Here is a 57,671-nt window from a genome sequence, read left to right as displayed (position 1 = left end):
CTATGGCTAACCGCTCGTAATTCATCATGGTAAACATACACACTAAACCGCGATTCGGCTTACCAATGAGATAACCTTCAGCATCATCAAAATTCATGACGCAGGTCGCAGAGCCTTTAAGCCCCATTTTGTGCTCAATTGACCCTACAGACACACCATTAGGTAAACCTAGACTGTTGTCATCATTAACCTTAATTTTAGGCACAAGGAATAGCGATATACCGTTGGTGTTAGGCAGCTTTGCCAATACCAAGTGAATGACATTCTCAGTTAAATCATGATCACCACCAGTAATAAATATCTTGCTACCAGTAATCTTGTAACTACCATCTTCGTTCGGTACCGCTTTAGTGCGAATATTGCGCAGGTCAGAACCCGCTTGAGGCTCTGTCATATCCATCGCACCAGCCCACTCACCGCTGTACATCATCGGCAAATATTGCTGCTTGATCGCCTCAGTGCCATGGGCATGAATCGCCAACGCAGCTCCCGCGGTTAACGAGCCATAAAGCGTGAAGGCATTACACGCACTGTAAGCCATCTCATCGACCAAGACCCCAAGCATTTTTGGCATCCCCATCCCCCCTAGGTCAGGGTCGCCACATAAGCCGACCCAGCCCCCTTCAGCATATTGGTCATATACCGCTTTATAGCCATCAGGTGTGATCACCTTATCAGCTTCATGACGTACTCCTTGCTCATCGCCGTTGCGATTAATAGGATGAATAAGTTCACGACTGATTTTGTCTGCTTCATCTAAAATGGCTGCCGCTGTATCCATATCAACGGACTCAGCCATTGCAGGTAATTCGGACCAAGTTTTAGGTGCATCAAATACGTTTTCAAGAAGAAATCGCATCTCTGCTAATGGGGCGTTGTAGGGATTCATATTATGCTCTTAAACGATAGATTTAAACAGATGTTTCAATTTATCAGATATATCAAAAAAGGAAGCCTTTTCTCGTGAAAACCTCCCCGCCAATCGTCGTTTCCCCTCATGTAATTCACAATAAGCTGTAACCCCATTAAGCCTTGTATTAAGGTTTCTTTCCCCCCTTTTGTTGCATTAAATGTCAAACAATGCGGAAGCTGAGATAACTCATTATTTTGGAAAGGCAGTACTAAACTGTAAGATTCACTAGTTGTTTAGGCACTCGTGGTCTTATACCCTTCCGCCAACTGGAAATATCCTCACAAAGCCGTTTAAACTTCCCAAGACAGAGAGCGCGATGAAACTCAAATATCAAATTCGGTTTGTTATAACCACGGCATTACTGACAGTCTCCCCACAGCTCGTTGCAGAGCAAGCGAAACAAAAGCATTTAGATGATCCAACTCGCATAATGACTAAACTTGGCGCGGGTTACGATGGTGAACTTACCTTTAACGGTTCAATCGGTCTTGACGAAACAAGAATGCTACGTGGTCAAATTAATGCTGATGCGAGTGAATGGCAGCTAGGCGGCTCTTGGTTATTTGAAAAAGGCATTTTGAATGCCTATCTAAATGGCCATGAGGAACGAAACACTTATAATCTTGGCACTTACGTCTCTTTGTCATTGATGGGGGTCGATACCGGAAAATGGATGGTATTCCCGATGGCGGGGGTCAGCTTTGTCGATGGTAAGAGAGGCAACGATAACAGTACCGGCGCCTATTTAGGTGCTTTCGCCATTCGGCCTATTGATGCTCAATGGTCCCTTGTTACTTATGTGGGTGGCTCTATTGGTTCAAATGATTACTCGAGCTATTGGCTAGGTGCTGGCGCCAGTTATAAAATCACATCAAAACATAGTGTTAGACTTATGGGATCTTACTCAGAAGATAACTATCGTACTGATAACAAGCTCAGTATTTCCTATAGCTACGAGCTTTAATAAAACTCGGCATTCATGCTGGTTAGGCGTGCTAGCAAACTTAAAGGCCTAACCAACCTGCACAGTGCGGTTAATTTCCGCGCAACTTGCTTTCTATTTGAGTTTATATATCGCTAATATTGTTTGATGGATGGTAATCGTCTCTGGAATGGTCGTTACAATCTGCATTTTGTTTGTACTACCAGCGCTGTATAAGTACCCTCTATTGCTTAAAGAAAACCATCAAAACTACTGCTAAAGGGATCTTGATAACAAGCAGCCTGAATAATATTCAGGCTATTAATAGCTTAGCCGTTTGGGCCTTGTCAGGTTTCAAACATCATTAATTCCCGACAAGACCCGGCTTTAATTAAGGTTGATAAGCGTTAAGGGTTATATCGCCCTGGAGCGATAATATTGTTTGGATCTAAGGCCTTTTTAATTTTATCTACAACAGACCAATGCGGCTCCTCGGCTGACAGTAAACGCCGCTGTTGCTCTACATTCACCCGGTATGGCACGAAACCTAACTTGCATCCGCTATCGAATAGTTCATCTAAGCATAATTTCGCCGCTTTTATAGCCGCGGGATCCGCTCAATTAAACAGCAGTGGAACCGTACTGTCGATACAATCATGCTTAATAGTTGTCAGGGTGATTAACGGCTCTATATCGAATTTTAGACAAATCGTTCGCACCATATCAACAAATTCGCGGATTTTATCTTCTGTTGCAGGGATCAACGGCGCATACCAAAGCAGTCCACAATTATCTTTGGCAGGGTTTAGCATTTGTAACTGCTTTGGTTTATCGGGATTACGCCAATATGCTAAAGGCAAAGCAACTTCATTTGGAATGCCGCGCATTATCTGGGTGGTTTTTTCCAGCGCTGCCAGTTGTCGTCTTGGCCCCGTAAGCACCCTATCAGGCAGTAGATCAATAAATTGATTTGCTATGGCGATCTCTCGGGCTGAGATAAATAGTGAGCGCTTAACCGCTGTATTGCCTTTAAGTTTGCGCTTAATCTCTTTTTTAACGGCTTTAACAACCCTTGCGCTACCATACAGACTGCCAATACAGGTCCATTGACTCACTTTATATTCTTGCTTTAAGCGATCGACATCGGTTTGGCTACACAGGGATAGTCCATTAGCGTTAGTAACCATCATTGATAACATTCTACGGCTATCTAGTATGTTGATAGAACCAACAACACCGGCAAAATCTCGAAGTAGCTGTTGCACGAGTGGAAACACCCGCTCTAGATCTGACTCTTCAGCGCAAAATAGATAAAATGACTCAACGAGCTCAGGTTCATGTGCCAACCTAATGCTCATCGACGTAGCAATACCGAGATTACTTTGGGTAAATATGCCATCCAAGTATGGACCCAGGCCCCATTTATAGGACATATCAACAATATTTTGTTTTGTTAAATCTAACGAGGCGATAGCCGAACTATAGTGAGAGCCATCAGCTAATACGGCTTGAATACTCGTCACCGCTGCAAAATGGTCAGCGTGTGGAGTGATCCCATAGCCACGCTCAAGCGCATTGCCGACAATACTACAACTTGGACCGGCGCCGGTGACTGGCACCATCAATGCTGCATTGCAGCTATCTAAATAGTCTCTAAGGTTTTGTTGGGTAACCCCTGGTTGTAACCAAACTATTCCCAGTTGTTCATTGAGCTCTATTCGCTTTAGCTCAGATAAATCTAAGATAAAATGCGCCCTGCTATCATCAGTGGGCATTGCGGTGCCGTAGCCCCAGTTTTGGCCACTGCTAATAACTTGCAGCGGAGTACCGTAAGCATTTGCGGCTGTTACTATGTGGCCAATATTAGCCATTTCAACTGCTTGACCATGGTCTGCACTAATTTGCCGTACAATAAAGGCACCGCCAATACTGCGTGATATTGCCATGGTATTTGCGCCATATCTATTCAACGCTTTTTTCGCATCCAAGCAAGTAACTTGTCCTTTCGTCAGTTGCTGTATCTGCTTTGTGATCAAAGAAAAAATATCCGTGGTCTGTTTGTTGCCTTTATTATCACTATGCATAGTCGCAACCCTCTTCAACTTCCAGCTTAGAGATCTGAGTGACCTTTTCAACGGCTGAACTTTGTAACAATTGAATTAGGTTGATGTCCTTAAGGTTTGTTTGGTCAATAGCACTCTTGTTATAGAGATGATCAATAAGCCATTGTTCAAAATTAATCTCTCCGGTAATTGCCACCCCGTCTGTATCTCCAAGCGCTCGACAAAGGTTGTGTATTTTTGAGCGCAAGGATTTTCCTTTTGTCAGCTTTAAACTGTAATCACTATGTTTCATAAAGGAATTAATAAGGATACCGTCGTCTTGAATGGATTCATTGATCACTGCTTCGAAAGCACGATAACGTGACCGTACAGTGTCATTAATTGAGCAACCATCTAATCCTGGATACATATTTGATCCAATTTGATAGAGAGTTTGCGCAACCACTGGATTAAGCGTACGGGTGATAAACGGCAGTGGCTTACCTAAGTTCTGGCTATTATTCCAATAACATAAAACACCTCGGATAATTTGACGTGCATAAAGCCAAGAATAAAGTTCAGCTCTGTTGTCGATTTCTGCTGAGATCATACAAGCCTTAAACACGTATACTTGCTCAGCTGAAGCTGTGTAGATAAAGCGACCTGAAGCGTAAGCACATAATTCTCCCTCAATAGAAATTAACCAAAGATGATCAGAATCCATCGAAGACTTGTGTACATTTGCGTTACAAAATGTGCTCTGTAGCAATTGCTCTCTATGGGCTTGGTCTTTCGAGTAAATATGCAGGAGTAGCTGTTGTATATCCCTGACTACTCGCTGGTTTATCTGTTTATCTCTTGTTAACGGGTTAGAGATCTCTTCTACATCAAACTGCCCAATTTTTGATACACCTTCTTGGTAGTAACCTAGATGATATGTATTCCTTTTCATGTGAGAACGTCCTTTCATTTAACCAATATGAAGTCTCCGCAAGCATCAAAGCGCTATAAATAGCAACTCAGCTGCTCAAACGTTGACGTTTAATGAGCAGGGAAACTACGATATGACTCCCTGTCATTATTCATAATAATTAATCAGTTACGTTTAATGATGAATGGCGACCAAGTTTAAAAGTGAAATAGCTTTATTTAATAAAGGAAATAGCGTGGCTATTTGTGAGGCGTAAGATAGAGCGACCTTGTCCGCCAACCATTGACTGCAGATGGTCATCCGGGTTTCCACAAAAAAAGCCGCAAACTAATGTTTGCGGCTTTAATCATTAAAACACTTAATTAAGCAATCGAACTGTTACCACATAAGATCATCTGGAATGACATAATCAGCATAGGGATCATCCTCTTCAACTGCTTCGACATTATCTTCCTGAGACCATAAATAGCCAACCCATGCTGGTACCAATAAATTGACTCGTTCTACAAGTTTGTGAGGAACCAAGTAACTAATATCTTCGTGCCTTACAATACCTAAATGCCCTTTCAACAACTCACTTTGCATTTTTTTATCGACATAAAGAGAATAAATTTTCTTCTCGAAGGTAAAGTTAAATTTAATGTCTGCATCTTTTGACGGAGTAATCGCCAGCTTCTTAAATTCAGTGACGAGTCCTCGAACCAAACCTTTTTCAGTCGCTTCATTAAATCGCTGTTCATTTAACAGCTTATCTTTTTCGATTTGTGCTAGCTTCTTGGCTGCTATTTCCTTCTTTAGCGCCTCGCTGCCGTCATCAACTTTTGCTTTTTTGTCACGACGCTTTTGAGTTTTAGTATCTCTTACTTTTTGCTTACTAACCAAACCAGCCTTAAGTAATTGTTCCTGAAAAGGATTTGCCATATCTAATATTCTCTAATTCAACTTTGTTTTTGTTTTGCTAATTGACCAATTTCGGCGATTGCAGCGCCGGCTCCACCGAGAGACCAGCCACCGTCAACCGGTAAAACGGCGCCGGTTATGTAGGAAGCCATATCGGAAGCTAAAAACAACGCTGCATTCGCGATATCTTCGCAGTTACCATTGCGCCTCAGTGGTACACCTTTTGCGACATGCTCTTGTAGCTCTGGTGTTGGTGCTAATCGATCGAACCCCTCTGTCCCAGCAATAGGACCTGGTACTATCGAATTAATTCTAATGCCTTTATAACCCCACTCAATTGCAAGGGTTTTAGTTAACATATCGACGCCAGCTTTAGCTGCACAAACATGTACCTGCATCGGCATTGGCACAAAAGCTTGAGGCGCTGATATCTGGATAATCGCACCGCCTTTATCTTTCAATAAAGGTAAAGCTTGCTTCAACACTTGAAAACTGCCGAGTAGATCTATGTCCATGACAGACTTAAAGCCATTTTCAGATAATTTCTCTGCACTCGCTGGAAAATTTCCTGCGGCGCCACTGACTAATACTTCAATTGTGCCAAACGCTGCGCCTATATATTCAAAACCGAGTGATAATGCCTCAATATCTCGTACGTCAAAGCAAGCTCCGATATGATGACCGCTTGGATTTTCAGCGTTTAATTTTGCCACCGCGGCATCCACTTTATCTTTACTTCTACTCGCTACAGCAACATTAGCGCCAGCTTTTGCGAAGCTCAATGCGATACCAAGATTGATCCCGCTGGTACCGCCTACAACAACGACGTTTTTTCCCTGATAATCGAACATAGAGTGCACTCCAATTGCTTTATAATTTACAAATTATGCCAGTAATCTATTCGTAACTTATATGACTACACTCAATAATTAAAGCTTTTAATCTAAACCTTTACGCAATTGACTGATGTATCTCTTGTAATGCTTTTAAAGGGTCAAACGCTTTAGTGATCGGTCGGCCGATGACCAAGTAATCAGACCCCGCAGCCAAAGCTTGTGGGGGCGTCATCACTCGGTGCTGATCCCCCTTGTCACTGCCAATAGGTCTTATCCCTGGTGTGATCAATTTAAATTCATGGCCGAACTTTTCTTTTAATAAACTCGCTTCTTGAGCAGAGCAAACGACACCATCTAATCCTGCACGCTGAGTTAATGCAGCTAAACGCTGTACATGCTCTGCCGCTGGAACATTCACACCCAGTAACTGCAGCTCATCATCACTCATTGACGTTAAGACGGTTACAGCAATAAGTAACGGTGCTTTATCACCATATTGCTCAAGCGCTCGTTTAGCCGCCTCCATCATTGCTAATCCGCCTGAAGCATGGACGTTTGTCATCCAAACACCTAACTCAGCAGCAGCCGAAACCGCTTTAGCAACTGTATTAGGGATATCGTGAAATTTCAGATCCAAAAATAGATCAAAGCCACGACTATGAATATCTGTAACGATTTGAGGCCCGAACAAGGTAAACATCTCCTTGCCTACTTTAAGGCGGCACATATTTGGGTCAAGCTTATCAATCAGCTGCAAAGCATCGTTTCTATTGTCGTAATCTAATGCTACCAAAATAGGTTTGTTCGTCATTTCTTCTCCAATCGCTTTGCGTTTTTAATACTATTCAAATGTTTTTAGGGTGGACAGGAGCAACTATTCTCCGTCTAGCCCCCTTACTCTTTTTATACTTCCCCAATTCTTACAAGAGGGACAATGCCAATACAGTCTATGAGATGGAAAGCCACATTCGCTGCAGCGATATCCTGGGCGAAACTTAATTTGCTGCTCCACCAATTGCTCAAGCATCGACAAGCTTTTTTTAGCTTGGCCATCTTCAGCTTGTTTAACATGCATCTTCATCAAATGTTGAAAGCTTTTCATCGTTGGATGACGAATCAAACCTTCTAGGATCAGCTTTTCCGCATCTTTCTCATTTCCCTGAGAAATCATATGCTGCGCTAGAGTCACAGCAATACTAGCACCAGCGCCCTTCTCTATGGCTTCTCGGAGAAGTTCTTGATAACCAAAGTTGTCATCTGTCAGTAAGTAAACTTGTTTAGCAATGGGTAGACTGTCAGGAAAAAGGTCGATATCGGTATTGAGTAGTTTCTCTATATATTGCTTACATGATTTAAAGTCTTCAAGCTTCAAGTAAAGCTCCGCTAGAGTCAGCAGCGCCCGTCCACAACTTGGATCGATTTTATTGGCTGATAGTAACCGTTTCAATTTTATTGCGTCATCAGCCGATTCTGCAGCCAGTTCACAATAGAAATGAGCACTATCGTGTTTGAGTACTTGCTGGCGTTTACGTTTAAGCTTCTTAATAATATCAATCGCTTTTTGCCAATCTTTGGTGACTTGATAAATCGCAATAAGCTGTGTTTCAGCCTCTTCGCTATGATCTTCTTGATTAACAAGATTAATAAAAATTTCTTCTGCGCGATCATAAAATCCAGCTGCGAGGTAGTCTTTACCCAGTTCCATCATCGCAATATCTCTTTGCTCTGTGGTAAGACTAGGTCTGGCAATGAGGTTCTGGTGAATTCGAATCGAGCGGTCAACTTCACCGCGCTTTCTAAAAAGAGAACCTAAAGAAAGGTGAGTATCTATGGTTTCGTCATCAACATCCAACATCGATATAAATAGGTCAACTGCTTTGTCTGATTCATTAGACAGTAAAAAATTTAAGCCAGTGAAGTAGTCTCTACTGAGCTGTTTCCTTTGGTTTGTCTGTTTCTGTCTGACACTTCTGCGCCCCATATACCAGCCATATCCGGCCGCAATTGGTAGCAACAGAAATAAAATTTCTAACATATTACGCGTCTACTTCCTTTGTTGCAGTTTCAGTCACAGCGTTAGCCTTGTCGGCAATAGTGTCATTTGCAGCAACTTGTTTCTTTAAACGCCTTATAGACAGTTTAAGCCCGGCTATATGATACATTGCGAACACCCAGCTCACTAAAAAGCCAGCTAAAAATACACAAGCAAGCACTACAGGCAGCCGAAACTCGCCCTGAGCGACGAAATAGCTAATATTAACAACTTGTTCGTTACGGGCACCGAAGATAAGCGCTAAGAAAAAAAATGCAGCGACTAAAACGGCAATAATGAATGACTTCACGTTAAGCTCCATACACGTGTTGGTAAGCTTTGATTATCTAAGAAAAAGAGTGAACTAGCTAGTGTTACCTAGGCTTTAGATATAAAAAAGCCTCCCTAGGGAGGCTTTTAATACAGTGTAAATTACGCGTTGACCGCGTCAACACGTTCGCGCAGTTCTTTGCCTGGCTTAAAGTGCGGTACGTACTTGCCTTCCAAGTCGACTGAGGTTCCAGTCTTTGGATTACGGCCAGTGCGCGGTGCACGATAATGAAGTGAGAAACTACCAAAGCCGCGGATTTCGATACGATCTCCACCCTCTAATGTATCAGCCATTTGCTCCAACATTTCTTTAATAGCGCTTTCCACTTCCTTCGCAGACAGCTGCGACTGCCTAGTGGCAAGTTTTTCGATCAGTTCGGATTTTGTCATCCTATACCCTCTATTATCAAGCCAAACACAGTCACCTTTTAGGGGTGCATGCACCCCTGAACTTCAAGGCGATTATTTACGAGCTGCTTTGAACGCTTCAGCCATCGCACTGCTCATGACAGCGTCTTCCTGCTTGTTCAAGCTAGCCATTGCTTCTTTCTCTTCAGCTTCATCCTTAGCACGGATAGAAAGGCTGATGGTGCGGTTCTTACGATCTACACCCATGAACTTAGACTCGACTTTGTCACCTACAGAGTAAACTGTTGATGCATCTTCGATGCGCTCACGAGAGATATCTGAAACGCGAAGGTAACCTTCAACAGTCTCAGCTAGTTCAATTGTAACACCTTTTGCGTCAACTGCAGTAACAACACCATTTACAACAACACCTTTCTTCTTATCAGCAAGGTATGCATTGAATGGATCGTCTTCAGTTTGCTTAACGCCTAAGCTGATACGCTCACGCTCTGGGTCAACAGAAAGAACAACTGCATTGATTTCGTCGCCTTTCTTGTATTCAGCAACTGCGTCTTCGCCAGTACCATTCCAAGAAATATCAGAAAGGTGAACTAGACCGTCGATGCCGCCGTCAAGACCGATGAAGATACCGAAGTCAGTGATTGACTTGATCTTACCAGAAACCTTGTCGCCCTTGTTGAAACGCTCTGCGAAGTCATCCCATGGGTTAGTCTTACATTGCTTAAGACCTAGAGAAATACGACGACGCTCTTCATCGATGTCTAGAACTAGAACTTCTACTTCATCACCTAGGTTAACAACCTTTGATGGGTGGATGTTCTTGTTAGTCCAATCCATTTCAGAAACGTGAACAAGACCTTCAACGCCTTCTTCAATTTCAACGAAACAACCGTAGTCAGTTAGGTTAGTAACGCGACCAGTCAAACGTGTGTTTTCTGGGTAGCGCTTGCTGATTTCTAACCATGGATCTTCGCCAAGTTGCTTAAGACCTAGTGATACACGTGTGCGCTCACGGTCGTACTTAAGAACTTTAACGTTGATTTCGTCACCAACATTAACGATTTCTGATGGGTGCTTAACGCGCTTCCAAGCCATATCTGTGATATGTAGAAGACCGTCAACACCACCAAGATCAACGAATGCACCGTAGTCAGTAAGGTTCTTAACGATACCTTTAACTGATTGACCTTCTTGAAGGTTCTCAAGAAGAGCATCACGTTCTGCGCTGCTTTCAGATTCGATAACTGCACGACGAGAAACAACAACGTTGTTACGCTTCTGGTCAAGCTTGATAACTTTGAATTCTAATTCTTTGTTTTCTAGGTGAGCGGTGTCGCGAACTGGGCGAACGTCAACTAGAGAACCTGGTAGGAATGCACGGATACCGTTTAATTCAACAGTGAAACCGCCTTTAACCTTACCATTGATGATACCGATTACAGTTTCAGCATCTTCGTACGCTTTTTCTAGAACGATCCAAGCTTCGTGACGCTTAGCTTTTTCGCGAGACAGTTGAGTCTCACCGAAGCCATCTTCAACAGAGTCAAGAGCAACGTGCACGGTATCGCCAACAGAGATTTCAAGTTCGCCAGAAGCGTTCTTGAACTGTTCAGCTGGGATTGGGCTTTCAGACTTAAGACCTGCGTCAACAAGTACAGTACCGTTTTCGATGCGTACAACTACACCAGTTACGATAGAACCTGGACGGAACTCCAAAGTTTCAAGGGATTGTTCAAATAGATCAGCAAAAGATTCAGTCATGTTTAAGTTACTTTCTTTAATAAACCACAGCCCATCCTGGACGCGGAGTCAGTATAATAATTTGCCTCATCCTTGGGGCAAATAGTTAAATACCTGCTTACGCAGGTACTTGAAAACTTTTATGAATATGAGTCAGCGCCATGGCTAACACATCTTCTATAGAAATGTTCGTCGTATCGATTACAAGTGCGTCTTCGGCTGGCACCAAAGGAGCAACACTACGATTCATATCGCGGTCGTCACGCTCTTTTATCTCAGACAAAAGCTGATCGATTTTAACATCGAAGCCATTGTCCTGCAACTGATTATAGCGCCTTTGCGCCCTTTCCTCTGCACTAGCAGTCAAAAAAAGTTTTGCTGGTGTTGCTGGGAAAACAACCGTTCCCATATCGCGACCATCGGCAATCAATCCAGGTGCTTCAGCAAAAGCACGCTGACGACGCAACAATGCTTCTCTAACACGCGGAAAAGCCGCTACTTTTGATGCAGCATTTGAGCACTCTTGACTGCGTATCGTTGTTGACACGTCTTCGCCTTCCAGCACGACTTTAATGCCTTTGCTTTCATTACCCGTAATAAACTGCACGTCCAAGTGTGCTGCCAGTAATGTTAGCGATTCTTCATTATCAAGTTCTACGTTGTGATGAATAGCAGCTAATGCTAATACGCGATAAATTGCACCACTATCTAACAACTTGTAACCTAACTTCTCAGCAAGTAATTGACTAATAGTACCTTTTCCCGCACCGCTAGGGCCGTCAACAGTGACAACAGGAGCCCGTTCTAACATAAAATCCTCCACAAGAAATTCAATCTTCCTTGATATAACCGAAAATGAGCGCGCGCATTATAAACCATGTAACGCGAGAAAGCGGCATCTAATTCAAATAATCAGAGATCCCATTAAGATATGGTTCAGATTTATGACAAAAATCTGAACCATTTAACCTAATGTATTAGGGGAAGTATTTTAGTTTGCTAGGGCATTAAACTGAGTAAAGTAATCAGGGAAAGTTTTAGAAGTACACTCAGGTTCATTAATGGTAATACCACAATCAGCAAAGGCTAACATTGAAAAGCACATTGCCATTCGATGATCGTTATAAGTATCAATATTTGCGGTATGCGGTTTGACTGGCGGCGTTACACTAATGTAGTCATGTCCCTCATCGACTATAGCCCCTACTTTGCGTAACTCAGTAGCCATTGCTGCTAAGCGGTCGGTTTCTTTGATGCGCCAGTTATAGATATTTCGAATATGAGTAGTACCGGTTGCAAACAGCGCTGCAGTTGCAATCGTCATCGCGGCATCCGGAATATGATTCATATCAAGATCAACAGCGTTTAATTTCGAGCCTCGAGCAATAATGTAATCATCACCCCACTCTATGTCTGCCCCCATCTGCGCCAATACGTCAGCAAATTTTACATCACCTTGAATACTCAGTTTGCCTACACCGGTCACTTTGACTTCGCCGCCTTTAATTGCACCTGCAGCTAGAAAATAAGAGGCTGAAGATGCATCTCCTTCAACCAAAAGTTTTCCTGGGCTGATATAGCGTTGTCCGGTTTTGATTTCAAAAGATACGTAATTATTATTGGTAACGTTAACGCCAAACTGCGCCATTAACGCCAAAGTAATATCGATGTATGGCTTTGAAACCAACTCGCCCTTAATTTTAATATTGACATCACCTTTCGCTAGCGGTGCAACCATGAGTAGTGCAGTCAAAAACTGGCTAGAGAGATCACCTGCTATTTCAACGTCGCCGCCACTTAAGCCCGTAGCATTAATGGTTAATGGCGGAAAGCCATCATTTTTGAGATAGCTTACGTCTGCGCCAAGTTGGCGTAATGAGTCTACCAGATCACCAATAGGCCGCTCTTCCATTCGAGGCTCGCCAGTTAAAGTGAACTCGCCTTGCCCAAGCGTTAACGCAGCGCAAAGCGGGCGCATGGCTGTACCTGCATTGCCTAGGAATAACGTTTGTGCTGTATCAGCATTAAGCACGCCAGCGATACCGTCAACTTCACAGACTGTGTTGTTATTTGTTAAGCGATAATTCACGCCTAACTGTTTGAGCGATGCTAACATATAGCGGATATCGTCAGAATCGAGTAAATTTGTTAATGTCGTGGTCCCTTCAGCTAACGTCGCAAGTAACAGCGCGCGGTTAGAAATGCTTTTAGATCCTGGGATATTAATGGTCCCGTTTACTTTTTCGATAGGCTCTAAACGTAATTGATTCATTGATAACTTCTTTAAATTACTGCAGGAGTCAAACTCACCTGCGGGTTAACAGTAGACGTTCATGCTAAAGGCTTGTTAGGTCACCACGACAAAATGACAGCGGTTTAGCGATTGTTTGAACTTCGTAGTTACAAATTTACTGATTGCTGCGAAGTATTCAACACTTTTTTGCTAAAAACTCACCTTTAAGCCTCAAAAGTTATTCAACTGGTAGAAATAAGCATTTAACCAGCAATGAATCAGCGTTATTTTTAGAAAAATAACGTTATTGGAATCAATAATTGCCAGAATGATGAACGGTGAAAATATTTACTATTACTATCTAATTGGGATATTTCTACGTTACTCTAGTCAATATAAGAACAACTGAATAAAAAGGTCTATTTGGACCAATCACAAAGAGGTAGATGGAACTATGTTCAACAAACTGACCGCTATGCCTGCAGACCCCATTTTAGGACTACTGACGAAGTATCGAGAAGATACTCATTCACAAAAAGTCGATTTAGGTGTTGGGGTATATAAAGATGAATCTGGTCATACCCCAATTCTGACCTGTGTTAAAAAAGCAGAGCAGTATCGATTAGACACCGAGTCAACAAAAGTTTACATCGGTCCAACAGGTTCCGCTGACTTTAACCGACTAATGTCAGAGCTAGCTTTCAGCGCCGATAACCCAGCAATTCTAGCAAACAGAGTGCGTACTGTTTCCACACCAGGTGGTACAGGTGCACTTAGAGTCGCTGCCGATTTTATTAAGCGCTGCAACCCTAACTCTGTTCTTTGGGTAAGCGATCCTACATGGGCTAACCACACAGGTTTATTTGAAGCTGCTGGGATAACCGTTAAAACTTACCCCTACTACGACTACGATACAAAATCTCTCAAGTTTGAAGAGATGAAATCGGCGCTGTCTAATATCGGAAATGATGATGTCGTGCTTCTACATGCCTGCTGTCATAACCCAAGTGGCATGGATCTCAACCCGCAGCAATGGGATGAGATTATTGAATTAACTGCAGTGCAAGGTTTTACCCCACTCATAGATATGGCCTATCAAGGCTTTGGAGATGGTGTAGATGAAGATGCATATGGCGTCCGTAAGATGGCTGCAACGGTTAACAACATGATCTTGTGCAGTTCATGCTCAAAGAATTTCGGCCTTTACCGAGAACGAATAGGTGCCTGTAGCATCATAGGTAAAGATGCCGCAGCCAGTGATGTCGCTTTCTCGGTATTGCTTTATGTTGTGCGTTGTATCTATTCAATGCCGCCAGCACATGGTGCTGCAATAGTTGAAACGATTCTAGGCTCAAATGAGCTAAAACAAGAGTGGTTAGATGAGTTAACAGTAATGCGCGATCGCATTAACGGCAACCGCGCCATGTTAGTTAACAAGCTAAAAGAGATTGGCGTTACTCGTAATTTCAACTTCATCACTGAGCAAAAAGGCATGTTCTCGTTCTTAGGGATCACGCCAGTGCAAGTCACGCAGCTTCAAAGTGATTATAGTGTTTATATGGTCGACTCAAGCCGCATAAGCATTGCGGGTATAGGAACAGGGAATGTTGATTACTTAGCAAAATCAATTGCTAAAGTACTCTAAGCTTTAAAGTTCTACTAAAAAGCCGCTTTTAATAGCGGCTTTTTTTATTTCGATTTACTCGTTAGCTATGTTTTTTGGCAAAGGTCTGCATGAATTTCACTAATTCAATAACTCCTTCTATCGGCATTGCATTGTAAATACTCGCCCGCATTCCACCAACGCTGCGGTGTCCTTTTAGTGCCACCAAGCCAGCCTGTTTAGCTTCTTCCAAAAATTGGTTATCGAGCTCAGCATTAACAAGCTGGAAAGTTACATTCATTCGAGAACGATTCTCTACAGCGACACCACTTTTATAGAAGTCCAATTCATCAATACATTGGTACAGTCGCATTGCTTTTTCGATATTAATCAGCTCAACAGAGTCAACTCCACCGCTAACTTTAAGCCAAGCAAAAACCTCTGCCGCTAAATACCATGCAAATGTAGGCGGAGTGTTGTACATAGAGCCATGCTTAACCGCCAGTTTATAATCCATAATCGACGATTGCGGAAGACTCGGAAGGGACAACATATCATTGCGTACTATGACAATACTCAAGCCGGATGGACCAATATTTTTCTGTGCACCAGCATAGATGAGAGCAAATTGGTTCACGTCTATTTTTCGTGACAAAATATTTGATGACATATCAGCGATAACCGGCCATGGGCTATTGATTGTGTCAAAGATCTCAATACCGTCCACAGTCTCGTTCGGGCAGTAATGCAGGTACCGGTAATCTTTATCAATATTTGAAAGCGAAGGTAAAACCACGCTATTTATGCCATTATTGTTTTCGACGATATTTATCGTATCGATATTTTCTTCGCCAACCAGCTTTTTGGCTTCTTCAACTGCAGCTGAAGACCAACTGCCGTCAACAAGATAAAGTGCCCGGCCTTTATCGCCAAGAAAGTTATTGGCAATAGCCGAAAACTGACCTCGCCCGCCACCATGCATAAACAATACATGGTAGTTTGCTGGTATATCCATTAACTGGCGTAGATCTGCTTCGGCTTGGTTGGTTAGCGCTATAAACTCTTTACTTCGGTGGCTAATCTCCATCACCGAAGTCCCCATGCTATTCCAGTCTAACAGCTCACTCTGGGCTTTATCCATAACTGGTTTAGGTAACATGGCGGGTCCAGCACAGAAATTAAAAGTAGCGCTCACAAGTATTGTCCTTTTATGATCGATCAGTTTATACATGGGGTTTTACAATCTTTTATCAGTATATCGTAACCATCTGGTGGCTAAAACGAAAAAGTCAGTTAACTTTGCTAATTCAGTGTTTTGAAAATAGGCGGCTAATGAGCTCTTTAAACCTTTAGTACGCTATAAAAAAGTGTGCTTTTTATACCAACGGCGCATAACAGGTTTAAACGAATATATTTCAGCCAATGAAGCCTCTTGAACCATAAGCATGAAAGGCATTTTTAAGATTTTTTGTAACTAAAGAAACTTTAACTATTTCATTTGAACAAAAACTAAGCTCAATCGATAAACCGCCTCTAGTATTGTTGAACCTTATGCTCAACAATAGCCGTATAAGAATGATTATAATCTTTCGTTGGATCCATACATGCTTTTAAAACCCATTTTATTCTTCAGTTCTCTATCCGCCGCCATTTGGCTGCCTACATTTGAAACTTACGCAAAAACGTCTGACTTCAAAGCTCTTGCGGATAGTTTTAAGCACGACTTCCATCGCAATTTGAAAGCAAATAAGGTTCCAGGAGGCGCGTTTGTTATCGTAGAAGGCGATAGCATCCTCAAGTTAAGTACCTATGGAAAACGCACTAAAGGCGGTAGTAAAAATATTAATTCAGATACAGTGTTTAGGCTCGCTTCTGTGTCTAAAACGTTTGCAGGTACACTTGCTTCAATGTTAGTAGAAGAGCACAAACTAGACTGGAATCAATCTATTGTGAGCTATGTTCCTGAGTTTGACCTAGCAGATAAGCAAGCAGCAAAGCAGATAAATCTCGGCCATATTATTGGTCATAGTACTGGACTATGGCCAAACAGCTACGACAATTTAGTTAACGCCAATGTAAAAATGCCAAAAATTATTCCCAAGTTTGAAGAGCTAACACCTATGTGTAGTCCAGGGGTCTGTTACGGATATCAAAACGTTGCCTTTTCATTCATTCAAACTGCAATAGAAACCCAGGCAAAGCAAGATTATTCTGAGCTTTTACAACAAAGGATTTTCTCGCCACTAAAAATGGGATCGGCATCTGTAGGCTACGAAGCATTCCAAATGACTAAGAATAGAGCCGAACCACATGTGAAGACTAAATCTGGCTTTAAAAAGGTGAAAGTCAAACCAAACTATTATCAATTAGCACCAGCAGCAGGTGTAAACGCCAGCATTTCCGATATGTCCAAATGGCTTATGGCAAATCTAGGACAAAATCCTAGTGTAATACCTAATAGCGTTCTTAAAGATATTACTACGCCAGGCATTAAAACGTCGCGAGAACTGAGGCGAAGAGATTGGCGCGCCTACCTCGACAGTGCTCATTACGGCAAAGGCTGGCGTGTTTATGAGTTCGAAGGCCGACCTTTAATTTATCATGCAGGATGGGTTGCAGGTTACGTCGCAGAAATATCCTACTCTCCAGAACTCAATATTGGAATGGCCATGCTTTTAAATGGTGAGTCGAGAGTCATTGCAAAGCTAAGTTCACAGTATTGGCGTGACGTGTTCAAGCATGCCGATAAGCTCGAACAGCAGTCATTCTGAATTAATTTACATATGAGTAAAACAAAAAAGGATGCCAATGGCATCCTTTTTTAATTAAAAGCAAAGCTTGCGATTATTTAGCTTTCAGACTCGCTTGGCTCAGAACCTTCTGCTTGAGAAGTTTCTTCAGTCGTTTCCTCGCTGACGATTGGGTTACCCTCTTCATCGAGTTCAACTTCCTCATCTTGTATTTCGTCAATACGCTGCAGACCTACTACCTTTTCATCTTCCGCTGTACGGATAATAGTAACGCCTTGAGTATTACGGCCAATACTCGATACACCAGTCGCAGGTGTTCGAACTAAAGTTCCTTTGTCGCTGATAAGCATGATTTCATCGTTATCGCCAACTTGTACAGCACCGACTACAGCGCCATTACGTTCGCTCACTTTGATAGAAACAACACCTTTTGTACCACGACTCTTGGCTGGGTACTCAGAAAGTGCAGTTCGCTTACCGTAACCATTTTCGGTTACCGTCAAGATTGCGCCATCTTCTTTAGGCACAATTAGCGATACTACCGTTTGGCCATCTTCAAGCTTGATACCACGAACACCAGTAGCAGTACGGCCCATCGCACGTAGTGCAATCACCTCTTCACCAGTTTCAGGGTCAATTTTCACTTCACCCGTTTCTGCATTACGTGCTTTTTCGTTAAATCGAACGACTTTACCTTCGTTAGAGAACAACATTATGTCGTCATTACCATCGGTAATATCAACGCCAATCAGTTGGTCACCATCTTTCAAGTTAACCGCAATAATACCGTTCGCACGTGGGTTGCTGTAAGCTGTTAACGCTGTTTTCTTAACGGTACCGTGAGAAGTTGCCATAATGATGTATTTATCATCTGCATATTCACGTACTGGTAAGATAGCGGTAATACGCTCACCTTCAGATAGAGGCAATAAGTTTACAATTGGACGTCCACGAGCGGTACGGCTCGCGAGTGGTAATTGATACACCTTCAACCAATACATTTTACCGAAATCAGAAAAACATAAAATAGTATCGTGAGTATTCGCGACTAAAAGTTTTTCGACGAAATCTTCATCTTTAACTTTAGTTGCTGCCTTACCTTTACCACCACGGCGCTGCGCTTGGTAATCGCTGAGCGCTTGGTATTTTGCATAACCAAGATGAGAAAGTGTAACGACCACATCCTCTTCGTTGATTAGATCTTCTAGGCTCATATCAACTTCATTAGCATTGATAACCGTGCGGCGTTTATCGCCAAAGTTTTCAAGTACTTCATGAAGCTCTTCAGTAATCACTTCCATCAAGCGCTGCGGGCTGCTTAATATCAGTAGCAATGCAGCGATAACTTCAAGTAACTCTTCATATTCAGCGATAATCTTGTCGTGTTCAAGGCCCGTTAAACGGTGCAAACGAAGCTCAAGAATCGCTTGTGCTTGTTGCTCTGTCAGGAAGTACTTGTTATCGCGAATACCAAACTCTGGCTCTAGCCACTCAGGACGAGCCGCATCATCACCAGCTTTTTCAAGCATACCTTTTACATGACCAAGCTCCCAGCCTTGTGCAACCAATTTAACTTTGGCTTCAGCGGGTGTTGGAGAGGCTTTAATAAGTGCGATGATTGGGTCAATGTTAGCGAGTGCAACCGCTAGAGCTTCCAAAATATGGGCTCTTTCGCGGGCTTTACGCAGTTCAAATACAGTACGACGAGTCACAACTTCACGGCGGTGAAGAATAAAACACTCGAGCATCTCTTTCAGATTAAATAGTTTTGGCTGACCGTTAGTCAACGCCACCATGTTTATACCAAAAGAGCATTGCATTTGTGTTTGCGCGTACAAGTTGTTTAATACAACTTCACCCACTTCACCACGTTTGATCTCAATGACAATCCGCATACCGTCTTTATCAGACTCATCTCGGAGGCCACTAATACCTTCAATTTTCTTATCTTTTACGAGCTCGGCAATCTTTTCGATTAAGCGAGCTTTGTTAACTTGATATGGGATTTCATGAACAATAATACGCTCACGGCCATTATCTTCAGTTTCAACATCCGCACGGGCGCGCATAACAGCACGTCCACGCCCAGTCTTATAAGCATCAATAATGCCTTTACGACCATTGACGATAGCAGCGGTTGGGAAATCTGGTCCAGGTATATGTTCCATCAATTGTTCGATGGACAATGCTGGATCTTCGATAAGCGCTAAACACCCTGCAATCACTTCCGTTAAGTTGTGAGGTGGAATATTTGTTGCCATGCCGACAGCAATACCAGAAGAACCATTAACCAACAGCGTTGGAATTCGAGTTGGCAATACAGCCGGTATAAACTCAGTACCATCATAGTTAGGTACAAAATCGACCGTCTCTTTCTCGAGATCTGCTAATAACTGATGCGCGACTTTGTCCATACGGATTTCGGTATAACGCATTGCAGCTGCTGCATCACCATCGACTGAACCGAAGTTACCTTGGCCGTCGATAAGTGGGTATCTCATTGAGAATGGCTGCGCTAAACGAACAATTGTGTCGTATACAGCAGTGTCACCATGCGGGTGATATTTACCAATTACGTCACCGACCACACGAGCCGATTTCTTATATGGCTTGTTCCAGTCGTTCTTCAATTCGTTCATGGCGAATAAGACGCGACGATGAACAGGCTTTAAGCCATCACGAACATCGGGCAGTGCCCGGCCTACAATTACACTCATAGCGTAATCGAGGTAAGAATTCTTTAATTCGTCTTCAATATTAATTGGTGTTATAGATGAAGCCAGATCAGTCATAAACTGCTCGATCCCCTGAAATTTAGCATGCAATTCTCACTCATAAGAACGGCCATGCTTGAAAACGTGATTTGGCATTCTAACACAGTTATTTGGTGGCGCTAGACCCAATACTGCATTCATTTTAAATAAGCACAAAAACGCAATACTATTGATTAAAATCAAGGCATAAGTGCATTTTATAGCCACTTCGAGCGGATCGTAGAAAACCGAGCGATCTCCGCTTTGTTTATTGCTGCTAATCATTATAATGAAGCACAAAAGACGAACTAATCGATCTGAGGTAATTACAGTGCAAAATAACAATAATGTCGATCCTGAAGAGATTGCAAAATTTGAGAAAATGGCAGCTACTTGGTGGGATCCAAACGGTGAGTTCAAACCCCTGCACAACCTTAATCCACTGCGCCTCAATTATATCGATCAAACTGCTGGCGGTATTTTTGGAAAAAAGGTACTTGATGTTGGCTGTGGCGGCGGGATTTTATCTGAAAGTATGGCGCGTATTGGTGCTGATGTCACTGGCCTTGATATGGGCGAAGAACCGCTTGATGTTGCTCGTCTTCATGCTTTAGAAACCGGAGTTTCTATAAACTATATCAAGAATACCGCAGAAAACCATCGAGACGAACACAAACAACAATATGATGTCATCACCTGCATGGAAATGCTTGAGCATGTGCCAGACCCCAGCTCTGTGATTCAAGCTTGTGCTGACATGGTAAAACCTGGCGGCTACGTTTTTTTCTCCACTATTAATAGAAACATTCGTGCCTATGTAGAGACCATCTTAGGGGCAGAATATTTATTAAAGATGCTGCCAGTGGGTACCCATGATCATAATAAGTTCATCAGACCCTCGGAGCTAATTGGTCTTGCTGATAATGCCGAGCTAATCTGCAACGATGCAGTTGGGATCACCTATAATCCAATAACGGATGTGTTTAAGTACACTAAAAGCCTAGAAGTCAATTATATGATAGCGACGATTAAAAATGACTAATAGCGAGCAATGCAAGCCGTTAACCATCAAAGGAGTGCTTTTTGATCTCGATGGTACTTTAGCTGACACAGCACCAGATATGGTCGAGGCACTCAATATCAGCCTTACTCAATTCGGCTTTCCTACGGTGAGTATTAGTGAACTTCGTTTTCAAGCGTCCCATGGCAGTTTAGCCATGGTACGAACAGCACTACCGACTAAAGACGAAGATACACATGTTCAGGTGCAATCAGCTTTGTTAAAAAACTATCCCCAAGTAAACGGCAAGCATTGTCAGCTTTTCGCTGGCTTAGATATATTTTTAGAATTGTTGTCAGCCCATGAGATTCCATTTGGGGTCGTCACCAATAAACCTGCAAAGTTTACCCGCCCTCTGATGATTAAAATGGGCCTTGAAAAAATGATGCCCTCTATTGTTAGTGGTGATACTACATTACATTCAAAGCCTCATACTGCGCCGATGAAACTTGCTGCGCAGCAATTATCTGTACGGCCAGACCAGATACTCTATCTCGGTGATGCTGAGCGTGATATGCAAGCAGCAAAGGCCAGTGGTATGCATGCAGGGCTAGCTAAATGGGGCTATATTGCCCCCACTGATGCTATAGAGGATTGGCCAAGCGATATCAGTTTTGAAGACCCTGAAGCACTCACTGACTGGTTAAAAAACCAACTTGGTATTTAGGCAAACGCGCGAGTTTACAAATGGTGAAGATCGCTAAAGGATCCTGCGATCTTCAACAAGTTTTTTCGCTGGCTAAATATTCTCCTTCTACACAGAACTCAAATCAAAACAAGCTTCAAGGGTTAGCTATTACTAACTCTAACAATTATCCTCAAGATATCCACAACTTGTACCCATAATTCGCACTTGCAAAAATCCAATAACCTCACTATCTTGTACCTTAGAAATTTTAAAACACCATATATTGTGTGTAAGTGACAATCGTAGACACTAGTTAGCAGTTTGTGTCAACAGGTTGGATGCCACTGTTTTACAGTTTCATTTGGATGTTTACAGGGAAACGTACAGTGCGCCTTAAAAGGTCACTATCATAAATATAAGAACCAAGGTTTATCTTTAATGAATAGCAATATGACAGTCACAAAACGTAGTGGCGAACGTGAGACCATCGATCTAGACAAGATCCATCGTGTTATAGAATGGGCAGCAAAAGGACTCACCAATGTGTCAGTCTCTGAAGTTGAATTACGTTCTCACCTACAGTTTTTCGAAGGGATCCCAACAGAGGCGATCCACGAGACTATCATTAAAGCCGCTGCTGACTTAATCTCACCAGAAGCGCCAGACTACCAATTCTTAGCAGCAAGACTCGCCATCTTCCACCTCCGTAAGAAAGCATTCGGTCAATTTGAACCACCAAAACTTTATGACCATGTTGTTAAACTCATTGAGCTAGGCAAATACGACGCACATATATTGGAAGATTATAGTCGCGAAGAGATCGACATATTAGGCGGTTATATCGATCATTGGCGCGACATGAACTTTTCTTACGCTGCCGTAAAGCAGTTAGAAGGTAAGTATTTAGTTCAGAATCGTGTCTCTCATGAAATTTATGAAAGCGCCCAGTTCCTTTATATCTTGGTTGCCGCGTGTTTATTCGCAAAATATCCAAAAGAGACTCGTCTTAAATACATAAAAGATTTTTACGATGCGACTTCTACGTTTAAGATTTCGCTTCCTACACCGATAATGGCGGGTGTTCGTACCCCTACACGCCAATTTAGCTCATGTGTATTAATTGAGTGCGGTGACAGCTTAGATTCCATTAACGCGACATCATCGTCAATCGTTAAATATGTATCGCAGCGAGCTGGGATCGGTGTTAATGCAGGTCGTATTCGTGCATTAGGTAGCCCTATTCGTGGTGGTGAAGCCTTCCATACAGGTTGCTTACCTTTTTATAAGTACTTCCAAACCGCAGTAAAATCTTGTTCGCAAGGTGGTGTTCGTGGTGGTGCTGCTACCCTATTCTACCCTATTTGGCATTTAGAAGTTGAATCCCTACTTGTGCTAAAGAACAACCGTGGTGTCGACGATAACCGTATCCGCCATTTAGATTACGGCGTACAGATCAATAAGTTGATGTACCAACGTATGATCCAAGGTGGCATGATTAGTTTATTTAGCCCATCAGATGTACCAGGTATGTATGATGCCTTCTTTGAAGACCAAGAAGAGTTCGAACGCCTTTACTTAAAGTATGAAGCAGACGAGAGTATTCGTAAGCAACAAGTTAAAGCAGTAGAACTGTTCTCATTGATGATGCAAGAACGTGCATCAACCGGACGTATTTACATTCAAAACGTCGATCACTGCAACACTCATAGTCCATTTGACTCTAAAGTTGCACCAGTTCGTCAGTCTAACTTGTGTTTAGAGATCGCACTACCAACCAAGCCTCTAAATAACATCAATGATCCCGACGGTGAAATTGCCCTCTGTACGCTTTCTGCGTTAAACCTAGGTGCAATTAAAAATCTTGAAGAACTAGAACCTCTCGCTGATCTAGCAGTGAGAGCATTGGATAATCTACTGGATTATCAAGATTACCCAATCATCTCTGCAGAGAAAGCATCGATGAACCGCCGTACTCTTGGGATCGGTGTGATTAACTTTGCTAATTACCTTGCCAAAGAAGGTGTGCGTTACTCTGATGGCTCAGCTAACAGCATAACCCATAAAACGTTCGAAGCGATTCAGTACTACTTGTTGAAAGCTTCAAACAATTTGGCAAAAGAGCAAGGCGCGTGCCCTTCGTTTCATGAAACAACTTACTCTAAAGGTATTTTGCCAATTGATACCTACAAGCGTGATCTTGATAAGATCTGTGATGAACCCCTACATATGGACTGGGAGTCACTTCGCGAAGAGATCAAAACTCACGGCCTGCGTAACTCAACGGTTTCCGCATTGATGCCTTCAGAGACATCATCGCAGATCTCAAACGCAACCAATGGTATCGAGCCCCCACGTGGCTTGATCAGCGTTAAGGCCAGTAAAGATGGCCAGCTAAAGCAAGTTGTTCCTGATTTTGATAAGTATCAATACAGCTATGAGCTGCTTTGGCAAATGCCGAACAATGACGGTTACATTCAGTTAGTAGGTTTGATGCAAAAATTTGTTGATCAATCTATTTCGGCTAACACTAACTACGATCCAGGCCGTTTCCCTGACGGCAAGGTTCCGATGAAGGTACTGCTGAAAGATCTTTTAACTGCATACAAATATGGTGTGAAAACACTTTACTATCACAATACCCGTGATGGAGCTTCAGATAGTCACGATGATATCACTGCCATTGAGGTAGAAGATGACAGTTGCGCTGGTGGCGCATGTAAGATCTAATCCAACGGATTTCATCACTCGTATTTAAACGTTAATTAAAGGGGGCTATGCCCCCGTTATCGGAAGATAGAAAAATGGCCTACTCTACATTTTGTCAAACACCTAACAATGCAATGCTTGAGCCTATGTTTCTTGGGCAATCAGTCAATGTTGCTCGTTACGACCAACAGAAATATGAAGTTTTTGAAAAACTAATTGAAAAGCAGCTTTCATTTTTCTGGCGTCCAGAAGAAGTAGATGTAAGCAAAGATAAGATTGATTATGCCTCCTTGCCAGCGCATGAGAAGCATATCTTTATCTCAAACCTGAAATACCAAACACTACTAGATTCGATTCAAGGTCGCTCACCAAACGTCGCTTTTCTGCCACTGGTATCGCTACCTGAACTTGAAACTTGGATCGAGACCTGGTCATTTTCTGAAACCATTCATTCTCGTTCTTACACACATATTATTCGTAACATTGTTAATGATCCATCAGTTGTTTTTGACGATATTGTTGAAAATGAAGAGATCTTAAAACGAGCAACTGATATTGCAGCGTATTACGACAAGTTGATAAGACTCAGCCAAGCATGCCAGTTGCTTGGAGAAGGCAGTCATCAAATAGATGGTGAAGTCGTAGAAGTCACTAAGCGCGAAATCAAAAAAGCGCTCTATTTGTGTATGGTGTCGGTAAACGTACTAGAAGCGATTCGTTTCTATGTCAGCTTTGCTTGCTCATTTGCTTTTGCTGAACGTAATGTGATGGAAGGTAATGCTAAAATCATCCGTCTTATTGCACGTGATGAAGCTTTACACCTAAATAGTACCCAGCATATTTTAAAAATTATGCATGCCGGCAAAGACGATCCTGAAATGGCAGAAATTGCGAAAGAGTGTGAACAAACCGCAATCGACATTTTCGTTAAAGCTGCTGAGCAAGAGAAAGAATGGGCTAAATATCTGTTCAAAGACGGCTCAATGATTGGCCTAAATGAGCAAATCCTTTGCCAGTATGTTGAGTACATCACCAATGAACGCATGAAAGCGGTTAATTTAGAATCGCCATATGCAGAGCAAAGCAACCCACTACCTTGGATGAAAAATTGGCTAGAGAGTGATGCGGTGCAAGTTGCACCTCAGGAAGTAGAAGTATCTTCTTATCTGGTTGGCCAAATTGATGCCTCTATTGATGAAGACGAGTTTTCTGACTTTGACCTTTAAACCTGTTAACTTTTGTCAAGCTAGCTTTAAGAAAGCACCTATTGTAAGCCTGCAAGGACAACCTGTGCTGCTGTTTAATCAGCAGCAAACCTTGCTTGAGGCATTAGAACAAAAGAAAGTAACGACCTTCTCCGAGTGTCGCAACGGCTTCTGTGGACAATGTAAAACTAAAGTCATTAGTGGTTCTGTGAGTTACCTCAGTGAACCACTAGTTACACTAGAAGCAGACGAATGCCTGCCCTGTTGCTGCGTTCCTGACACTGACATCGATTTAGATCTATCTGTTGAGGGCGTAGAGATAGTTGTAAGAACAGCTAAGCATGAACAGCTTCAAGCTAGTGAGTCGATTGAGTAAACAAAGTCTTTATAAACTATAATCGCTAATTTCCATTATTACACTAACCTTACATTCGCTTTTTAGACATGACCTTATGTAAGTCATTCATCTCCGTAAGCGCCGCACTACCATACCAGGGCTTAAGCTCCATGATTAAACTTCCAGCCTTTATCGCAGGATCGGAAGCGGTAAGCGCTTGGGCCTCTTCAATACTCACAACATCAAAAATATAGATCCCTCTTAAATCACCCTGCTCTAAAAACGGCCCCGCTAACACCAGCTTCCCTGCTTCGGCAAGTCTGCCTATATTTGCCATATGTGCAGACTGAAGTGCCTTAGCCTCCTCTTTACTCCTATTTCGATTGGGTCCCCGCTTTAAGAATGCAATCACATAGCGTTTCATACCATATTCATCAGCCCCAGCGTTTACGGCTCTCTTCGCGTCATAATCGGGATTAATACTGTTTTCTGCATTCACACTACAAGCCATAAAAGCAATCATAGCGATAACAGGAAATTGTCTTATTAGTTTTATGAACATAGCGACTTCCTTTTTACTGTTTACCTAAAGATAATTCACATGACACAAAAAAGCCTGCCTAATTCTGTTAATCAATTAGGCAGGCTTTGATACCAATCAGCATTTTAACAAGAGACTATGGCGTCAATAGCTAGTTTTAAGCTTTGGGCGCTTCCCACAAAACACCATCTCTTAGCATCGAATTTAGGATCACAACCATCTTTCTTACGCATGCAATAATCGCGACTTTCTTAGGTTTTCCTGCGGCAACGAGTCGCTGATAAGTCTCTTTAAAAACGGGGTTGGATTGTATTGCTGACATCATTGCCATGTACAAAACGGTTCTAACTTGATGTCGCCCTCCCTGGATTTTTCTATGGCCTTTAAAGCGTCCACTTTCTTTATTCATCGGTGCTACACCAACCAACGAACTGGCTTCTTTGTTATTAATATAGCCAAGCTCTGGTAGGTTACTGATAATGGATGCTGCGGCAATTTTACCTATTCCTTTCATGCTTTGCAGGATAAGGTTTTTAGCTTGATAGTCAGCGTTCGATTCGATGAGTTTAACGATTTTATTTTCTATCTTCGTTATCTGATTTTTGAAGACCGTTAAGATTGGCTTGATCGTCATTGCAAGCTCTTGAGGGAGAATTTGAAGCCGATTCTTTTCCATCGTTTGCATGACCAAAAGCTGGCTCCGCCTTCCTACGAGATCGCTCATAGCCTGCATGACATCAGGCTTTAGCGTTGATAGCCTAGGTTTAATCGCTTCACTGTAATGAGCTATCAGCTGTGCGTCTAGCTTATCTGTTTTAGCGCGTTGGCCTATTGCTCCAGCAAAGCGTTTAATGTGAACCGGATTGGCTATCACGAAGGGTAAATTGGCGTTAGCACAAGCCATGATAAAGGGCATCTCAAGACGTCCTGTCGCTTCAATGACAATACGCTCAGGATGGTACTTTTTAATGAGGCGCACTGCTTCTTTAATCCCTTTTTCATCGTTAGAAACGGTGAAATAGATATCTAGTGGTCGAATATAAATGTCGAGTTGGTACTTACCAGTATCGACACCAACGTTAATGTTTTGATTAGTTTTTGATTTCATAATAAGCTAACTCTTGCTTGCAAATGCGGGTTCGAGACCCAGTAGACTATTCGAGTATTTTGCTTGGAGTCGTTTGTCGCGTTCTTTCTTGTTATCGGTCTCTCGATAGAGGATCCATCATTCAATCGAACTACGACAAATGAAAGCTTTAGTTGCAGCTAAAGCCTGGGTCTCACATTACCCGAAACTGGGAATTAAGTGTAATTAGGTGGGTTTATTATCCATACAAGCACATTAAAGCGAGATAGCTAACTCCGCACCTTGGCGTATTGCGCGCTTAGCATCGAGCTCATCGGCAACATCAACACCACCAATAAGATGCACAGGGATACCGGTTGACTTCATCTCGTCAACCAACTCAGTATTTGACACTTGCCCGGCACAGAGCACTACGTTATCGACGGCTAATATCTCTGGCTTGTCATCAACCGTTATGTGCAAGCCTGCTTCATCAAATTTGTCATAGCTAACACCCGTTTTCATCGCGACTTGATGTTGCTTTAAAACCGAGCGATGGATCCAGCCGGTCGTTTTACCTAACCCTTTACCCATCTTGGTGGTTTTACGTTGCAATAAAACGACTTCACGATGTTTGTCATCTAATACTGGCTCAGTAAGGCCGCCAGCTTCTTTATACTCTTTATCAATGCCCCACTGCTTAAGCCACTTATTAGGGTTGAGTGTTGATGACTCGTCTTCACAAAGGTAATGCGCCATATCGAACCCAATACCACCGGCGCCGATCAAAGCCACTTTCTGACCTATTTCAACATCGCCATTGAGCACTTGTTGGTAATCAACCACCCTGAGGTTATCAAAACCCGGCAAATCAAGTGGTCTAGGTTTTACCCCCGAAGACATAACGATTTCATCAAACTTTTCATCTCTTACAACGCTTGCATCTAAACGCGTGTTTAACCGCAACTCCACCTTGAGTAATTTGATTTGATTGAGGAAGTAGCGAATTGTTTCGTCAAACTCTTCTTTACCGGGGATCTTTCTAGCTAAATTAAATTGACCGCCAACTTCAGGTTTAGCTTCAAATAGCACGACTTCATGGCCACGGGTAGCAGCATAAATGGAAAACGCCATCCCAGCGGGTCCCGCTCCCATAACCGCTATACGCTTTTTAACTTTCGCAGGGGTAAAGTTGAGTTCAGTTTCATAACAAGCTCTTGGATTGACCAAACACGTTGCCCGCTTAAGTGCAAATGTATGATCGAGGCAGGCTTGATTACAGCCGATACAGGTATTAATCAGTTCAGGAGTATTAGCCGCTGCTTTATTAACAAATTCAGCATCCGCTAGAAACGGCCTAGCCATAGACACCATGTCTGCTTGGCCTGATGCGATTATAGACTCACCAATTTCAGGAGTATTAATACGGTTGGTCGCGATGAGCGGGATGCTCATCTCTTTCATCAGCTTTTCTGTTACCCAAGAAAATGCTCCACGCGGTACGCTAGTCGCAATCGTTGGCACTCGCGCCTCATGCCATCCTATACCGGTGTTGATAATCGTCACACCAGCACTTTCTAGTAACTTAGCAAGTTGCACTACTTCATCCCACGTCGAGCCGTTATCGACTAAATCCAGCATCGATAACCTAAAGATGATTATAAATTCCTTGCCCACTTTAGCTCGGATCTGCTTTACGATTTCAATAGGGAACTGCGTTCTATTTTCGAAAGATCCACCCCATTTATCCGTGCGCTTATTGGTTCGAGAGCTTACAAACTGGTTAATCAAATAACCTTCACTCCCCATCACTTCAACGCCATCGTAACCCGCCTTTTTAGCCAATGCAGCGCTAGTGGCGTAGTCTTTAATCGTCCCGGCAACCTGACGCGTTGACATTTTAGAGGGGGTAAAAGGAGTAATAGGAGACTTAATCTTACTTGGCGCCTGTGAAAATGGATGATAGCCGTATCGCCCAGCGTGAAGCAGCTGCATGCAGATCTTGCCTCCAGCTTCGTGAACGGCTTTAGTGACAACGGTGTGCTTCTTTACCTGCCATGGAAAACTCAACTGACAAGCATTTGGTGCCAGCCGACCTCGTAAATTGGGTGATATACCACCAGTTACAATTAGCCCTACTCCACCTTGTGCGCGCTCTTTATAAAATGCTGCCAGTTTCTCAAAACCGCCCTTTTCTTCTTCTAAACCTGTATGCATTGAGCCCATCAATACGCGGTTCTTTAACTGGGTGAAGCCCAGATCTAAGGGTTCTAATAAATGCGGAAACGACATTCAAACATCCTTTTTAAACAAGTGATTTAATTCAGCATACCTTGTGTAATCAATAAGCTCAATAAGTGAGTGATCAGATTCCTTTACAATTGAGTTTTCCTTTCTCAAGGATTTTCAGTTAGCATTATGCTAATTCGGATTTAAAGGAGTGGCTAATGCCCGCTAAACCCTCAGTTTTTAAAAGGATATTTCTGCTTTGCTGGAATATTATAAATGGCACAAGAAAGCTATTTCTAAACCTTATTTTTTTCGGTTTGATTATTGCGCTTATCGTAACCCTTAGCAGTGAAGAGACACTAAAAGTTGAAGATGGCTCAGCGCTAGTGCTTAACCTGTCAGGCACTATCGTTGATCAGAAACGTCGTGTTGATCCGTTAGAAGCAGCAATGAAAAGTGGCAGTGCTAAGGATGGCAGTGGAGAAATACTACTGTCGGATGTCATCGATGTTGTCAACAATGCCTCATCCGACGCAAGAATTAGTCAATTGGTACTTGATCTAGGCCATTTACGTGGTACAGGAATGAGTAAACTGCAATCAATAGGCGATGCATTAAACAACTTTAAAGAAACAGGCAAACCTATTGTTGCTCATGCAAATTGGTTTGGACAAAACCAATACTTCCTTGCCAGTTTTGCCGACCGCATCTATCTCAACCCTCAAGGCAGTGTTGAAATAGAAGGCCTAGGTCGCTACCGTCAATACTTTAAGTCAGCGTTAGATAAACTTAAAATTAAAGCGCATGTTTTTAGAGTTGGTACCTTTAAATCTGCGGTAGAACCTTTTATTCGTGATGATATGTCTGACGCGGCTAAAGAAGCCAACTTAGCACTTTTAAATGATTTATGGGAAAGTTACAGCACTACCGTAGGCCAAAACCGCGATATTGCCGCGAGCCAATTGTCATTATCAGCCAAAGAGTATTTGGCTGAGCTCGATAAAGCTGACGGTCAATCTAGCCAAATGGCACTTAACCTAAAGTGGGTTGATGAGTTAAAGACGGCTGAAGAGTTTCGCTTGAGTATGGTCGACGCTGTCGGTAAATCTGCTGATGGTGAATCTTTTAAACAAGTTGATTTCTACGATTACCTTTCTGTAACGGCAAGCCACCCTCTTTTATTAGCTGATAATAAAGTAGGTATCATCGTAGCAAAAGGCAAAATTTTAAATGGATCTCAGCCTGCCGGTGAGATTGGTGGCGAAAGTACTTCAGAACTACTGCGTAAAGCGAGGTTTGACGATTCTATTAAGGCGGTTGTACTTCGAGTTGACAGCCCAGGTGGTAGCGCATTTGCCTCAGAGCAGATCCGTCAAGAGGTGTTAGCCTTAAAGGCCGCTAACAAACCTATTGTTGTCAGTATGGGCAGCTATGCTGCATCAGGCGGATATTGGATCTCTGCTAGTGCCGACTATATCTACGCAACTCCTACAACGTTAACGGGCTCTATTGGTATTTTTGGCATGGTTACTACTTTTGAGGATTCTCTCGCGAGTATTGGTGTACATACTGATGGCGTCGCAACCTCTGATTGGGCTGGTTTTTCTGTTACCAAGGGAATATCTCCTCAGATAAGTGCAGTGATTCAGCGTCACATTGAACGCGGATATAAAGACTTTATATCACTGGTTGCAACAGAGCGGGACATGACCTTAGAGCAAGTAGACAATATTGCTCAAGGACGCGTCTGGACTGGGCGCAAAGCACTTGAGCTTGGATTAGTCGATGGTATAGGTGATCTACAAAATGCTGTTACTCATGCAGCTGAACTTGCGAAAATCGATCATTTTGATACTGAAGTGATCCAACAAGAATTGTCGCCACAGGATCAATTTATACAAGAGATGTTTGCCTCAGCAGCGGTTTATATACCAGAAAGCCTGACTCAAACCACTTTGTTAGAGAAGTTTTTAGGTGAGTTCTCTACTGTCGCTGAAACGTTACAAACTTTTGATGACCCCAATGGTGTCTATCTATATTGTGATACATGCGCTGACTAAGACCTTTATTCATAACGCTTATAAACAAATATTAAATAAAGCCCAGTTTTACTGGGCTTTATTCTATCTGCACCTTTATAATCACTGTATTGTGTTCAAAAACAAAAATAACATGACTAAACGCTGTATATATGTCGCCTACACAGGCGGAACCATAGGTATGCAAAAAACTGAGCAGGGCTTTGCGCCTGTAGCGGGTTTTTTAACAGAATGTGTTAAAGCGATGCCGGAGTTTTACCATGAAGAGATGCCAGACTTTGTCATTAGCGAATACTCGCCACTTATCGACTCTTCAGACATGGCACCTACCGATTGGCAAATGATCGCTAATGATATAAAAGCGAACTACGAGCAGTACGATGGCTTTGTTATCCTCCATGGCACTGACACTATGGCGTATACTGCGTCGGCGTTGTCTTTCATGCTACAAGATCTATCTAAACCTGTTATCGTTACCGGGTCACAGATCCCCTTGGCTCAATTACGCTCGGATGGGCAAACGAACCTGTTAAATGCACTTTATATCGCTGCCAACTACCCTGTCGCAGAGGTGTGCTTATTCTTCAATAATAAGCTGTTTAGAGGTAACCGTACCACGAAGGCTCATGCCGACGGTTTTAATGCGTTTGCATCACCTAACTTTCCTTTGCTACTTGAAGCTGGGATAAAGATCCGTTGGCATGCGGGTCAGCGTGCAGATGAAAACCCAACCAAAGCATTGGAAGTTATCAACATTAGTCCTCAGCCCATAGGTGTCGTCACTCTTTACCCAGGGATCAATACTGAAATTTTTGCCAATGTTTTACAACAACCCGTAAAAGCGCTGATATTATTAACCTTTGGTGTTGGCAACGCTCCGCAGACACCTGCATTATTAAAGACACTCAAAGATGCACATGATCGTGGCATCGTGTTAGTAAACCTAACGCAGTGCTTGCAAGGGAAAGTCAATATGGGTGGTTATGCGACGGGTAATGCGCTGGCATCCGCAGGTGTTATCAGTGGTTATGATATGACGACTGAAGCTGCATTAGCTAAACTGCACTACTTACTGTCTACAGATCTGAGCCCTGAAGCCATCCGCGCAGCCATGGAGCAATCCATTGTTGGCGAATTGACTCAAGATTAAACAGACTTAAATAAAAAAGCCGCTCCTGATAGAGCGGCTTTTGTTTTTAAGGATACAATTTAAAGCTCTTTCTCTTTAAACTCAGCGATTGAGTCGCCTCTAAACTGCTTTTTAAGTTCAGACTTGGATAACTCATTTACCTGCCCTTCACTATTGATAGTAAAGTGCTCTGTTTGAGTGAGTTTCCTTGCTTGATAAAGCATCACCACTTGCTGCGTAGAAGCTCGCTGCTCTTGGCTTAGGACGGTTCCATCTTCCCACTTACCAAGCTCTACTGCACTTACTAAGCGCTCATAGACTTCCGTAGGCATCTCATCGATGACTTTATTAATATCTGTCATACTTTTTTCCGTTTATGGAGTACGATTTGTACTCGTGTTATGAGATAACCAACAAAGCCTAACGCAAATGCACCGCCAGCAACCGTTGCTCGAGTACCTTCAGCGGGCTCTCCGCCCCAAAACCAAGTTACTACGCCACCAATAAATAACGTCAACGCAAGAAAGCTTTGGTTCATTAATTGGTTAGAGCGCTTAATATGGCTAATAACCTGTAAGCTTTCATTGTCAGCAGAAATATTCGCCTTACAATGAGAGCACTGTTTTGCCATGCTCGATATCCGCTCACCACAGCCGGGGCATTTTACTAACGCCATATATTTACCTCTGCCGCTCTTATTAACTGTTCATTACTTTAATTTATCTACAACTGCATTCATTGCAATCAGTGATGCCTCACCAAGATAAATACAACGCTCCGGTGACCATCCAGCCATTAAGTCAGGCATGTTATCGTTGTCTTTAAACGGCATTTCTAAAGTATTAGAAATACACCCAAATGTATGAGCAACCCAGTTGGAACCGACAGTAAGGTTTGCTTGACCTGGTTGATCTTTATCATAGCCAAACTCAGTTTGAAAATCTGGGCTGGCCATTTGTAATGCATCAACAAATGCTTGCTGACGTTTTGCATCTTCTTTGGTGTACGCAGGCACGCCTTCACAGCCAGCCAAGAATACAAAAGGTAAGCCTTCATCACCATGAACATCATAAAATAGATCTACGCCTGTCTCTTTCATCTTGTTGACGACATAAAAGACTTCTGGGCTTTTTTCTAATGAAGGGGATTGCCATTCACGGTTTAAGTTTGTCCCTACGGCATTAGTGCGAAGGTGTCCGCGCACGCTTCCGTCCGGATTCATGTTCGGTACGATGTAGAAATTTGCTTTATCAAGCAATGATTTCGCTGTTGGGCAGTCGCTGTCCAATAAATTATTGATTAAGCCTTCAACTAACCATTCTGCCATGGTCTCACCTGGATGCTGACGTGCAGTGATCCAAATATTGGCTTTCTCTTCGTCACCATCGCCGACTTTAATCAGCGTCATGTCACGTTCATCTAATGTTAAGCCTAAATGCTCTAAACTAACCTGTGGATGTACTTGCACTGCAGCAAGCAAGTCTTGATGACGCTCGTAACTATATGGTGCGAAATAAGCAATTTGAATAGCGTCACAATCTAGCTCTACTTCGATTGTTAATTTACCGTCTTGATAAGTGGTTGGCAGTCTAAACCAGCTTTGTCTGTCATAGGTCGCCACTGCTTGATAGTCTTCCCAGCCTTTAACATATGAAGCTTTATCCGCATTTATGATATTGAGTGTGTACTGAGTGCCAACTACACCGTCTAATTTGAAGTTAAACCACTGGAAGAACTCACCGCCTTCATCTGGACGTATGGCTAGTTGCACATCATCTTTATTGTCTGCGTTGATTACTTCTATGTTTCCGCCATCAAAATTCGCGCTAATACGCATAACACTTCCTTTTTACTGTTTAGGGCTGTGATCAGCTAGATATCAATCTTTGCGCTATAGAATAAACCAAAACGTGATAAGGAGCAGCCAAAAGCGTGCAATAACCGCTAAAAATCTAGGTTCTGTAAGGTTTACGTTGCACTGACGTCCAATACAGAGCTTTACCCACAACCGTAAATTCCATACAATCCCAGCAATTCCTAAAGATAGAGGGAGTAATGACTCCCCTGTTAGAAATAGCATTCGTAAAAGAACGGAGAAAAAAATGACCCAAGCTAGACATTGTAACTTACTTATTCTGGGTTCAGGCCCTGCAGGCTATACAGCTGCAGTATACGCCGCTCGTGCCAACCTTAAGCCTGTCATGATCACGGGTATGCAGCAAGGTGGCCAACTTACGACGACGACTGAAGTTGAAAACTGGCCTGGTGATGCCGATGATCTTACCGGTCCCGCTCTAATGGAGCGTATGCAGAAGCACGCAGAAAAGTTTGAAACAGAAATTATTTTTGATCACATCAATGAAGTTAACTTAAATGTGCGCCCTTTCCAGCTTAAAGGCGATAATGGTGAGTTTACTTGTGATGCTCTTATTATTTCAACAGGTGCATCTGCGATGTACTTGGGGCTAGATTCTGAAGAGGCTTTTAAAGGCCGTGGCGTGTCAGCTTGTGCAACTTGTGATGGTTTCTTCTATCGTAACCAAAAGGTTGCAGTCATTGGTGGCGGTAATACCGCAGTAGAAGAAGCTCTTTATCTAAGCAATATCGCATCAGAAGTACATCTTATACACCGTCGTGATACTTTCCGTAGCGAAAAAATCCTGACGAAGCGTTTAATGGATAAGGTAGAAAACGGTAACATTATTTTGCATTTAGATAACACCCTTGAAGAAGTTGTTGGCGATGCGATGGGTGTTAATGGCCTTAAGATGAAAAGCACCAAGGATGGCAGCATCAAAGATTTAGAAGTTGCTGGTGTGTTCGTTGCTATCGGCCACAGCCCAAACACTGGCATGTTTGAAGGCCAATTGGAGATGAATAATGGCTACATCAAAGTCGAAAGTGGCTTAAATGGTAATGCAACACAAGCAAGTATTGAAGGCGTTTTTGCTGCAGGAGATGTAATGGATCAGCATTACCGTCAAGCAATTACCTCTGCAGGCACTGGCTGTATGGCAGCGTTGGATGCAGAACGTTACTTAGATGCCAAATAGTTGAGTTTATGTGTACTGATAAAGCAGGCTTCTAGCCTGCTTTTTTATGTCTGAAATCTGAATCTTTATATGTGCGATGCATAAAGTGCCTTCCGCCGACAACTCTTTACTATTTATCAAACATTAATTGAATGAGTAATTCATTCCGTTGTTTTGACTAGCAAATTCCAGATACAAAAAAGGGAGCCCTAGGGCTCCCTTTTTACAAGAATCAGAGCTAATTACTTAGCTAAAGCTTCTTTTGCTTTTTCTACTAAAGTTGTAAATACAACTTTATCAAAAACAGCGATGTCAGCCAGGATCTTACGATCGATTTCAATAGAGGCTTTTTTCAAACCATTAATGAAACGGCTGTAAGACAGACCATTTTGACGAGAAGCCGCATTGATACGTGCAATCCAAAGTTGACGGAATTGACGTTTCTTCTGACGACGGTCACGGTAAGCATATTGACCAGCTTTAGTTACTGCTTGAACAGCAACACGGTAAGTACGAGAGCGAGCTCCGTAATAACCTTTGGCTAGTTTGAGTACTTTCTTGTGACGAGCACGAGCGGTTACACCACGCTTAACTCTAGGCATTGTTCATTGCTCCTTTAATTAAGCGTATGGTAGTTGACGTGCGATTGCTGGCACATCAGACTTAGCTACTTGACATTTTGCACGTAAGTGACGTTTACGCTTAGTGCTCTTCTTGGTCAAAATATGACGTAAATGGGCTTGCTTGCGCTTGAAACCATTAGCAGTTTTCTTAAAACGCTTCGCTACACCCTTGTCTGTTTTCATTTTAGGCATTGCTAAAACTCCGCATTGGGACAATTAATAAAACGCAAGGCGAACAGAGACCTTAACAGATCCCTGCTACTTTTATGGTTGCCTTACTATTTCTTTTTCGGCGCGAGAACCATGACAGCTTGACGACCTTCCATTTTAGGGAAAGACTCCACGACTGCAATTGCTTCCAAATCTGCTTTGATACGGTTCAAAAGATCCATACCTAGGCTTTGGTGAGCCATCTCACGACCACGGAAACGAAGCGTTACTTTCGCTTTGTCGCCGTCTTCTAGAAAACGAGTCAGGTTGCGTAGTTTTACCTGGTAGTCGTTTTCATCTGTACCGGGACGGAATTTTATTTCCTTCACCTGTACAATTTTCTGCTTCTTTTTTTGTTCCTTTTGAGCTTTCGCTTTATCGAAAAGGAACTTACCGTAGTCCATTACACGGCAAACCGGCGGCTCAGCATTAGGACTGATTTCTACTAGATCGACACCTGCTTCGTCAGCAACTTCCTGTGCTTCTCTAATAGTTAAAATACCTAATTGCTCACCGTCAAGACCGTTTAAACGGACTTCTGATACACCAGTGATGAGCTCGTTAATTCTATTCGGGGCCGCCTGGCGCCCTGCTGTTTTTTTGATCTTTATGACCTAATCCTCCAACAAATTGAGACTACGGAGCGAAATTTGATTTTTGAGCTTAGTTGCAAATTCTTGGATTTGCATCTTGCCTAAGTCAACACCCTCTCGAGTACGCACCGCGACTTCCTTATTTTCCATTTCTTGATCGCCAACGACCAATAAATAAGGGACACGCCTTAACGTGTGCTCGCGTATTTTAAAGCCTATCTTCTCATTCCTCAAGTCTTTAGTTGCACGAATTCCATGTTCTTTGAATAAATTGACAACTTCTTCTGCATAATCAGACTGTTTATCAGTAATATTCATCACTACAACCTGTTGTGGAGCTAACCAAGTTGGGAATTTTCCTGCGTACTCTTCAATAAGAATTCCTAAGAAGCGCTCTAAAGAACCTAAAATCGCGCGGTGGATCATTACAGGAGTCTGACGACTATTGTCTTCAGCCACATAAGTTGCCCCCAAACGACCAGGTAACGCGTAATCTAATTGTACCGTACCGCACTGCCAAGCACGATCTAAACAATCATGGAGTGTGAATTCAATCTTAGGACCGTAGAATGCGCCCTCACCAGGAAGAATTTCAAACTCAATATCGTTAGACTTAAGCGCTTGCTTTAATGCCTCTTCTGCTCGGTCCCACATATCATCATCACCAATACGTTTTTCAGGGCGAGTTGATAACTTAACCACGATATTCTTGAAGCCAAATGTTTCGTAGGTGTCGTACACCATTTGAATACAGGCACTCACTTCTTGCTGAACTTGCTCTTCAGTACAAAAAACATGAGCATCATCTTGAGTGAAACCGCGAACACGCATTAAGCCATGTAGTGACCCTGATGGCTCATTACGATGACAACAACCAAACTCAGCCATACGAAGAGGTAAGTCACGGTATGATTTAAGACCTTGATTAAAGATTTGAACATGTCCGGGACAGTTCATTGGCTTAATCGCATATTCGCGGCTTTCTGAATTTGTTGTGAACATTCCATCAGCATACTTATCCCAATGGCCGCTGCGTTCCCACAGCACACGATCCATCATTAATGGACCTTTCACTTCTTGATAGGTGTATTGCCCTAGCTTTTGACGAATGAATTTTTCAAGCTCAAGGAATAAACTCCAGCCATCATTATGCCAGAACACCATACCAGGTGCTTCTTCTTGCATATGATATAGGTCAAGCTGCTTACCTATTTTACGATGGTCACGCTTTGCTGCTTCTTCTAATCGGTTCAGGTGAACTTTAAGGGCTTTTTTGTCTGCCCATGCTGTACCGTATATACGTTGCAGCATTTTGTTATCAGAGTTACCACGCCAATAGGCGCCAGCAACACTCATTAATTTAAAGTTTTGACAGAATTTCATGTTCGGTACGTGCGGACCGCGGCACATATCGACATATTCTTCATGGTGATAAAGCGCTGGAGTCGCATCTTTGCTGATATTCTCATCAAGAATTTCGATCTTGTAGCTTTCACCGCGAGCTTCAAAAGTATCACGCGCTTCTTGCCAGCTGACCACACGCTTATCAACCGCATAGTTAGTTTTTGCAAGTTGAGTCATGCGCTTTTGTAGCGCATCAATATCTTCCTGGGTTAATTTATGATCTAGATCGATGTCATAGTAAAAACCGTTATCAATAACAGGACCAATCGCCATTTTAGCTTCAGGCCAAAGCTGCTTAAAAGCATGACCAAGCAAATGTGCACAAGAGTGGCGAAGGATCTCTACACCCTCTTCATCTTTAGCTGTGATGATAGAAAGCTCTGAGTCGGTATCAATGATATCGCAAGCATCTTTAAGCTCACCGTTAACACGCCCAGCAATACAAGCTTTCGCTAGACCAGGACCAATATCGGCAGCAACATCTAAAGTAGAAACGGGTTGAGCAAACTCGCGTTTGCTTCCATCAGGAAGTGTAATTACAGGCATGATTGTTCCTTTTCCAGTGGTGACCCCCACGTAGGGCCACTTGGGTTTAATAAATAAGAGTCATAACGCCACTGGGACAAGACCGTACAGGAGTCTATGTTTTCCAACGCGTAAGCGCGTAATTCTAAGGGATAGCGGCTATTCGTTGCAAGTTTTACCTTTATATTAGTTTTTCTAATTAAAATCATAAGAAAACATCGATTAAAACCACTGACAATGGCGAGTTGTTGTCACTTAACCTTCATTTTTCTTGGGTAGTCTAGCGGCGTCTAATAAAAGGAGGACATGATGATTAATGTAATTATTTTAACGGCAGCTCTGTTTCCAGCCGAATATAACGAATCACGAGTGACGGTAGATAGGCAAACTTTCGATAAGAACCAGATTGCACTGGAACTACGACAACAATTAACTGGCTCCCTAGCAACGATGGCAGAACAAATGAGTACTAACATTATTACAGCTAAGCAAAATTTTGCACTGCAGCTCGCCGAACAAAATACTATTAAACTAGAACAACGCGCTGTTTTTGTCACTGGGGAATAATGCCCGAGCGTGAATTTATTCCTCAATGAGTATTTAATTGTATGAAACACACTAATGAGGCGATAATAAGACCTAAATCGGACTAGTTATGGAACAACGTTATGGATAAATGGACACTCATCACTGGCGCAGCTAAAAGGATTGGTAAAGGTATTGCCAAACAGCTCCACGCCGAAGGGTATAACATCATTATTCACTACAGTAATTCCTTTGACGATGCGACAAGATTGCAATCTTCACTCAATAAAATAAGGCCTTATTCTGCTAAAATTATGCAGGCCGAATTTAGCAATCAAGTTGAACTAGAAAGATTTATGGAGGCGTTAAAGAAGCAAAATCTACCTATCAGCGTACTGATAAATAATGCAGCGGAGTTTTATGCGACCCCATTAAGCAATACTGATTACCAAACTGCACAACAACTACTTGCAACAAACCTGCTAGCCCCCTATTTTCTTGCCGAGCAATTAGCACCCACGCTTAAAGAGCATAACGGCTGTATCATTAACTTAATTGATATCCATGCTAAGCGACCATTGAAAGATCATGGACTATACTCTATTTCAAAGGCTGCACTTGAGATGGCAACGCTTTCGCTGGCGCAAGAACTCGCACCTGACATCCGTGTAAATGGAGTCGCGCCTGGTGCAATCCTCTGGCCAGAAAACTCAGATGACGACTCTCAACAGCAAGTCTTAAAAGAGATCCCTTTAGCAAAACTCGGCCAAGCAGAGGATATCGCTAATTTGGTCTCTCACTTAGTGAGCGCTCCCTATATCTCAGGACAAATTATTGCAGTAGATGGAGGACGAAGCGCAGTCGGGTTTACGGGAGCTTAATATGCGATTTATCAATAAAACGATTTCATGCCCACATTGTGGCCACCATCAACACCTTAATATCGATGCAACAGCAGGCGATCAAGAATACTATGAAGATTGTCGAGTGTGCTGTAATCCTATTCATATGCGGATGCACATCGACGAGTCACGTTTGAAAGTAGAGCTTTATATTGACTCTGATGACGAACAAATTTATTAGTCAATACGCCATATGAACATTAAACAGCGTATTGACTGTTGCGTTAGTCGCCAAAGCGCTTAGCTAGAACTCTTTCAACGGTATCCACTATCGCCTGAGTCTGGCTGTCTATTTCTATATTAAATTTTTGACCTACAGCATACTGTTCTAAATTAGTTAACTTCAGTGTTTCAGGGATCAAGTGCAGCATAAAACTACTCTCTGTAACGTTACCAACAGTCAGGCTGCAACCATTAACCCCGACAAATCCTTTATAAAGGATATAGTTCATCCATTTTGGGTCAACAGACAAACAAATATCATAGTGCATATCAGTTTGACTGATTGATATCAGCTCTGCTTGTGTATGAACATGACCAGATAAAATATGTCCGCCGATCTCGCTTCCAAAAGATAATGAACGTTCAATGTTAACCTGTGATCCAGGTCTCAGGTTAACTAGGTTAGTTAGTTTGAGGGTCTCTTCCATTACATCGAAAAACACCCTATCATCTTCTATTCTAGTAACTGTTAAACAAACACCGTTATTTGCGACACTTGCCCCTAGTGAAAGTCCCTCGCGCAAATCCGGTCCAATAGCGATTTGTAACGTATTTAACCCTGGTTTTTTATCTATCGCTAACACTTCACATGTTGCTTGAACTATACCTGTAAACATTTTATCTCTCGTATGTATTAAGGGCTCACTCAATGAACCATTCTGGCTTTCAGGCCAAACGCTTAATTCAATTAGCACTGCCAGTACTAATTGCCCAAGTCACCCAAACCATGATGGGTTTTATCGACACTGTAATGGCAGGTCGAGTCAGCGCTGTTGATATGGCTGCTGTCGCTATTGGCTCAAGCCTTTGGTTACCAGCATTGTTATTTGTGCAAGGGCTTCTTATGGCTTTCACGCCTGTATTTGCGCATCATCATGGCGCAGACAATCAAAAAGCAATACAACCATTAGCGTTCCAAGCAGGATATATTGCCATAATAGGCAGCGCAGGTGTGATGTTCTTTCTCTCACTTGCGGACAATATTTTGGCCCTAATGGATTTAGAACCTGAGCTTGCGGAGCTCAGTGTTGGTTACCTCAACGGCTTTATGTGGGGTGTTCCTGCCTTTGTATTGTATCAAGTTCTACGCGGATGTAGTGAAGGGATCTCATACACACTACCAACCATGGTTATAGGTTTTGTCGGATTAGCAGTAAACATACCGGCTAACTATATTTTTATTTATGGTCATTTTGGCATCCCGGCAATGGGCGGCGCAGGTTGTGGTATCGCGACAGCTTTGGTTTTCTGGGCGATGTTTATCGCGATGATTATTTATATGCAGTTTAATGCGAAATTCAAAGAGCTTGCACCATTTAAATCATTCCATCTACCCAACACAAAAGTCATGGTCGATATGACAAAGCATGGATTTCCCATTGCGATGGCTCTTTTTTTCGAGGTCAGCCTATTTGCAATTATTGCCTTATTACTTGCACCACTTGGAGCAACCGTTGTTGCAGGTCACCAAATAGCGCTAAACTTTTCATCGATTGTGTTTATGCTGCCACTATCTATAGGCATTGCGGTATCAATTCGTGTTGGATATTACTTAGGCCAAGATAAACCCGAAATTTCATCAATGATCACCCGTCTTGGATTGATCATCTCTTTCTCATTAGCACTTTTTACTGCCATTATTACGGTGCTGTTTAGAAATGAAATTGCGCTACTCTATAATGATAACCCTGACGTAATCGCCCTAGCGGGTAGCCTAATGTTCTTTGCCGCAATTTATCAGTTATCTGATGCTGTGCAAGTTGTTACCGCGGGCGCACTAAGAGGTTATAAAGATACACGTAGTGCTTTTTACATTACCCTTGTCTCTTATTGGGCTGTAGGTATGACTCTTGGCTATACGTTGGCAAGAACTGACTTGTTAGTTCCAGCTATGGGAGCACAAGGCTTCTGGATTGGACTCATTGCAGGGCTCACAGCGGCGGCTATTTTGTTTGCTATGCGATTGAGGTATATCCAGAAAAACGGCGTGAAACTTTCGTCGATGTAATTAATTTACGCTGATTTTTGCTAAATACGCTTAAACAGCGCTCAAGTTGCACACCAAAGCAGCATTTAACACAAAAGAGTGTTTTTTTACTTGCACCATTCCCGCATCGACCGTACTATAGCGCTCGTTCCAAGGCAACAGCCAACAGAACAAGCAATATAAACAGTCGCGGGATGGAGCAGTATGGTAGCTCGTCGGGCTCATAACCCGAAGGTCGTTGGTTCAAATCCAGCTCCCGCAACCAATACAACCGTAGCTCAGTTGGTTAGAGCACTACCTTGACATGGTAGGGGTCGGTGGTTCGAATCCACTCGGTTGTACCAATTTGTTTATATTCATATTTGTAAAAATACAACCGTAGCTCAGTTGGTTAGAGCACTACCTTGACATGGTAGGGGTCGGTGGTTCGAATCCACTCGGTTGTACCAATTCTTATTAGTTGAATTCAAATACTAAGTATTACAGAAAACATCCGGACGCGGGATGGAGCAGTATGGTAGCTCGTCGGGCTCATAACCCGAAGGTCGTTGGTTCAAATCCAGCTCCCGCAACCAATTCTTTATTAGTAGAATCAAAATAACTATTGCGTTTACACGGACGCGGGATGGAGCAGTTTGGTAGCTCGTCGGGCTCATAACCCGAAGGTCGTTGGTTCAAATCCAGCTCCCGCAACCAATTCTTTATTAGTAGAATCAAAACAACTATTGCGTTTACACGGACGCGGGATGGAGCAGTATGGTAGCTCGTCGGGCTCATAACCCGAAGGTCGTTGGTTCAAATCCAGCTCCCGCAACCAATTCTTTATTAGTAGAATTAAAACAACTATAGCGTTTACACGGACGCGGGATGGAGCAGTATAAAAGCTACTCGGACTCAACTCTTTATTAAAGCTTGGCGAAGGTTGTTGCCCTGCTCTTTTTAAAAGTAATCCAGCTCCCGCAACCAATTCTTTATTAGTAGAATCAAAACAACTATAGCGTTTACACGGACGCGGGATGGAGCAGTATAAAAGCTACTCGGACTCAACTCTTTATTAAAGCTTGGCGAAGGTCGTTGCCCTGCTATTTTTAAAAGTAATCCAGCTCCCGCAAGCAATTCTTCAATAATAGAATTAAAACAATTATTAACTTAGATATATTACGGACGCGGGATGGAGCAGTTTGGTAGCTCGTCGGGCTCATAACCCGAAGGTCGTTGGTTCAAATCCAGCTCCCGCAACCAATTTATAATTAGGTAGTAGGCCAGCGAAAGCTGGTTTTTTTGTACCTAAAATTCAACTTTGACTAACTACTTTTTATATTTATTTAACGCCCGTAGTTGATTCATCCGCCATAAAGTTGAAACTCTCCATCAGGAGAATGCTCCATTTTCTGCACTACATTGATAAATACTCGGCTCTAAACCAAATTCCTTCCGGTATTGTTCTTTTACGGCTCTTACTGTAGATAAAACCAGTTCTGTTGGAGTTAATACCACTACGCATCCCCCAAACCCGCCGCCAGTCATTCTAACGCCGCCCTTATTCCCCAATACCTTGTTGATAATCTCTACCAAAAAATCTAACTCTGGTGTAGAAACTTCAAAATCATCCCTTAGAGAATGATGAGACTCCTGCATTAACCTGCTTATAGTTTTCATATCTTTGTTCACCAAAGCAGTATGAGCGTTTACAGTACGCGTGGTTTCAGAAATCACATGCCGAGCACGGCGATAGAGCACAGCAGGTAATACGTTATGCGCGCTGACTAATTGGTCAAAGGTAACATCTCTCAGTGCTTTAACGTTAAAATGGGATGCTACAGCCTCACATTGTTCTCTTCTTAAATTGTACTCACTGTCAACCAGTGTGCGCTTCACATTAGTGTTAACAATAACTAACGAGAGTCCATCAGGGATAGGTGCATGCTTGTAGCTTAAGCTGTCGCAGTCAAGTAGCATCGCATGACTTTGTAATCCGCAAGCAGAAACGAGTTGATCCATAATACCGCAATTACACCCGACAAAATCACGCTCTGCCCTTTGGGCAATGAGAGCTGCTTGAACCCCATTTATAGGTAGTTGATTTAGCTCAGCAAGCGCCTTAACGATAGCGATTTCAAAACTTGCCGATGAGCTTAAACCAGCCCCTTGTGGCACATTGCCTTGCACCATTAAGTCTACTCCATGCAGATCTGGGTACAGGTTAAGGAGTGAAAGAATCACACCTCTAACGTAGTTACTCCACATGCAAGTGTTACTGAACTGGATATTACTGAGTTCAAAGCACTCAATTTCGTTATTGTAGTCCACAGCAACGACCCTTACTAAATCATCGTTTCGATTACGGGCCGCAATATTAGTTCCAAAATCAATAGCTGCAGGTAATACAAAGCCATCATTATAATCGGTATGATCGCCGATAAGATTTACTCTGCCGGGAGCGTGCACTACCACATCAGCAGTAAACAAAAAATATTTAGCAAACGTTGAAGATATCCCCTGATTAACAGACATGAATAAACTCCAACTCGTAAGCATCATAGATAAGAGGTGAGCGCATAATAATTCCTATAATTGTTGTTATTTGGCGCTTATCTTAGCGGTGTGACTGCCACTATCCATTCCCAATATCCGACTTATAGTTATCGTTTAAATACCCAAAGACCTTTTATACAATATACGCAAATAGTGTGTTTTTTATGAAGAAAAGTAAGGCGTAGGTAACACTAGAATTAGGTGGTTAAAACGCAATTAGCTACGTTCACACATTTAGGGAATAATGTATTTTAAAAAATAATCTTCGACACCGCTTAGCCATATTCGGCGGTTGAGAGAGAAGCTCATGGAATGGTTACACTGGTTATCGATTTGAATTGAAATTAAAGTTAGGGAATTGCAATAACTGACAGGATAGCCTTAGCGCGGCAACCAACCACGCTAAAACGTAGACTAAATGATATTTAACGCGCAAGTTAGATCATCAATGAGATCATCAACTTGCTCAAGACCTATTGAAATTCTCATATCTCCTAGTGAAATCCCCATTTTCTCAAACTGCTCACTGCTTTGTTCTTGCATACAACTTATCGCAGGCGCATAAATCAGGCTTTCATGCCCTCCCCAGCTCACACCGATACTAAATAGGGACAAATGATTGAAGAACCGTTTAACCAAGTGCAACTTGTCAGTTTTTAGCTTAAAGCTCATTAAGCCACTAAAACCAGTCATTTGCTCCTTAGCAAGCTCGGACTGAGTGAAACTTGCTAAGCCAGGGTAATTTACAGTTTCAATTTTAGGGTGTTTTTCTAGGAAATTGGCAACTTGTATTGCGCTCTGTTGATGGCGCTCCATTCGCATATCTAAAGTTCGCAAACTGCGCAGTAATAACGATGCCTCCATAGGGGCCATTTTTGCGCCTAACAGTTCATACTCTAGGCAATGTATCGAAGCGAGCAATGCATCGCTACCAATTAAAACGCCCGCGACTATGTCACTATGACCACCTAAGTACTTTGAACAGGAGTGCACTTCTAAATCAACCCCCATGGTTAGTGGTTTCTGAAAAATCGGGGTAGCCCATGTGTTATCTATCATTGTTGCTATCCCATGCCGCTTTGCAAGCTTGGTAATTGCTTTTAGATCTTGCAATGAAAACACTACCGAAGTTGGACTTTCAAGATAAATAAGCCGAGTATTTTCTCTTATCTGTGACTCTAGCTCCTTAAGGCTATCCCCGCTAACGAAGCTCACTTCAACGCCCATTTTTGGACAGATAAAATCGTTAATGAGGCTTATTGCTGGGCCATAGATATTTTTGAGTGTAATGATATGATCGCCGGCATTTAAAAAATGCAACATACCAGCAGACACTGCAGCCATTCCCGAGGAAAAGAGCTTGGCTTTCTCTCCTTTTGCTAACAGTGCAATCTTACGCTCTGTCAACGCGACAGTTGGGTTATTCCCACGCGTGTAGATACAGTTGTTGACCTTATCAGTGAAAGCATCTTGAATCGCCTCCCAGCTTTCAAAAGTGAATAACGAGTTCTGATAGATAGGCGGGACAACCGCGCCATAAGGATCAGGCTTAGTTGGTATATCCCCAACCATTAACGTGTCAATATGCAATTCTTTCTTCATACTAAGCGTGTTCTTCCCTTAACTGTTCGTATTTATTCGAAATTGAAGTAGATTGGCTAAACCCTTTATTAAAAAATACCAACATAAACGCTAATGGAATATTAACTAAAGACAGTAATTGCCAGTGCCAATAATCGGTAATGCTGACATCTAAGGTGGCATATATAAATACGGCAGTGGTACTCCATGGTACTAAGCTTTCTATCATCGTCCCGCTGTCCTCTAATGATCGAGACAGAACCTTTCGTTCAACCCCTAGAGCATCGTATTTATTCTTAAATGACTCGGCGACGATAAAACTGTTAGCGTACTGGCTTGATGTCATTGCATTAGTAAATGAAGAAGCCAAAAGTGTACTGCAAATCAGTACCCTAGCTGAGTTAATTTTTGTTAATAGCGAGCCCATTAACGTAGGAAAAGCTGATATACAATCTAATGCACCAACGTACACAAAAACTAAAATAGTGATCATAATAGCGCTGCTTAACGCATAAAGGCCTCCGCGATTAAATAACTGACCGATATTTTGAGGAAGTGGCTCTCCAGTCGCTAACATCGACACATTAAATCCTTGATACAGAGTTTGAGCTATGTCTGTAACACTTAAGTTTTGAACGAAAAAAGCCAGTAGGCACGCTAAAAATGAAGATAAGATAAGCGTAGGTAGAGGAGGCATTCTCATTAGAGAACCGAATAAAATAATCGCTACAGGTGCCAATAAAAACAAGTTAAATGAAAACAGCTGTTCAATATGAACTAACGTACTTGAAAGTAACTGTGTTTCTACCAACTGAGTCGCAACTGCATTGTTAACAGGATAGCTTAAATCACACAGCCCAAAACCAATAGCAGCAATAACAGCTGAAGGTAGCGTCGTTATCAACATTGACTGTATGTGTTGGTAGAGTTCTACCCCTGCCGACATTGAGGCAATATTGGTAGTGTCTGACAAAGGTGACAATTTATCGCCAAAATAAGCCCCTCCGACGACTGCCCCTGCTGCAATTGCTAAATCTGCCTGATAAACGGTTGCAACAGCAATCAGAACTAGGCCTATAGTCGCAATAGAGCCCCAAGATGTTCCAGTACAAATGGAGAAGAGTATTGGAATAACAAAACAGAGTAGATAGAAATGCTCAACTGACAATGCTTGCAGCGCAAAATAAACTAACATTGGAATGGTTCCCGCCATTATCCAGCTACCGATGAGCAATCCAATAGCAAACAGTAACAAAATGGTTGGCAAAGCTTGTCCAAGTTTGTTTACAATCGCTTGTTGAATCGAATTCCAATTAATGCCGAGACATAATAATTGCAAAACCAACAGACTCGCAGCAGATAGAAATACGATCTCTAACGGGAAAGACGGCTGGCCCAAAATAAGCGGACGAACAATCAACCCATAAAAAACTGAGATAACAAGAAACGAGATAGATAACAGCGCAGTTAATACCTTCCTTTTTTTAGACTTTGCCTCAGTATTCATGGTTTCTCCTTAATTCTATTGCAGCCATTTCTTTCTATTTCTACTTAATTGGCGCTAAAAAACCAGACATCAATAGCTAGATTGATTCTGACTGAATTACTGATTAATCATTGAGAAGTGGCCAACCCAGCCGCCGTTCGGTGCCAATACCAAATTAAGTTTTGTCGACTTGCTAACCTCCTTTGACGCAACTTGATAATCACTCGCATAGTTATCAGCATTTACTCCATCAGCGATACTTTTTAGTTGATACATGCCAGGTTTAAGAAAGGGCAAATCAATATTAAACTGCCTCGCTTTACCATTACCCATTGCAGCAATAAACCACTCATTTCCGCTACGGCGTGCAGTAATGATGTGGTCGCTAAGTTTGGCTGAGATGACTATCGTTTCGTCCCACACCGTGGGGATTTGGCTTATAAATGCTGTCGACTCATGTTCATTCAAATAGTTCGATGGACTGTCAGCCAGCATCTGTAGCGGACTTTCATAAACAACGTACATTGCAATTTGGTGGGCACGAGTGGTTTTACTCATCGGACGGTTAAATACAATACGAAAATTGTCTGGTTGGCTATTTATCATCGCACCAGGAGTATAATCCATTGGGCCTGCTACCTGCCTGATAAAAGGTAGTGTAAGGTTATGTTCAGCGGTGATGTAGTCAGCCCACTTATTGTGCTCTAGGCCTCTAACCCCTTCTCGTGTAATAACGTTAGGATAGGCCCGTCTTAGCCCTGCTGGTTTATATGAGCCATGAAAATCGACGAGTAACTGTCTGTTTGCCGCCTCTTGAGCTATTTTCCAGTAATAGTTGACCATGGATTGGTCATCGCGCTGCATAAAATCAACCTTAATCCCCGCTGCCCCCCATTGCTCAAAAGTATCAAGCGCTAGAGTTAGCTCATTATCAAGGGTTTTCCAAATAACCCACAAGATAACATCTACATTTTTTGATTTACCATAATCGATTATCGCTTTTACATCGATATCATCAACGACATTAAGAACACTATCTAGATGATGCCAACCCTCGTCGAGCACAATATATTCAATGCCATATTTCGCGGCAAAATCGATATAGTATTTGTAGGTTTCATTATTGATCGCCGCTTTGAAGTCGACACCGTGTAGATTGTTGGCGTTCCACCAATCCCAAGCCACTTGGCCGGGCTTAACCCAAGAAGGATCAATAGCCAATTCATCCGCAAGTAAGTAGCTAAGCTCGTTAGTTAATAGCTCTGCATCATTCTGAGCTATTGCAAACATTCGCCACGGGTAATGGCGCCCCACTCCCTGCGTTAGATTTACGTTTTTTGCATTGAATGCTGCTCGCTGTAAAATATTTTCATTGCGATCTGATTTTTCTTTAAGCTCTGCCTTAACAACGTATTTAGGAAAAATCCCTTTCAATACATTGCTGCTATCCCCTTTTAGCCACATTCCAGGGTAATCTTTCAACCCTGTTTCACTTATCACAAGTTTAAAGTCACCACCGTCAACAAGTAGAGGTAAACTGGCAAACTGCGACGGCTTTATAGCATTTAACTGCATTGGCTGATAACCACGTTCATTATGAGAAACAAAGCTTTTCTCTTCAGGAAAAAGCACATTCAGATTCTGACCGAAATTAAAGTCTGCAGTTTCTGAGATAACCGTAACATCCCCCCCACTGGTAGTACTGAACCGGTACCCTAATCCTTGATCAAACAACCTAAAAGTCAGCTGCCAGTTTTGATTAAAAGCCAAAGTAATCTGGTTGTAATGTTCTTTTATATGCTTCGATTTCTGCTGTACATAAGGCGCTAATATTCTGTCTACTTTTGTTCGTGTGACTTTATAAACATTAATACCATTGCTTTTGGTGTCGATAGCGAAAAACTCAAGGGCGGCGATAGCGTCCTTTAATACAGGTTTGCCCGCTACACTGACAGAATAAACAAAGGTTTTACCACTAGATACTTCAAGGGTTATTTGTCCATTTGGAGAGGCGAGTTTATGTATATCTTCCAATGCGGAAACAGAAGAGCAACATAAGCTAGCAACGACGCAGCAGAGGATAGCGATAGTCTTTTTCATGCAAAACCTTTATTGATACAGGGGAAATATTGAAAAAAGTGAGCCAGAAGGCTCACTCATTGAACGCTGCTGAAAAGCTAGCAACCTGCAGAATTATAAGTTAACACTGATGGCAGCCTTACCTTGCCAAGGGAGCCGCATTACTGGTTTGTTTTCCGGTTTGATAGCCACCTCAAAAGCCTCTCCTTTGCGGCTAACACAAACGTCAAAATTATCTCTAAATGCACGCACATTGTTCAAACACATTTCGTTCCAAGAGCTCGGTAGGAACGGGGCAACAGAGAACTGTTTAAATCCTGTCGCTTCAATACCGAAAATCCCTTCCGTTACCACTCTGCCATAAAGCGCACTTTCTGCTGAGAGGTGTCGCTGATTGCCTTCGGGCCAAGCTTCTACTGCATAGGGAACATGCTCACCTAATAATCGTTTTCGAGAGTAATACTTGAAGTAGCGCATCGCTGTATCCGTTTCACCTGCAGCAAAAATCCCTCTAAATGCATACAGTGTAGCGCGGTCCCAAAACGTATTATTGCCGGCTTCACTATAAATACCATCAGCGCTCCAAAGCTTATCCGATAGTAAGGCATCTAAGGTTCCCTGCTTACGGTCGAAAATTCCCATAGTAAGTGGCAGTGCAATCCAAGCTCGTAGCTTTTCATTTCCTTCAAAGTAGCGATAGGTCTCAAAGCCTTGTACGTTAGCACCAAAGTATCTTTCGATGGATGAACGAAGCTGTATTGCTCGCTGAGCATAACCTTTGGCAACATCTTTACGCCCTAATTCATTATTTAAGTGAACTGACGAAACGAGTGCGCCATAAGTCAGCATATTAGTGCTCAAGTTATACTGGCCTGACGGGAATCGGCCTTCGAGTTCATCGCTGTCCGAGGCAATAACCCCCTCTTTAGACATTTGTCTGTAACTAAACTCTATACACCAGTCTATTAAAGGCAATAGTGACTTAGCGTCCTTCTCATCACCATTGGCAAGCGCAAAACGACTGGCACCATAAGCGATCATTGCACAATCGCCACGATCGCCTGCGCCGTTCCAGATATCGATGCCTTCGGCAATAATCGAAGATGGGATTGCTGTATATTCAGGATTCATAAAGCGAGCAAAATGTTCATAGCTATTAATAGCTGACTCATTGCCATTTGCATTGCCTAAATAAGGGAAAAAAGGGTTAATATATTCAGCCTGATCGTTTGCCCAAATGGCAGCGTAATAACGACCTCCCCCTGGGCCATGCATCAATCCTCCTTTAGTACGATAAATACTTTCAGCCGCACGAATTTTTGAGAAGTTAAACATCTGATTAACGATAGGATCTGGAGTCACAAGCTGCAGGTTACCTGTCAGGCCTTCTATATATCGCTGGCGCTTATTAATTTCCTTATCAACCGAGACGTCATATTCCTGCCCCTGCTTTGTCGCCATATACTTAGCATTCACAATAACAGATTGGTTTGGCGTAAGAGTAAAACTGCCAGACTCTTCACTTTGTGCTTGAATATGATAAACACCATAAACACCGTTGCTTTTTTTAGTGTTAAATGAGTAGTCAAGTTCTGTAAGCTCTAAATCTATGTTTTTTGTACCGTTATTGGAAAATTTAAGCCTCTCAACTAACACAGGCAAATTGGTACTAGGAGAAAGTGTTCTTTCTAAAATAATGTTTTGGCCTAAAGTAGAAGTTAAGGTTAGTACGCCATCAAACTCAACATTGACTAGATTTTCTGCAACTGAAGCATCTCCGTTAATTGTCCATTTAGGTGATATTTCTAATGGAAAATCATGAATTAAGCTGGCATGAGTGTCGTTTGGTATAGTCCTTAACATCGGCCAAACAAGTTTCCGCTTTAAACTCAGATTACCTGCTGTATCACTACCGTAATAAATAATGGCAGACATTTTCTCACCACTAAACTCAAGATGATCTTCATGACTATCTTTAACTTGCCAACTAATTCTATCTTGCCCTAACTGCCAGCGGTTATCTAAGGTGTCGGCTAAATCACCGATAACATCACTTTCTTTAGCGAAAACCAGGTTATGGCAACAGCCTGCAACAACTAATGAGCAGATTAACTTTTTTAACACGAGATACTCCCAACTGCTTTGCAGCGCTTTTATCGTTCTTATTCACCTTATTTCAACAAATTATCGTAAATTTAACTCTTGATATTTTGACTAAAACTTATCGAAAAATAACATTTTGAGTGAATTTCACTTTGTATTTGTCATCAGTATTCAATTACAACTCAGTTGTTCTGAATTTTTTTGATGGTAAAATCAACTCAAAGCCTGCTCAATCTCTTTTTGAGGATTCACTATTGAATTTCTAAACTGCAGTGGAGTCATATTGAACTCTCTTTGAAATATGTCATAAAAGCGACTGATAGAACCGAACCCAGCTTCTAGTGCTATATTCAATACAGGGTTATTGGTATCAACTAACAGCGCCTGAGCATGCTGTAACCGTAATTGATTGATGTACTGCTTAATTGAAATCTTCATTATCCCTTGAAATAATTTCATTACATAATTAGGATGCAAGCCTGTTAACTTGGCAACGTCATCAATAGTAATTTTTTGGTCATAGTTATCAGCGATATATTTTAAGATAGTTTGGATATGCGGCAGTCCACTGACTAAGGACTTACGATCTTGCTTATTTGAGTTTCTGTTGAGATCAAAAGTGCTATAGGACTCCATAGACATCCGACGTATACGATTACGTATTTCATCTATCACCTGCATTGTTAGATAGATCTCTTTCTTTTGCAGATCGTCTTGCCAAAGTTGAGTGATAACCTTATCGCTCGCGTGAAGGTTTTCTGCTACCAGTACTTCTCCGTGTAAAATGTTACTAATGAAATCATTGGACATTTTCCAGGATAAAAACGCATTGAGTGGTATGTATATATTCACCATCTCACCGTCGCCCTCATAAGCAACCATTTGATGAGGTATCGAAGCCCAAAAAAGGATCATTTTACCTTCAGGTACACTGATGTGTTTGCCATTGATCAAATAGTCTGCGCTACAATTAAACAGATAGTTAATTTCAATATGCCCATGCCAATGGCTAGTTGGCATTATCTCTGGTTTATGACGTTGAAAACCGAAGTTACTTTCATGAGCCTGTGTTTCTAATGGGCTGTTTTCTTTAAATTTTATCCTGTTTACCCAATCAAGCATTTTTATTCTCATTGTCGTGTTGATCGTAATAACAACTTAACCGAAAATTAACATGCCAACAACGCTATAACATAAAACAGGAATTAATAGTGTTTAAACAGGAGTAATAGAATTATTACTCTTCATAATTGCTTTTCCATAATGAAATCAGCGCTACTGAGCAGCAAAATTGACTTAAAGGTTAGCTTTAGAGAAGTTTTACCGACCTTACAGGAGGTGTTCTTTATCTAGTTTTGGTTATATCTATGTAACTAAGGCTAAACAGAGATTTAGCAAAAGACGGATTTCTTGTTTTAAAAATGGAAAGTAGGTAAATAAAATGACTCAGTTCATTCGAGGCTTAAGCGCTTTACTCATGGTTGGCGCTATCTGTTCATGCTCAAAACAATCATCGCCAGGATCCACTACTGGGGAGCTAGTTAAAAATAAGGCACCACTTGAGGATTCTAAGCTTATAAAGCCGAATATTTTGTGGATCTATGTTGAGGATATATCACCTCATTTAGGCAGCGATGGTGAACCTCTAGTTCATACCCCTACACTTGATCAAATCGCATCACAGGGCACCAAGTTTACCAATACCATTATGCCTGCGCCAGTCTGTTCAGCGGGACGCTCAGCAATGATGACTGGCATGATGCAAACAACGACTGGCGTGCATAACCACCATAGTGCACGAACGCCAGAGTCGGCCTTTTTTCTTCCTAAAGAAATAAAAACACTGCCGGAATTATTTAAAGATGCCGGATACTACACGTTTAACAGCGGTAAAGATGATTACAATTTTAGCTATAACAGAGAAGAGCTTTATGAAGGTGATTATGCCAAACACCCCCTTTATGGACAGTCTGGGTTGAAAATGGATTGGAGTGACCGCCCCGATAAAAGCCAACCATTTTTTGGGCAAATCCAACTAAAAGGCGGTAAGCAGATATTTAGTCGCACTTTCAAAGACAAAATTAAATATCCAATTGATCGGGCGCAAATTCAGTTACCGCCCTACTACCCAAATGATCCTGTTGTCATAAATGAATGGGCACGTTATTTAGAGTCGATGGAAATCACTGACCGGGAAGTCGCTACTATCTTTGAGAAATTAGAAGCGGATGGTGAATTAGAAAATACTTTAGTCTTGTTCTTTGCCGATCACGGTACTCGTTTTTTACGCCATAAACAGTTTTTGTACGAAGGTGGGATTAAAGTCCCCTTTATTGCATATTGGAAAGGACAACCAAATATAGTGAAAACAGCACAAAGGGATGAGCTGATCAGTGGGCTTGATATCAGTGCCACTTCACTTGCTGTTGCGGGTATTCAAATACCTGACTATTTTGAGGGTAAAAACCTTTTTGATCCACAATATAAAGCTAAAGAATTTGTGATTTCAGCTCGAGACCGCTGTGACTTTACCATAGACAGGATCCGCTCTGTTCGGACTGAACGCTTCAAATATATTAAAAATTTTTACCCCGAACGCTCGGGTATGCAGCCAAGCTATCGTGATGAATGGAAACTGACTCAAGTGAGTCGAGCACTCTACGAGCAAGGAAAACTCAACCCGGTACAAGCAAAACATTTTGAACCGACTCGTGAACCAGAAGAGTTATATGATCTTGTGAACGATCCCCATGAAATCAACAATCTTGTTTCGAATAAAAAGTATGCACAAGAGCTTATTAAGCATCGCAATATACTAAACCTTTGGATTAAAAATAGTAACGACTTAGGTCAGTATCCAGAGCGAGAAGAGTCTTTGAAATTGATGCTAGGGATTTGGGGCGATACCGCAATTAATCCAGAGTTCGATAAGCTTCGAAAGCAATACCCTAAGCTATCGGGCTCACAGTACCCACTTAAGAATGCACGTTTTGAAAAAGTTGAACAACTCTAACTCGTAGCAGTTGGTTTATGGTCAACGCCAAAAACCAACTGCGACTCAAGTCTATCTACCTGGCAAACAAGAAGAATCCACCTGATACCTAACAGTAAAAGCTTTTCACAACAATTTGGTTACTTACCCCAAGGGTTTGTTGGATCTTGTGAAGGAGCAGAACGTTTACCCGCTGAACGCTTATTTTGTGCATACGAGTCTTGGGCTTTAGGCTTATCTTTACCGTAACGCGGTCGCTGCCCGCTATTTTTCATCGCTTTATAATTTTCTTGCGCTTTTGCACGCATTTCAGCGACCAGTTCTACCGTCAACTTTTGTGGTTGACGAGGTACTATTCCATTAGCGTATCCACGCTCTCTAGGTTTTAGCTCCATTTGCTGCTCACTGCCTTTGGGCATACGCTTGAAGCGGTAAAGATAAAAGCTTTCAACCCGCTCTCTGGCCCACTCAGTCTTCTTTAGAAACTTGACACAAGCTTCCATGTTTGGATTCAAGTTAAAACATTCTAACCTAAGCGCTGCGTACAGCACTTTAAAGTCATAAAACTTGATGAGTTCTGTAAGCATGGTTTCCAAGTTAAGACCGTGCAAAGGGTTGTTCTTTTGATGTTCAAGCATGGGGCGTTCAATCATGGGATGTCCAAATCGCTGATAATGTACTGAGCGTTATATAACTAACGAGACCATTTAAGTAACGGCCAAAATATACTTTTAATAATAACAAGAAAATGACGTTATCACCCACTTCAAATTCAATTGCCTATCAATAAAATAGACAAAAGCCCTTAAAACCGTCTTATTTCGAGTAATTCCGTGTTGCTTGCTCGACATATAACCACCGATGTCTGTATAATCCGCGGCTGTTTTACCTTGGCAAATGCTTGTCTTTAGTAAGGCTTGCGATTATCTGCTTAGCTTTGAATACTTAACCTTTCAGGATATTCCATTGATCTCTACCGCAAACATCACCATGCAGTTTGGCCCTGAGCCACTGTTTGAAAACATCTCCGCAAAATTTGGCAACGGCAACCGTTATGGTTTAATCGGTGCAAATGGCTGTGGTAAGTCAACTTTCATGAAGATCTTAAGTGGTGAACTTGCGCCTACTTCTGGCAACGTGTCAATCACACCAGGTCAAAAAGTCGGTACATTAAGCCAAGATCAATTTGCGTTTGAACAGTACAGCGTTATTGATGCTGTTATTCAAGGCGATCCGAAGCTATGGGAAGTTAAAGAGGAGCGTGAGCGCATCTACTCCCTGCCAGAAATGAGTGAAGAAGATGGCATGAAGGTCGGAGAGCTTGAAAGTGAATTTGCTGAAATGGATGGCTACAGTGCAGAAAGCCGCGCAGGCGAAATCCTAATTGAAGCAGGTATAGAAGAAGAGTATCACTTCGGTTTAATGAGCCAAGTCGCACCGGGTAAAAAACTACGTGTTTTACTGGCACAAGCATTATTTTCAAACCCAGATATTTTGTTACTCGATGAGCCAACCAACAACTTGGATATCCACACCATCAGTTGGTTGGCTGAAGAGCTAAACAAACGCAAGTGCACT

The 57,671-nt window shown here is 42.2% G+C and carries 49 protein-coding genes and 7 tRNA genes (2 of these 56 cut by a window edge); 24 read left to right on the top strand and 32 right to left on the bottom strand.

Going from position 1 to position 57,671, the window contains the following annotated elements; translation table 11 throughout:
- Window positions 1-889 carry the 5' portion of an acyl-CoA dehydrogenase family protein gene (locus SWP_RS11260; RefSeq protein WP_020912601.1) on the bottom strand. 872 nt of this gene lie to the left of the window's left edge, so the window shows 889 of its 1,761 coding nt (coding positions 1-889); it begins with the start codon at window positions 887-889; its stop codon lies off the left edge, out of view.
- 340 nt (window positions 890-1,229) lie between these two features.
- Here SWP_RS11260 and SWP_RS11255 point away from each other — a divergent pair, with 340 nt between their 5' ends.
- Entirely contained in the window at window positions 1,230-1,877 is a 648-nt protein-coding gene (locus SWP_RS11255) for a hypothetical protein (RefSeq protein WP_044555861.1), read from the top strand.
- Window positions 1,878-2,452: 575 nt separating this feature from the next.
- Here SWP_RS11255 and SWP_RS11250 read toward each other — a convergent pair.
- The 11 genes from SWP_RS11250 to aroA form a co-directional block, all read right to left on the bottom strand.
- Complete coding sequence (locus tag SWP_RS11250) at window positions 2,453-3,919, bottom strand: FAD-binding oxidoreductase (protein WP_020912597.1); 1,467 nt, start codon at window positions 3,917-3,919, stop codon at window positions 2,453-2,455.
- Complete coding sequence (locus tag SWP_RS11245; RefSeq protein WP_020912596.1) at window positions 3,912-4,829, bottom strand: hypothetical protein; 918 nt, start codon at window positions 4,827-4,829, stop codon at window positions 3,912-3,914. Before SWP_RS11245 ends, SWP_RS11250 begins: the two co-directional genes overlap by 8 nt.
- Before the next feature lie 357 nt (window positions 4,830-5,186).
- Window positions 5,187-5,729 (bottom strand): DUF2058 domain-containing protein, encoded by a 543-nt coding sequence (locus SWP_RS11240; RefSeq protein WP_020912595.1) that lies wholly within the window; start codon window positions 5,727-5,729, stop codon window positions 5,187-5,189.
- Window positions 5,730-5,746: 17 nt separating this feature from the next.
- Window positions 5,747-6,559, bottom strand: a complete 813-nt coding sequence (locus SWP_RS11235) for an SDR family oxidoreductase (protein WP_020912594.1) — start codon at window positions 6,557-6,559, stop codon at window positions 5,747-5,749.
- A gap of 100 nt (window positions 6,560-6,659) precedes the next feature.
- Complete coding sequence (pyrF, locus tag SWP_RS11230) at window positions 6,660-7,355, bottom strand: orotidine-5'-phosphate decarboxylase (protein ID WP_020912593.1); 696 nt, start codon at window positions 7,353-7,355, stop codon at window positions 6,660-6,662.
- 63 nt (window positions 7,356-7,418) lie between these two features.
- Window positions 7,419-8,579, bottom strand: a complete 1,161-nt coding sequence (gene lapB, locus SWP_RS11225) for a lipopolysaccharide assembly protein LapB (RefSeq protein ID WP_020912592.1) — start codon at window positions 8,577-8,579, stop codon at window positions 7,419-7,421.
- A 1-nt stretch (window position 8,580) separates the two neighbouring features.
- Window positions 8,581-8,886: a LapA family protein gene (locus SWP_RS11220; RefSeq protein WP_020912591.1), complete on the bottom strand. Its 306-nt coding sequence runs from the start codon at window positions 8,884-8,886 to the stop codon at window positions 8,581-8,583.
- 122 nt (window positions 8,887-9,008) lie between these two features.
- On the bottom strand, window positions 9,009-9,296 hold the full coding sequence (gene ihfB / locus SWP_RS11215; protein WP_044555860.1) for an integration host factor subunit beta: 288 nt from the start codon (window positions 9,294-9,296) through the stop codon (window positions 9,009-9,011).
- A 72-nt stretch (window positions 9,297-9,368) separates the two neighbouring features.
- Complete coding sequence (rpsA, locus tag SWP_RS11210; RefSeq protein WP_020912589.1) at window positions 9,369-11,036, bottom strand: 30S ribosomal protein S1; 1,668 nt, start codon at window positions 11,034-11,036, stop codon at window positions 9,369-9,371.
- Between the two features lie 97 nt (window positions 11,037-11,133).
- Window positions 11,134-11,826 (bottom strand): (d)CMP kinase, encoded by a 693-nt coding sequence (gene cmk / locus SWP_RS11205; protein ID WP_020912588.1) that lies wholly within the window; start codon window positions 11,824-11,826, stop codon window positions 11,134-11,136.
- 180 nt (window positions 11,827-12,006) lie between these two features.
- A complete protein-coding gene (gene aroA / locus SWP_RS11200; protein WP_020912587.1) occupies window positions 12,007-13,287 on the bottom strand; it encodes a 3-phosphoshikimate 1-carboxyvinyltransferase in 1,281 nt (426 codons plus the stop codon).
- 415 nt (window positions 13,288-13,702) lie between these two features.
- Here aroA and SWP_RS11195 point away from each other — a divergent pair, with 415 nt between their 5' ends.
- Complete coding sequence (locus tag SWP_RS11195; RefSeq protein WP_020912585.1) at window positions 13,703-14,893, top strand: amino acid aminotransferase; 1,191 nt, start codon at window positions 13,703-13,705, stop codon at window positions 14,891-14,893.
- Between the two features lie 61 nt (window positions 14,894-14,954).
- Here the strand turns inward: SWP_RS11195 and serC are convergent, their stop codons facing one another.
- Complete coding sequence (gene serC, locus SWP_RS11190; protein ID WP_020912584.1) at window positions 14,955-16,046, bottom strand: 3-phosphoserine/phosphohydroxythreonine transaminase; 1,092 nt, start codon at window positions 16,044-16,046, stop codon at window positions 14,955-14,957.
- Window positions 16,047-16,455: 409 nt separating this feature from the next.
- Here serC and SWP_RS11185 point away from each other — a divergent pair, with 409 nt between their 5' ends.
- Complete coding sequence (locus tag SWP_RS11185; RefSeq protein WP_020912582.1) at window positions 16,456-17,622, top strand: serine hydrolase domain-containing protein; 1,167 nt, start codon at window positions 16,456-16,458, stop codon at window positions 17,620-17,622.
- Between the two features lie 77 nt (window positions 17,623-17,699).
- Here SWP_RS11185 and gyrA read toward each other — a convergent pair whose 3' ends face one another.
- Window positions 17,700-20,393: a DNA gyrase subunit A gene (gene gyrA / locus SWP_RS11180; RefSeq protein ID WP_020912581.1), complete on the bottom strand. Its 2,694-nt coding sequence runs from the start codon at window positions 20,391-20,393 to the stop codon at window positions 17,700-17,702.
- 292 nt (window positions 20,394-20,685) lie between these two features.
- Between gyrA and ubiG the strand changes: the two genes are divergently transcribed.
- From ubiG to yfaE, 5 genes are all read left to right on the top strand, one after another.
- The gene (ubiG, locus tag SWP_RS11175) at window positions 20,686-21,396 is read left to right on the top strand and encodes a bifunctional 2-polyprenyl-6-hydroxyphenol methylase/3-demethylubiquinol 3-O-methyltransferase UbiG (protein ID WP_143711192.1); all 711 of its coding nucleotides are present in this window, start codon (window positions 20,686-20,688) and stop codon (window positions 21,394-21,396) included.
- Window positions 21,389-22,081 (top strand): HAD family hydrolase, encoded by a 693-nt coding sequence (locus SWP_RS11170; RefSeq protein ID WP_044555858.1) that lies wholly within the window; start codon window positions 21,389-21,391, stop codon window positions 22,079-22,081. Before ubiG ends, SWP_RS11170 begins: the two co-directional genes overlap by 8 nt.
- Window positions 22,082-22,480: 399 nt before the next feature.
- Window positions 22,481-24,769 (top strand): class 1a ribonucleoside-diphosphate reductase subunit alpha, encoded by a 2,289-nt coding sequence (gene nrdA, locus SWP_RS11165; RefSeq protein WP_044555857.1) that lies wholly within the window; start codon window positions 22,481-22,483, stop codon window positions 24,767-24,769.
- 74 nt (window positions 24,770-24,843) lie between these two features.
- Window positions 24,844-25,974: a class Ia ribonucleoside-diphosphate reductase subunit beta gene (gene nrdB / locus SWP_RS11160; RefSeq protein WP_020912577.1), complete on the top strand. Its 1,131-nt coding sequence runs from the start codon at window positions 24,844-24,846 to the stop codon at window positions 25,972-25,974.
- Complete coding sequence (yfaE, locus tag SWP_RS11155) at window positions 25,943-26,329, top strand: class I ribonucleotide reductase maintenance protein YfaE (protein WP_020912576.1); 387 nt, start codon at window positions 25,943-25,945, stop codon at window positions 26,327-26,329. Before nrdB ends, yfaE begins: the two co-directional genes overlap by 32 nt.
- Window positions 26,330-26,378: 49 nt before the next feature.
- On the opposite strand, the gene SWP_RS11150 is transcribed toward yfaE, so the two are convergent.
- The 3 genes from SWP_RS11150 to SWP_RS11140 all read right to left on the bottom strand — a co-directional run bounded on the left by SWP_RS11150 (window position 26,379) and on the right by SWP_RS11140 (window position 30,189).
- Entirely contained in the window at window positions 26,379-26,852 is a 474-nt protein-coding gene (locus SWP_RS11150; protein WP_020912575.1) for a YciI family protein, read from the bottom strand.
- Window positions 26,853-26,988: 136 nt separating this feature from the next.
- Entirely contained in the window at window positions 26,989-27,939 is a 951-nt protein-coding gene (locus SWP_RS11145; RefSeq protein ID WP_020912574.1) for an IS110-like element ISSpi5 family transposase, read from the bottom strand.
- A 234-nt stretch (window positions 27,940-28,173) separates the two neighbouring features.
- Window positions 28,174-30,189 carry an oxidoreductase gene (locus tag SWP_RS11140; RefSeq protein ID WP_020912573.1) on the bottom strand — a complete coding sequence of 672 codons (2,016 nt, stop codon included), beginning with the start codon at window positions 30,187-30,189 and terminating at the stop codon, window positions 28,174-28,176.
- Between the two features lie 155 nt (window positions 30,190-30,344).
- Here SWP_RS11140 and sppA point away from each other — a divergent pair, with 155 nt between their 5' ends.
- Both sppA and ansA read left to right on the top strand, forming a co-directional pair.
- Complete coding sequence (sppA, locus tag SWP_RS11135) at window positions 30,345-32,186, top strand: signal peptide peptidase SppA (protein WP_020912572.1); 1,842 nt, start codon at window positions 30,345-30,347, stop codon at window positions 32,184-32,186.
- A 112-nt stretch (window positions 32,187-32,298) separates the two neighbouring features.
- Window positions 32,299-33,315: an asparaginase gene (gene ansA, locus SWP_RS11130; RefSeq protein WP_044556397.1), complete on the top strand. Its 1,017-nt coding sequence runs from the start codon at window positions 32,299-32,301 to the stop codon at window positions 33,313-33,315.
- A gap of 59 nt (window positions 33,316-33,374) precedes the next feature.
- Here ansA and SWP_RS11125 read toward each other — a convergent pair whose 3' ends face one another.
- Genes SWP_RS11125 through SWP_RS11115 form a run of 3 tightly spaced genes read right to left on the bottom strand, consistent with a single transcriptional unit; the run spans window position 33,375 to window position 35,131 of the window.
- Entirely contained in the window at window positions 33,375-33,656 is a 282-nt protein-coding gene (locus SWP_RS11125; protein ID WP_020912570.1) for a YeaC family protein, read from the bottom strand.
- Window positions 33,653-33,970: a hypothetical protein gene (locus SWP_RS11120; RefSeq protein WP_020912569.1), complete on the bottom strand. Its 318-nt coding sequence runs from the start codon at window positions 33,968-33,970 to the stop codon at window positions 33,653-33,655. The genes SWP_RS11125 and SWP_RS11120 overlap by 4 nt, the downstream gene beginning before the upstream one ends.
- Window positions 33,971-34,003: 33 nt before the next feature.
- Entirely contained in the window at window positions 34,004-35,131 is a 1,128-nt protein-coding gene (locus SWP_RS11115) for a M14 family metallopeptidase (RefSeq protein WP_020912568.1), read from the bottom strand.
- A 265-nt stretch (window positions 35,132-35,396) separates the two neighbouring features.
- On the opposite strand from SWP_RS11115, the gene trxB reads away from it, so the two are divergent.
- Window positions 35,397-36,347: a thioredoxin-disulfide reductase gene (trxB, locus tag SWP_RS11110; protein WP_020912567.1), complete on the top strand. Its 951-nt coding sequence runs from the start codon at window positions 35,397-35,399 to the stop codon at window positions 36,345-36,347.
- Window positions 36,348-36,568: 221 nt separating this feature from the next.
- Here the strand turns inward: trxB and rplT are convergent, their stop codons facing one another.
- The 4 genes from rplT to thrS all read right to left on the bottom strand — a co-directional run bounded on the left by rplT (window position 36,569) and on the right by thrS (window position 39,702).
- Window positions 36,569-36,928 (bottom strand): 50S ribosomal protein L20, encoded by a 360-nt coding sequence (gene rplT / locus SWP_RS11105; RefSeq protein WP_012325107.1) that lies wholly within the window; start codon window positions 36,926-36,928, stop codon window positions 36,569-36,571.
- Window positions 36,929-36,946: 18 nt separating this feature from the next.
- Window positions 36,947-37,141, bottom strand: coding sequence for a 50S ribosomal protein L35 (rpmI, locus tag SWP_RS11100; RefSeq protein ID WP_012142466.1), 195 nt, complete (start codon window positions 37,139-37,141; stop codon window positions 36,947-36,949).
- Between the two features lie 86 nt (window positions 37,142-37,227).
- Complete coding sequence (infC, locus tag SWP_RS23465; RefSeq protein WP_079891934.1) at window positions 37,228-37,770, bottom strand: translation initiation factor IF-3; 543 nt, start codon at window positions 37,768-37,770, stop codon at window positions 37,228-37,230.
- A gap of 3 nt (window positions 37,771-37,773) precedes the next feature.
- Entirely contained in the window at window positions 37,774-39,702 is a 1,929-nt protein-coding gene (gene thrS / locus SWP_RS11090; protein WP_020912564.1) for a threonine--tRNA ligase, read from the bottom strand.
- A 285-nt stretch (window positions 39,703-39,987) separates the two neighbouring features.
- On the opposite strand from thrS, the gene SWP_RS11085 reads away from it, so the two are divergent.
- The 3 genes from SWP_RS11085 to SWP_RS11075 all read left to right on the top strand — a co-directional run bounded on the left by SWP_RS11085 (window position 39,988) and on the right by SWP_RS11075 (window position 41,289).
- Complete coding sequence (locus SWP_RS11085) at window positions 39,988-40,248, top strand: hypothetical protein (protein ID WP_143711191.1); 261 nt, start codon at window positions 39,988-39,990, stop codon at window positions 40,246-40,248.
- A 101-nt stretch (window positions 40,249-40,349) separates the two neighbouring features.
- The gene (locus tag SWP_RS11080) at window positions 40,350-41,087 is read left to right on the top strand and encodes a pteridine reductase (protein ID WP_020912562.1); all 738 of its coding nucleotides are present in this window, start codon (window positions 40,350-40,352) and stop codon (window positions 41,085-41,087) included.
- Between the two features lies 1 nt (window position 41,088).
- Entirely contained in the window at window positions 41,089-41,289 is a 201-nt protein-coding gene (locus SWP_RS11075) for a CPXCG motif-containing cysteine-rich protein (RefSeq protein WP_020912561.1), read from the top strand.
- Between the two features lie 43 nt (window positions 41,290-41,332).
- Here SWP_RS11075 and SWP_RS11070 read toward each other — a convergent pair whose 3' ends face one another.
- Window positions 41,333-41,947 carry a riboflavin synthase gene (locus tag SWP_RS11070; protein ID WP_020912560.1) on the bottom strand — a complete coding sequence of 205 codons (615 nt, stop codon included), beginning with the start codon at window positions 41,945-41,947 and terminating at the stop codon, window positions 41,333-41,335.
- A gap of 32 nt (window positions 41,948-41,979) precedes the next feature.
- Here SWP_RS11070 and SWP_RS11065 point away from each other — a divergent pair, with 32 nt between their 5' ends.
- The 8 genes from SWP_RS11065 to SWP_RS11030 all read left to right on the top strand — a co-directional run bounded on the left by SWP_RS11065 (window position 41,980) and on the right by SWP_RS11030 (window position 44,559).
- On the top strand, window positions 41,980-43,338 hold the full coding sequence (locus tag SWP_RS11065; RefSeq protein ID WP_020912559.1) for an MATE family efflux transporter: 1,359 nt from the start codon (window positions 41,980-41,982) through the stop codon (window positions 43,336-43,338).
- A 167-nt stretch (window positions 43,339-43,505) separates the two neighbouring features.
- Window positions 43,506-43,582 (top strand) — tRNA-Met (locus SWP_RS11060).
- A gap of 2 nt (window positions 43,583-43,584) precedes the next feature.
- Window positions 43,585-43,661: transfer RNA gene (locus SWP_RS11055), tRNA-Val, on the top strand.
- Between the two features lie 28 nt (window positions 43,662-43,689).
- Window positions 43,690-43,766: transfer RNA gene (locus tag SWP_RS11050), tRNA-Val, on the top strand.
- A 49-nt stretch (window positions 43,767-43,815) separates the two neighbouring features.
- Window positions 43,816-43,892: transfer RNA gene (locus SWP_RS11045), tRNA-Met, on the top strand.
- A 44-nt stretch (window positions 43,893-43,936) separates the two neighbouring features.
- Window positions 43,937-44,013: transfer RNA gene (locus SWP_RS11040), tRNA-Met, on the top strand.
- A 44-nt stretch (window positions 44,014-44,057) separates the two neighbouring features.
- Window positions 44,058-44,134 (top strand) — tRNA-Met (locus SWP_RS11035).
- A gap of 348 nt (window positions 44,135-44,482) precedes the next feature.
- Window positions 44,483-44,559 (top strand) — tRNA-Met (locus SWP_RS11030).
- Between the two features lie 129 nt (window positions 44,560-44,688).
- On the opposite strand, the gene galK is transcribed toward SWP_RS11030, so the two are convergent.
- The 6 genes from galK to melR all read right to left on the bottom strand — a co-directional run bounded on the left by galK (window position 44,689) and on the right by melR (window position 54,223).
- Window positions 44,689-45,831, bottom strand: a complete 1,143-nt coding sequence (gene galK, locus SWP_RS11025) for a galactokinase (RefSeq protein WP_020912558.1) — start codon at window positions 45,829-45,831, stop codon at window positions 44,689-44,691.
- A 435-nt stretch (window positions 45,832-46,266) separates the two neighbouring features.
- Window positions 46,267-47,454, bottom strand: coding sequence for a trans-sulfuration enzyme family protein (locus SWP_RS11020; protein WP_020912557.1), 1,188 nt, complete (start codon window positions 47,452-47,454; stop codon window positions 46,267-46,269).
- Window position 47,455: 1 nt separating this feature from the next.
- On the bottom strand, window positions 47,456-48,940 hold the full coding sequence (locus SWP_RS11015; RefSeq protein ID WP_020912556.1) for a Na+/H+ antiporter NhaC family protein: 1,485 nt from the start codon (window positions 48,938-48,940) through the stop codon (window positions 47,456-47,458).
- Window positions 48,941-49,036: 96 nt separating this feature from the next.
- Window positions 49,037-51,019, bottom strand: coding sequence for a glycoside hydrolase family 97 protein (locus SWP_RS11010; RefSeq protein WP_020912555.1), 1,983 nt, complete (start codon window positions 51,017-51,019; stop codon window positions 49,037-49,039).
- Between the two features lie 93 nt (window positions 51,020-51,112).
- Entirely contained in the window at window positions 51,113-53,122 is a 2,010-nt protein-coding gene (locus SWP_RS11005) for a hypothetical protein (protein ID WP_020912554.1), read from the bottom strand.
- A 192-nt stretch (window positions 53,123-53,314) separates the two neighbouring features.
- Window positions 53,315-54,223 (bottom strand): transcriptional regulator MelR, encoded by a 909-nt coding sequence (gene melR / locus SWP_RS11000; RefSeq protein WP_020912553.1) that lies wholly within the window; start codon window positions 54,221-54,223, stop codon window positions 53,315-53,317.
- 319 nt (window positions 54,224-54,542) lie between these two features.
- Here melR and SWP_RS10995 point away from each other — a divergent pair, with 319 nt between their 5' ends.
- Complete coding sequence (locus SWP_RS10995; RefSeq protein WP_020912552.1) at window positions 54,543-56,114, top strand: sulfatase family protein; 1,572 nt, start codon at window positions 54,543-54,545, stop codon at window positions 56,112-56,114.
- 119 nt (window positions 56,115-56,233) lie between these two features.
- On the opposite strand, the gene SWP_RS10990 is transcribed toward SWP_RS10995, so the two are convergent.
- On the bottom strand, window positions 56,234-56,731 hold the full coding sequence (locus SWP_RS10990) for a VF530 family DNA-binding protein (protein ID WP_044556392.1): 498 nt from the start codon (window positions 56,729-56,731) through the stop codon (window positions 56,234-56,236).
- Window positions 56,732-57,059: 328 nt separating this feature from the next.
- Here SWP_RS10990 and SWP_RS10985 point away from each other — a divergent pair, with 328 nt between their 5' ends.
- Window positions 57,060-57,671, top strand: partial view of an ABC-F family ATPase gene (locus SWP_RS10985; RefSeq protein ID WP_020912550.1) — the 5' portion only. Its footprint extends 996 nt past the window's final position; the window shows 612 of its 1,608 coding nt (coding positions 1-612); the start codon lies at window positions 57,060-57,062; its stop codon lies beyond the right edge, outside the window.

The organism is Shewanella piezotolerans WP3, assembly GCF_000014885.1.
GTDB lineage: Bacteria > Pseudomonadota > Gammaproteobacteria > Enterobacterales > Shewanellaceae > Shewanella > Shewanella piezotolerans.
The sequence above is the reverse complement of the archived record's forward strand: the minus strand, read 5'-3'. Positions and strand labels throughout refer to the sequence as shown.

Bases quoted from the DNA above. Each gene is read 5' to 3' on its own strand.
- SWP_RS11255 (WP_044555861.1), top strand. From the start codon at position 1,230: ATGAAACTCAAATATCAAATTCGGTTTGTTATAACCACGGCATTACTG.
- SWP_RS11250 (WP_020912597.1), bottom strand. From the start codon at position 3,919: ATGCATAGTGATAATAAAGGCAACAAACAGACCACGGATATTTTTTCT.
- SWP_RS11245 (WP_020912596.1), bottom strand. From the start codon at position 4,829: ATGAAAAGGAATACATATCATCTAGGTTACTACCAAGAAGGTGTATCA.
- SWP_RS11240 (WP_020912595.1), bottom strand. From the start codon at position 5,729: ATGGCAAATCCTTTTCAGGAACAATTACTTAAGGCTGGTTTGGTTAGT.
- SWP_RS11235 (WP_020912594.1), bottom strand. From the start codon at position 6,559: ATGTTCGATTATCAGGGAAAAAACGTCGTTGTTGTAGGCGGTACCAGC.
- pyrF (WP_020912593.1), bottom strand. From the start codon at position 7,355: ATGACGAACAAACCTATTTTGGTAGCATTAGATTACGACAATAGAAAC.
- lapB (WP_020912592.1), bottom strand. From the start codon at position 8,579: ATGTTAGAAATTTTATTTCTGTTGCTACCAATTGCGGCCGGATATGGC.
- ihfB (WP_044555860.1), bottom strand. From the start codon at position 9,296: ATGACAAAATCCGAACTGATCGAAAAACTTGCCACTAGGCAGTCGCAG.
- rpsA (WP_020912589.1), bottom strand. From the start codon at position 11,036: ATGACTGAATCTTTTGCTGATCTATTTGAACAATCCCTTGAAACTTTG.
- cmk (WP_020912588.1), bottom strand. From the start codon at position 11,826: ATGTTAGAACGGGCTCCTGTTGTCACTGTTGACGGCCCTAGCGGTGCG.
- aroA (WP_020912587.1), bottom strand. From the start codon at position 13,287: ATGAATCAATTACGTTTAGAGCCTATCGAAAAAGTAAACGGGACCATT.
- SWP_RS11195 (WP_020912585.1), top strand. From the start codon at position 13,703: ATGTTCAACAAACTGACCGCTATGCCTGCAGACCCCATTTTAGGACTA.
- SWP_RS11185 (WP_020912582.1), top strand. From the start codon at position 16,456: ATGCTTTTAAAACCCATTTTATTCTTCAGTTCTCTATCCGCCGCCATT.
- gyrA (WP_020912581.1), bottom strand. From the start codon at position 20,393: ATGACTGATCTGGCTTCATCTATAACACCAATTAATATTGAAGACGAA.
- SWP_RS11170 (WP_044555858.1), top strand. From the start codon at position 21,389: ATGACTAATAGCGAGCAATGCAAGCCGTTAACCATCAAAGGAGTGCTT.
- nrdA (WP_044555857.1), top strand. From the start codon at position 22,481: ATGAATAGCAATATGACAGTCACAAAACGTAGTGGCGAACGTGAGACC.
- nrdB (WP_020912577.1), top strand. From the start codon at position 24,844: ATGGCCTACTCTACATTTTGTCAAACACCTAACAATGCAATGCTTGAG.
- yfaE (WP_020912576.1), top strand. From the start codon at position 25,943: ATGAAGACGAGTTTTCTGACTTTGACCTTTAAACCTGTTAACTTTTGT.
- SWP_RS11150 (WP_020912575.1), bottom strand. From the start codon at position 26,852: ATGTTCATAAAACTAATAAGACAATTTCCTGTTATCGCTATGATTGCT.
- SWP_RS11145 (WP_020912574.1), bottom strand. From the start codon at position 27,939: ATGAAATCAAAAACTAATCAAAACATTAACGTTGGTGTCGATACTGGT.
- SWP_RS11140 (WP_020912573.1), bottom strand. From the start codon at position 30,189: ATGTCGTTTCCGCATTTATTAGAACCCTTAGATCTGGGCTTCACCCAG.
- sppA (WP_020912572.1), top strand. From the start codon at position 30,345: ATGCCCGCTAAACCCTCAGTTTTTAAAAGGATATTTCTGCTTTGCTGG.
- ansA (WP_044556397.1), top strand. From the start codon at position 32,299: ATGACTAAACGCTGTATATATGTCGCCTACACAGGCGGAACCATAGGT.
- SWP_RS11125 (WP_020912570.1), bottom strand. From the start codon at position 33,656: ATGACAGATATTAATAAAGTCATCGATGAGATGCCTACGGAAGTCTAT.
- SWP_RS11120 (WP_020912569.1), bottom strand. From the start codon at position 33,970: ATGGCGTTAGTAAAATGCCCCGGCTGTGGTGAGCGGATATCGAGCATG.
- SWP_RS11115 (WP_020912568.1), bottom strand. From the start codon at position 35,131: ATGCGTATTAGCGCGAATTTTGATGGCGGAAACATAGAAGTAATCAAC.
- trxB (WP_020912567.1), top strand. From the start codon at position 35,397: ATGACCCAAGCTAGACATTGTAACTTACTTATTCTGGGTTCAGGCCCT.
- rplT (WP_012325107.1), bottom strand. From the start codon at position 36,928: ATGCCTAGAGTTAAGCGTGGTGTAACCGCTCGTGCTCGTCACAAGAAA.
- rpmI (WP_012142466.1), bottom strand. From the start codon at position 37,141: ATGCCTAAAATGAAAACAGACAAGGGTGTAGCGAAGCGTTTTAAGAAA.
- thrS (WP_020912564.1), bottom strand. From the start codon at position 39,702: ATGCCTGTAATTACACTTCCTGATGGAAGCAAACGCGAGTTTGCTCAA.
- SWP_RS11085 (WP_143711191.1), top strand. From the start codon at position 39,988: ATGATGATTAATGTAATTATTTTAACGGCAGCTCTGTTTCCAGCCGAA.
- SWP_RS11080 (WP_020912562.1), top strand. From the start codon at position 40,350: ATGGATAAATGGACACTCATCACTGGCGCAGCTAAAAGGATTGGTAAA.
- SWP_RS11075 (WP_020912561.1), top strand. From the start codon at position 41,089: ATGCGATTTATCAATAAAACGATTTCATGCCCACATTGTGGCCACCAT.
- SWP_RS11070 (WP_020912560.1), bottom strand. From the start codon at position 41,947: ATGTTTACAGGTATAGTTCAAGCAACATGTGAAGTGTTAGCGATAGAT.
- SWP_RS11065 (WP_020912559.1), top strand. From the start codon at position 41,980: ATGAACCATTCTGGCTTTCAGGCCAAACGCTTAATTCAATTAGCACTG.
- galK (WP_020912558.1), bottom strand. From the start codon at position 45,831: ATGTCTGTTAATCAGGGGATATCTTCAACGTTTGCTAAATATTTTTTG.
- SWP_RS11020 (WP_020912557.1), bottom strand. From the start codon at position 47,454: ATGAAGAAAGAATTGCATATTGACACGTTAATGGTTGGGGATATACCA.
- SWP_RS11015 (WP_020912556.1), bottom strand. From the start codon at position 48,940: ATGAATACTGAGGCAAAGTCTAAAAAAAGGAAGGTATTAACTGCGCTG.
- SWP_RS11010 (WP_020912555.1), bottom strand. From the start codon at position 51,019: ATGAAAAAGACTATCGCTATCCTCTGCTGCGTCGTTGCTAGCTTATGT.
- melR (WP_020912553.1), bottom strand. From the start codon at position 54,223: ATGCTTGATTGGGTAAACAGGATAAAATTTAAAGAAAACAGCCCATTA.
- SWP_RS10995 (WP_020912552.1), top strand. From the start codon at position 54,543: ATGACTCAGTTCATTCGAGGCTTAAGCGCTTTACTCATGGTTGGCGCT.
- SWP_RS10990 (WP_044556392.1), bottom strand. From the start codon at position 56,731: ATGCTTGAACATCAAAAGAACAACCCTTTGCACGGTCTTAACTTGGAA.